Origin of the sequence: Allobrachymonas denitrificans DSM 15123 (genome assembly GCF_900110225.1) — a bacterium.
GTDB classification, from domain to species: domain Bacteria; phylum Pseudomonadota; class Gammaproteobacteria; order Burkholderiales; family Burkholderiaceae_C; genus Brachymonas; species Brachymonas denitrificans.
Genome location: NZ_FOCW01000001.1, coordinates 904,099 through 959,041 on the forward strand (window position 1 = coordinate 904,099; position 54,943 = coordinate 959,041).

The 54,943-nt window shown below is 64.1% G+C and carries 57 protein-coding genes and 1 tRNA gene (1 of these 58 cut by a window edge); 42 read left to right on the plus strand and 16 right to left on the minus strand.

The features are described 5' to 3' along the window. Positions 1–52: 52 nt before the first annotated feature. From BMW28_RS04100 to BMW28_RS04115, 4 genes are all read right to left on the minus strand, one after another. Complete coding sequence (locus tag BMW28_RS04100; protein WP_091814164.1) at positions 53–1,060, minus strand: NAD-dependent epimerase; 1,008 nt, start codon at positions 1,058–1,060, stop codon at positions 53–55. A gap of 85 nt (positions 1,061–1,145) precedes the next feature. Next, positions 1,146–1,508: a PepSY domain-containing protein gene (locus BMW28_RS04105; protein ID WP_091814167.1), complete on the minus strand. Its 363-nt coding sequence runs from the start codon at positions 1,506–1,508 to the stop codon at positions 1,146–1,148. A 122-nt stretch (positions 1,509–1,630) separates the two neighbouring features. Continuing rightward, positions 1,631–2,797, minus strand: a complete 1,167-nt coding sequence (locus BMW28_RS04110; protein ID WP_091814170.1) for a nucleotide sugar dehydrogenase — start codon at positions 2,795–2,797, stop codon at positions 1,631–1,633. 72 nt (positions 2,798–2,869) lie between these two features. After that, on the minus strand, positions 2,870–4,495 hold the full coding sequence (locus BMW28_RS04115; RefSeq protein ID WP_091814173.1) for an ArnT family glycosyltransferase: 1,626 nt from the start codon (positions 4,493–4,495) through the stop codon (positions 2,870–2,872). A 194-nt stretch (positions 4,496–4,689) separates the two neighbouring features. Here BMW28_RS04115 and BMW28_RS04120 point away from each other — a divergent pair, with 194 nt between their 5' ends. The 3 genes from BMW28_RS04120 to BMW28_RS04130 are packed head-to-tail and all read left to right on the plus strand — an operon-like array spanning position 4,690 to position 6,563. Further along, a complete protein-coding gene (locus BMW28_RS04120; protein ID WP_200785715.1) occupies positions 4,690–5,433 on the plus strand; it encodes a glycosyltransferase family 2 protein in 744 nt (247 codons plus the stop codon). Between the two features lie 12 nt (positions 5,434–5,445). Next, positions 5,446–6,171, plus strand: a complete 726-nt coding sequence (locus BMW28_RS04125; RefSeq protein ID WP_091814176.1) for a TVP38/TMEM64 family protein — start codon at positions 5,446–5,448, stop codon at positions 6,169–6,171. A gap of 26 nt (positions 6,172–6,197) precedes the next feature. Next, positions 6,198–6,563: a hypothetical protein gene (locus tag BMW28_RS04130; protein ID WP_091814180.1), complete on the plus strand. Its 366-nt coding sequence runs from the start codon at positions 6,198–6,200 to the stop codon at positions 6,561–6,563. 41 nt (positions 6,564–6,604) lie between these two features. Here the strand turns inward: BMW28_RS04130 and BMW28_RS04135 are convergent, their stop codons facing one another. The 4 genes from BMW28_RS04135 to BMW28_RS04150 form a co-directional block, all read right to left on the minus strand. After that, the gene (locus tag BMW28_RS04135; RefSeq protein WP_091814183.1) at positions 6,605–7,294 is read right to left on the minus strand and encodes an SIR2 family NAD-dependent protein deacylase; all 690 of its coding nucleotides are present in this window, start codon (positions 7,292–7,294) and stop codon (positions 6,605–6,607) included. Positions 7,295–7,340: 46 nt separating this feature from the next. Further along, positions 7,341–7,428 (minus strand) — tRNA-Ser (locus BMW28_RS04140). A gap of 118 nt (positions 7,429–7,546) precedes the next feature. Then, complete coding sequence (locus BMW28_RS04145) at positions 7,547–8,026, minus strand: hypothetical protein (RefSeq protein ID WP_234969965.1); 480 nt, start codon at positions 8,024–8,026, stop codon at positions 7,547–7,549. Positions 8,027–8,062: 36 nt separating this feature from the next. Continuing rightward, a complete protein-coding gene (locus BMW28_RS04150; protein WP_159430710.1) occupies positions 8,063–8,617 on the minus strand; it encodes a hemerythrin domain-containing protein in 555 nt (184 codons plus the stop codon). A 202-nt stretch (positions 8,618–8,819) separates the two neighbouring features. Here BMW28_RS04150 and BMW28_RS04155 point away from each other — a divergent pair, with 202 nt between their 5' ends. The 7 genes from BMW28_RS04155 to dcd all read left to right on the plus strand — a co-directional run bounded on the left by BMW28_RS04155 (position 8,820) and on the right by dcd (position 16,319). Beyond that, the gene (locus BMW28_RS04155) at positions 8,820–10,352 is read left to right on the plus strand and encodes an ABC transporter ATP-binding protein (protein ID WP_091814189.1); all 1,533 of its coding nucleotides are present in this window, start codon (positions 8,820–8,822) and stop codon (positions 10,350–10,352) included. Beyond that, complete coding sequence (locus tag BMW28_RS04160) at positions 10,349–11,437, plus strand: ABC transporter permease (protein ID WP_091814191.1); 1,089 nt, start codon at positions 10,349–10,351, stop codon at positions 11,435–11,437. Before BMW28_RS04155 ends, BMW28_RS04160 begins: the two co-directional genes overlap by 4 nt. Beyond that, positions 11,437–12,357, plus strand: a complete 921-nt coding sequence (locus tag BMW28_RS04165; RefSeq protein WP_091814194.1) for an ABC transporter permease — start codon at positions 11,437–11,439, stop codon at positions 12,355–12,357. Before BMW28_RS04160 ends, BMW28_RS04165 begins: the two co-directional genes overlap by 1 nt. Before the next feature lie 58 nt (positions 12,358–12,415). Continuing rightward, on the plus strand, positions 12,416–13,573 hold the full coding sequence (locus tag BMW28_RS04170; RefSeq protein WP_091814197.1) for a BMP family ABC transporter substrate-binding protein: 1,158 nt from the start codon (positions 12,416–12,418) through the stop codon (positions 13,571–13,573). Positions 13,574–13,869: 296 nt separating this feature from the next. Continuing rightward, the gene (locus BMW28_RS04175) at positions 13,870–14,964 is read left to right on the plus strand and encodes a BMP family ABC transporter substrate-binding protein (protein ID WP_091814200.1); all 1,095 of its coding nucleotides are present in this window, start codon (positions 13,870–13,872) and stop codon (positions 14,962–14,964) included. A 316-nt stretch (positions 14,965–15,280) separates the two neighbouring features. Then, positions 15,281–15,595, plus strand: a complete 315-nt coding sequence (locus tag BMW28_RS04180; protein WP_091815477.1) for a c-type cytochrome — start codon at positions 15,281–15,283, stop codon at positions 15,593–15,595. A 154-nt stretch (positions 15,596–15,749) separates the two neighbouring features. Further along, positions 15,750–16,319 carry a dCTP deaminase gene (gene dcd / locus BMW28_RS04185; protein ID WP_091814203.1) on the plus strand — a complete coding sequence of 190 codons (570 nt, stop codon included), beginning with the start codon at positions 15,750–15,752 and terminating at the stop codon, positions 16,317–16,319. Between the two features lie 153 nt (positions 16,320–16,472). Here the strand turns inward: dcd and BMW28_RS04190 are convergent, their stop codons facing one another. After that, positions 16,473–17,378 (minus strand): delta(1)-pyrroline-2-carboxylate reductase family protein, encoded by a 906-nt coding sequence (locus tag BMW28_RS04190; RefSeq protein WP_234969967.1) that lies wholly within the window; start codon positions 17,376–17,378, stop codon positions 16,473–16,475. Positions 17,379–17,589: 211 nt separating this feature from the next. On the opposite strand from BMW28_RS04190, the gene ypfJ reads away from it, so the two are divergent. After that, positions 17,590–18,468 carry a KPN_02809 family neutral zinc metallopeptidase gene (gene ypfJ / locus BMW28_RS04195; protein WP_091814208.1) on the plus strand — a complete coding sequence of 293 codons (879 nt, stop codon included), beginning with the start codon at positions 17,590–17,592 and terminating at the stop codon, positions 18,466–18,468. Between the two features lie 127 nt (positions 18,469–18,595). Then, positions 18,596–20,071, plus strand: a complete 1,476-nt coding sequence (locus BMW28_RS04200) for a DEAD/DEAH box helicase (RefSeq protein WP_091814211.1) — start codon at positions 18,596–18,598, stop codon at positions 20,069–20,071. A gap of 6 nt (positions 20,072–20,077) precedes the next feature. On the opposite strand, the gene BMW28_RS04205 is transcribed toward BMW28_RS04200, so the two are convergent. Beyond that, positions 20,078–20,917, minus strand: coding sequence for a symmetrical bis(5'-nucleosyl)-tetraphosphatase (locus tag BMW28_RS04205; protein ID WP_327020811.1), 840 nt, complete (start codon positions 20,915–20,917; stop codon positions 20,078–20,080). Between the two features lie 14 nt (positions 20,918–20,931). Between BMW28_RS04205 and BMW28_RS04210 the strand changes: the two genes are divergently transcribed. Together BMW28_RS04210 and BMW28_RS04215 are read left to right on the plus strand one after the other, a co-directional pair. Beyond that, entirely contained in the window at positions 20,932–22,245 is a 1,314-nt protein-coding gene (locus tag BMW28_RS04210) for a hemolysin family protein (RefSeq protein WP_091814213.1), read from the plus strand. 92 nt (positions 22,246–22,337) lie between these two features. Beyond that, positions 22,338–22,631, plus strand: a complete 294-nt coding sequence (locus BMW28_RS04215; protein ID WP_091814216.1) for an H-NS histone family protein — start codon at positions 22,338–22,340, stop codon at positions 22,629–22,631. A gap of 142 nt (positions 22,632–22,773) precedes the next feature. On the opposite strand, the gene BMW28_RS04220 is transcribed toward BMW28_RS04215, so the two are convergent. Next, on the minus strand, positions 22,774–23,556 hold the full coding sequence (locus BMW28_RS04220; protein ID WP_091814218.1) for an SAM-dependent methyltransferase: 783 nt from the start codon (positions 23,554–23,556) through the stop codon (positions 22,774–22,776). Further along, a complete protein-coding gene (locus BMW28_RS04225; RefSeq protein ID WP_091814221.1) occupies positions 23,553–24,182 on the minus strand; it encodes a Maf family protein in 630 nt (209 codons plus the stop codon). The genes BMW28_RS04220 and BMW28_RS04225 overlap by 4 nt, the downstream gene beginning before the upstream one ends. A 21-nt stretch (positions 24,183–24,203) precedes the next feature. On the opposite strand from BMW28_RS04225, the gene BMW28_RS04230 reads away from it, so the two are divergent. The 22 genes from BMW28_RS04230 to BMW28_RS04335 all read left to right on the plus strand — a co-directional run bounded on the left by BMW28_RS04230 (position 24,204) and on the right by BMW28_RS04335 (position 44,952). Next, positions 24,204–24,785, plus strand: coding sequence for a YceD family protein (locus BMW28_RS04230; protein WP_091814223.1), 582 nt, complete (start codon positions 24,204–24,206; stop codon positions 24,783–24,785). Between the two features lie 256 nt (positions 24,786–25,041). Next, positions 25,042–25,224 (plus strand): 50S ribosomal protein L32, encoded by a 183-nt coding sequence (gene rpmF / locus BMW28_RS04235; protein WP_091814226.1) that lies wholly within the window; start codon positions 25,042–25,044, stop codon positions 25,222–25,224. A 94-nt stretch (positions 25,225–25,318) separates the two neighbouring features. Beyond that, positions 25,319–26,386, plus strand: a complete 1,068-nt coding sequence (gene plsX / locus BMW28_RS04240) for a phosphate acyltransferase PlsX (protein ID WP_091814229.1) — start codon at positions 25,319–25,321, stop codon at positions 26,384–26,386. 133 nt (positions 26,387–26,519) lie between these two features. Next, a complete protein-coding gene (locus tag BMW28_RS04245) occupies positions 26,520–27,497 on the plus strand; it encodes a beta-ketoacyl-ACP synthase III (protein WP_091814232.1) in 978 nt (325 codons plus the stop codon). A 51-nt stretch (positions 27,498–27,548) separates the two neighbouring features. Next, positions 27,549–28,490, plus strand: coding sequence for an ACP S-malonyltransferase (fabD, locus tag BMW28_RS04250; protein ID WP_091814234.1), 942 nt, complete (start codon positions 27,549–27,551; stop codon positions 28,488–28,490). A gap of 19 nt (positions 28,491–28,509) precedes the next feature. Next, the gene (fabG, locus tag BMW28_RS04255; protein ID WP_091814237.1) at positions 28,510–29,256 is read left to right on the plus strand and encodes a 3-oxoacyl-ACP reductase FabG; all 747 of its coding nucleotides are present in this window, start codon (positions 28,510–28,512) and stop codon (positions 29,254–29,256) included. A 119-nt stretch (positions 29,257–29,375) separates the two neighbouring features. After that, on the plus strand, positions 29,376–29,615 hold the full coding sequence (gene acpP, locus BMW28_RS04260; protein WP_091814240.1) for an acyl carrier protein: 240 nt from the start codon (positions 29,376–29,378) through the stop codon (positions 29,613–29,615). A gap of 268 nt (positions 29,616–29,883) precedes the next feature. Further along, entirely contained in the window at positions 29,884–31,128 is a 1,245-nt protein-coding gene (fabF, locus tag BMW28_RS04265) for a beta-ketoacyl-ACP synthase II (RefSeq protein ID WP_091814243.1), read from the plus strand. A gap of 46 nt (positions 31,129–31,174) precedes the next feature. Beyond that, positions 31,175–31,711 (plus strand): hypothetical protein, encoded by a 537-nt coding sequence (locus tag BMW28_RS04270; RefSeq protein ID WP_143280545.1) that lies wholly within the window; start codon positions 31,175–31,177, stop codon positions 31,709–31,711. Further along, positions 31,708–32,349 (plus strand): RNA polymerase sigma factor RpoE, encoded by a 642-nt coding sequence (rpoE, locus tag BMW28_RS04275; protein WP_234969969.1) that lies wholly within the window; start codon positions 31,708–31,710, stop codon positions 32,347–32,349. Before BMW28_RS04270 ends, rpoE begins: the two co-directional genes overlap by 4 nt. Positions 32,350–32,361: 12 nt before the next feature. Next, complete coding sequence (locus BMW28_RS04280; protein ID WP_159430712.1) at positions 32,362–33,093, plus strand: hypothetical protein; 732 nt, start codon at positions 32,362–32,364, stop codon at positions 33,091–33,093. A 4-nt stretch (positions 33,094–33,097) separates the two neighbouring features. Then, entirely contained in the window at positions 33,098–34,240 is a 1,143-nt protein-coding gene (locus BMW28_RS04285; RefSeq protein WP_091814250.1) for a MucB/RseB C-terminal domain-containing protein, read from the plus strand. A 234-nt stretch (positions 34,241–34,474) separates the two neighbouring features. After that, on the plus strand, positions 34,475–35,983 hold the full coding sequence (locus tag BMW28_RS04290) for a DegQ family serine endoprotease (protein WP_091815484.1): 1,509 nt from the start codon (positions 34,475–34,477) through the stop codon (positions 35,981–35,983). 230 nt (positions 35,984–36,213) lie between these two features. Continuing rightward, the gene (lepA, locus tag BMW28_RS04295; RefSeq protein WP_091814252.1) at positions 36,214–38,022 is read left to right on the plus strand and encodes a translation elongation factor 4; all 1,809 of its coding nucleotides are present in this window, start codon (positions 36,214–36,216) and stop codon (positions 38,020–38,022) included. A 4-nt stretch (positions 38,023–38,026) separates the two neighbouring features. Continuing rightward, a complete protein-coding gene (lepB, locus tag BMW28_RS04300; protein ID WP_091814254.1) occupies positions 38,027–38,992 on the plus strand; it encodes a signal peptidase I in 966 nt (321 codons plus the stop codon). A 119-nt stretch (positions 38,993–39,111) separates the two neighbouring features. After that, positions 39,112–39,849: a ribonuclease III gene (gene rnc, locus BMW28_RS04305; protein WP_091815486.1), complete on the plus strand. Its 738-nt coding sequence runs from the start codon at positions 39,112–39,114 to the stop codon at positions 39,847–39,849. Then, on the plus strand, positions 39,846–40,901 hold the full coding sequence (gene era / locus BMW28_RS04310; protein WP_091814256.1) for a GTPase Era: 1,056 nt from the start codon (positions 39,846–39,848) through the stop codon (positions 40,899–40,901). The genes rnc and era overlap by 4 nt, the downstream gene beginning before the upstream one ends. Positions 40,902–40,930: 29 nt before the next feature. Next, the gene (gene recO / locus BMW28_RS04315; protein ID WP_091814258.1) at positions 40,931–41,701 is read left to right on the plus strand and encodes a DNA repair protein RecO; all 771 of its coding nucleotides are present in this window, start codon (positions 40,931–40,933) and stop codon (positions 41,699–41,701) included. After that, positions 41,698–42,459: a pyridoxine 5'-phosphate synthase gene (locus BMW28_RS04320; RefSeq protein ID WP_091814260.1), complete on the plus strand. Its 762-nt coding sequence runs from the start codon at positions 41,698–41,700 to the stop codon at positions 42,457–42,459. Before recO ends, BMW28_RS04320 begins: the two co-directional genes overlap by 4 nt. A gap of 21 nt (positions 42,460–42,480) precedes the next feature. Then, positions 42,481–42,870, plus strand: a complete 390-nt coding sequence (gene acpS / locus BMW28_RS04325; RefSeq protein ID WP_091814263.1) for a holo-ACP synthase — start codon at positions 42,481–42,483, stop codon at positions 42,868–42,870. 81 nt (positions 42,871–42,951) lie between these two features. Next, positions 42,952–44,052 (plus strand): beta-N-acetylhexosaminidase, encoded by a 1,101-nt coding sequence (gene nagZ, locus BMW28_RS04330; RefSeq protein ID WP_091814265.1) that lies wholly within the window; start codon positions 42,952–42,954, stop codon positions 44,050–44,052. Positions 44,053–44,100: 48 nt separating this feature from the next. Then, on the plus strand, positions 44,101–44,952 hold the full coding sequence (locus tag BMW28_RS04335; protein WP_091814269.1) for a DODA-type extradiol aromatic ring-opening family dioxygenase: 852 nt from the start codon (positions 44,101–44,103) through the stop codon (positions 44,950–44,952). On the opposite strand, the gene cutA is transcribed toward BMW28_RS04335, so the two are convergent. Continuing rightward, positions 44,949–45,350 carry a divalent-cation tolerance protein CutA gene (cutA, locus tag BMW28_RS04340; RefSeq protein ID WP_159430713.1) on the minus strand — a complete coding sequence of 134 codons (402 nt, stop codon included), beginning with the start codon at positions 45,348–45,350 and terminating at the stop codon, positions 44,949–44,951. The genes BMW28_RS04335 and cutA overlap by 4 nt on opposite strands. Before the next feature lie 108 nt (positions 45,351–45,458). On the opposite strand from cutA, the gene BMW28_RS04345 reads away from it, so the two are divergent. Further along, positions 45,459–46,739, plus strand: a complete 1,281-nt coding sequence (locus BMW28_RS04345) for an RsmB/NOP family class I SAM-dependent RNA methyltransferase (protein ID WP_091814274.1) — start codon at positions 45,459–45,461, stop codon at positions 46,737–46,739. A gap of 128 nt (positions 46,740–46,867) precedes the next feature. Continuing rightward, positions 46,868–48,058, plus strand: a complete 1,191-nt coding sequence (locus tag BMW28_RS04350) for a DesA family fatty acid desaturase (protein ID WP_091814277.1) — start codon at positions 46,868–46,870, stop codon at positions 48,056–48,058. A gap of 154 nt (positions 48,059–48,212) precedes the next feature. Here the strand turns inward: BMW28_RS04350 and rpmG are convergent, their stop codons facing one another. The 3 genes from rpmG to trxB all read right to left on the minus strand — a co-directional run bounded on the left by rpmG (position 48,213) and on the right by trxB (position 49,907). Further along, positions 48,213–48,383, minus strand: a complete 171-nt coding sequence (gene rpmG, locus BMW28_RS04355; RefSeq protein WP_091814280.1) for a 50S ribosomal protein L33 — start codon at positions 48,381–48,383, stop codon at positions 48,213–48,215. Positions 48,384–48,414: 31 nt separating this feature from the next. Then, positions 48,415–48,648 carry a 50S ribosomal protein L28 gene (gene rpmB, locus BMW28_RS04360; RefSeq protein ID WP_091814283.1) on the minus strand — a complete coding sequence of 78 codons (234 nt, stop codon included), beginning with the start codon at positions 48,646–48,648 and terminating at the stop codon, positions 48,415–48,417. Positions 48,649–48,953: 305 nt separating this feature from the next. Then, positions 48,954–49,907 (minus strand): thioredoxin-disulfide reductase, encoded by a 954-nt coding sequence (gene trxB / locus BMW28_RS04365; RefSeq protein WP_091814285.1) that lies wholly within the window; start codon positions 49,905–49,907, stop codon positions 48,954–48,956. A gap of 231 nt (positions 49,908–50,138) precedes the next feature. On the opposite strand from trxB, the gene BMW28_RS04370 reads away from it, so the two are divergent. The 4 genes from BMW28_RS04370 to BMW28_RS04385 form a co-directional block, all read left to right on the plus strand. Beyond that, on the plus strand, positions 50,139–50,813 hold the full coding sequence (locus tag BMW28_RS04370; protein WP_091814288.1) for a Crp/Fnr family transcriptional regulator: 675 nt from the start codon (positions 50,139–50,141) through the stop codon (positions 50,811–50,813). Positions 50,814–50,853: 40 nt separating this feature from the next. Further along, positions 50,854–53,229: a DNA translocase FtsK gene (locus BMW28_RS04375; protein ID WP_091814292.1), complete on the plus strand. Its 2,376-nt coding sequence runs from the start codon at positions 50,854–50,856 to the stop codon at positions 53,227–53,229. Positions 53,230–53,605: 376 nt separating this feature from the next. After that, complete coding sequence (gene lolA, locus BMW28_RS04380) at positions 53,606–54,205, plus strand: outer membrane lipoprotein periplasmic chaperone LolA (protein WP_234970035.1); 600 nt, start codon at positions 53,606–53,608, stop codon at positions 54,203–54,205. 88 nt (positions 54,206–54,293) lie between these two features. Continuing rightward, a protein-coding gene (locus BMW28_RS04385) for a replication-associated recombination protein A (protein WP_407640928.1) crosses the window boundary here: on the plus strand, positions 54,294–54,943 show its start. Its footprint extends 715 nt past the window's final position; the window shows 650 of its 1,365 coding nt (coding positions 1–650); the start codon lies at positions 54,294–54,296; its stop codon lies off the right edge, out of view.

Below are 54,943 nucleotides of genomic sequence, written 5' to 3' on the forward strand. Positions count from 1 at the left end.
TAATCACACATTTGTCATGTGCATTGAATGCAATATGGGTCTGATCGCCCCATTATGTGCCGTAGAAACCCCGATACCATTCCACAAAGCGTTTGACGCCTTCGGCTACCGGTGTCGCAGGCTTGTAATCAAACTCCTGCGTCAATTCGCTCACATCGGCGAAGGTGTCATGCAGGTCGCCCGGTTGCGGGGGCAGCAGTTCCATGTCTGCCTTCTTGCCGATCGCCTGCTCGAGCGCGGCAATGTAGTCCAGCAGCACCACCGGCTGGTTGTTGCCGATGTTGTACACACGCCAGGGCGCACTGCTGCTGGCAGGGTCGGGATGCTTGCTGTCCCAGGCCGGATCAGGCGGAGCAGGGCGGTCCAGCACGCGGATCACGCCTTCGACGATGTCATCGATGTAGGTGAAATCGCGCTTGTGCTGGCCGTAGCCGAACACCTTGATCGGTTCGCCCTGCAGGATGGCGCGCGTGAACTTGAACAGCGCCATGTCGGGCCGGCCCCAGGGGCCATACACGGTGAAGAAGCGCAACCCGGTGGTCGGAGTCTGGAACAGGTTGCTGTACACATGGGCCATCAGTTCGTTCGACTTCTTGCTGGCGGCGTACAGGCTGAGCGGGTGGTTCACGCTCTGGTGCACCGAATACGGCATGTCGGTGTTGGCGCCATACACGCTGGAACTGCTGGCATACACCAGATGTTCGCAGCCGTGGTTGCGGCAGCCCTCCAGAATGTGTGCAAAGCCCAGCACATTGCTGTCGATATAGGCGAGCGGGTTGTCGATGGAGTAGCGCACACCGGCCTGGGCGCCCAGGTTGGCCACGCGCTGTGGCTTGTGCGTGGCAAACACCTGCTCGACGGCGGCGCGGTCCGCCAGGTCGATGCGGTAATGCGTATAGCCCGGATGGTCGGCGAACTGCGCGAGGCGGGCTTCCTTCAGACGCGGGTCGTAGTAGTCATTGTGGTTGTCGATGCCGACCACGCTGTCGCCACGTGCCAGCAGGCGCTGCGTGAGCGCAGCACCAATGAATCCGGCCGAGCCGGTCACGAGAATCTTCATGGCGTTATCTTAGGGGGTCGGGAATCCATTTGCCGGTCGGGGGCATGGCCGCCCCGGAAATATTTCCGGAAGCGGCCAGCGCCGTTCAAGACTGGCCTTTCGTGCCGGTACGGTCCTGTCTGGCGGTGCTGCCCTGCATGTCGTTGGAGATGACCTTGCCATCGGCAGCATCCACATGCACCTCGAACACGCGCTTGTTGGCCTTCACCACGTCCACTTCGTAGTACAGGGTGTCCTTGTCCTGTTCCAGTTCCGCCTTGATGACGCGGCCATCGGGATGTGCCAGCTGGGCTGAGGCAATGGCGTGCTGCAGCGTGATCTTCGAGTTGAACAGTTCGGAGTAGCGGTCCTTGTCGCGGTTGCCGTCCTGGCCGGCAAAGGCGAGGCTGCCGGCAGTGGCGATGCTGGCGGCGGCGATCAGGGTGGCGATGGAAGTGTTGCGTTTCATGATGATGCTCCTCGTTGTGGGTGTATCGCAGCACGATTGCTGTCGATGGCTTCATCATCGGATTGCAGCCTTAGGGCCGCCTTAGCGGCTGCTGATGGAACGCTTAACACTCCATGGCCGCATCAGTCGTTGCCGAACAGGTCGCGGGTGTAGACCTTGTGGTCGACATCGGCCAGTTGCGGGCTGCGCCGGTTGGCGATGATCACGTCGGCTTCGCGCTTGAACGCCTCCAGGTCATTCACGATGCGCGAATGGAAGAAATGCTCTTCCGTCAGCGCCGGCTCGTACACGATCACCTCGATGCCCTTGGCCTTGATACGCTTCATGATGCCCTGGATGCTCGACGAGCGGAAATTGTCCGAACCCGCCTTCATGATCAGCCGGAACACGCCCACCACGCGCGGACGTCTGGCGATGATCTCGTCGGCGATGAAGTCCTTGCGCGTGGTGTTGGAATCGACGATGGCGCGGATCAGGTTCTGCGGCACTTCGCGGTAGTTGGCCAGCAGCTGCTTGGTGTCCTTGGGCAGGCAGTAGCCGCCATAGCCGAAGGACGGGTTGTTGTAGTGCGTGCCGATGCGCGGATCCAGCCCCACGCCTTCGATGATCTGGCGCGTGTCCAGGCCGTGGATGGCCGCGTAGCTGTCCAGCTCGTTGAAGTAGGCCACGCGCATGGCGAGATAGGTGTTGGAGAACAGCTTGACGGCCTCGGCCTCGGTGGAGCCGGTGAACAGCACCGGTATGTCCTCTTTCAGGGCGCCTTGCTGCAGCAGCGCGGCAAACACCCGGGCCCGTTCCGACTCTTCGCCCACGATGATGCGCGAGGGATAGAGGTTGTCATGCAGCGCCTTGCCTTCGCGCAGGAACTCGGGCGAGAAGATGAGGTTGTCGCACTGCATCTCGGCGCGCATGCGTTCGGTGTAGCCCACCGGCACGGTGGACTTGATCACCATCACCGCCTGCGGGTTGATGGCCAGCACATCGCGGATCACGGCCTCGACCGAGCGCGTATCGAAATAGCTGGTGTCCGGGTCGTAATCGGTGGGGGTGGCGATGATGACGTAATCGGCGCCTGCGTAGGCTTCGCGCTGGTCCAGTGTGGCGCGCAGGTTGAGCCGCTTGTGCGCCAGATATTCTTCGATCTCCGCATCGGCAATGGGGGACTGGTGCGCGTTGATCAGATCGACCTTGGCAGGAACGATATCCAGGGCGACGACTTCATTGTGCTGCGCCAGCAGCACGGCATTGGACAGGCCGACGTAGCCGGTGCCGGCGATTGCGATTTTCATGGAAGGGACGCGTGAGTTTGCAGGGAAAGAGGGGCAGCAGCGCCCGCAGGCGCCGCGAACCATCATAAATCCTTACCATTTCAGTTCGTCGACAACCTGCGGGCGTGCCAGGAACGCCTGGGCTGCAGCCGTGGTCATCAGCGTTGCGCTGCCGCCGCGGTAGCGCTGCGCCTTCACGGCGGGGACGCCATCCAGATGGTGCATGTCGCGCGTGTAGAGCACGACGTAGTCGTGCGGGTTGGCGGCTACCCAGCTGCGGACGGCCTCCAGCCCTTCCAGTTGCACCAGCGGCTGCTCCAGCCGGCCGGCAAACTGGTACTGGTTGTGATAGAAGCCCATGTGCCCGACCTTGTTGCCGCCATCCTGCACCTGCTTCACGGCCAGGGCAACCGGATGCATGTCGTAGGAGTCATACTGCGGACGCAGCACGGAGAGCTGGATGGCACTGGCCAGCGCCACGCCCAGCAGGGCGAGCGGCACCAGCGGCTTGGCGCTGCGGCGACCGGTAACGTAGATCGCCACCGCCGCCACCATCAGGGCCACCCCGGGCCATGCCAGCACGGTGGCTTCATCCAGGTGGATGCCCAGCTTGTCCGGCGCGATCATCACGCCGCCCAGCACGAACACCAGCAAGGCAGGCAGCCACAGGCCGCGTGCCTGTTCCACGTCATCCAGTGCGCGCGCCGTCAGCAGGGCAAAGGCCGGGAAGATGGGCAGCAGGTAGTGCGGCTGCTTGCCGCTGATGAAGGAAAACGCCAGCAGCACCGGCAGGCTCCAGGCCAGGCACAGGCGGCCGCCACGGTCCAGGCGCTGGCGCAGATACGGCACGAGCGCGCGCCACAGCCCGGTCCACAGAAACCAGGGGAACAGCATCAGCGGCAACAACGGCAGATACCACCAGATCGGACGGCGGTGTGCGAACGACTCGACCATGCGGTTGGCCGTCTGTCCCCAGAAGATGGCATTGCGGTACTCTTCGCCACCTGCATAGCCGGCCGGAATCGCCCAGGCCAGGGCAATGGCAGCGCCGAGCAGAATGGCCAGCACGATGCCGCCCAGCCAGCGTCCCCAGCGCAGGCCGCGGCTCCACCAGGGTGCCAGCAGGGCCGCCGGCAGCACCTGCAGCAGGATCACCGGCCCCTTGGCCAGCACGCCCAGGCCGATCGCCAGACCCAGCACGGCAAAGCCGCGTCGTGCCTGGCCATCGGCTGCGATCACAATGCCGTGCAGGCCGATCAGGGTGCACAGCGCCATCAGGATGTCGAACATGGCCATGGTGGAAAAAATCATCCACAGCATGCCACCCAGCAGCATCAGCACGGCCGGGCCGGCCATGCCGGGGCGCTCCGGCCACAGGCGACGTGCCAGACCCCAGGTAAGGAACAGGCTCACGGCAGAGGCCAGCGGCGAAACCAGTCGCGGCCACCATTCGTTCACGCCGCCCGTCAGCGCCCAGCCCAGCTGGAACAGCCACATCATCAACGGCGGCTTGTGGTCGTAGGGCGCGCCATTCTTGTAGGGCACCAGAAAGTCGCCGCGCAGCCACATTTCCCAGGCCACGCCGACGTAGCGGGTTTCGTCCAGCGGGGTGAGAGGGCGGCTGATGATGGCGACAAGCGTCAGCACGGCCAGCAGGGCCAGGGACAGCCACAGCAGGCTTTTCCGGGAGGGAGCCAGAGTGCGCGCAGGGTCGGACATGCAAGATTCTCCAGAAGACGCGGCCCGGCGAGCGGGCGCGCTGTTGCTGCATTGCAGCATGGGTGATGCGCAATATACCAGCAGCCACCGCCGTAGCATGTTGAAACTGCGCGGTATCCTGCCGAAATGCGGGCGCTGGCATAAAATTCTAATCTTGTCTCCAGAAACGGCACCTCGCGTGCCATCCTCACAGAATGTCTCAATCCACTGCCAGCCTGGCGCCTGTCGACGGTGTGCGTTTTTCCGTCGTGATTCCTTCGTACAACGAAGAGGAAAACGTCATTCCGCTGGCTGAAGAAGTCATTGCCACCCTGCGCGATCTGCCCGGCGGCTACGAACTGATTCTGGTGGACGACGCCAGCACCGACAAAACGGCCAGCGTCATCCGCCAGCTCGAAGCGCAATACCCCACGGTGCGCGGTGTGTTTCACCGCGTCAACGCCGGCCAGAGCGCGGCGGTGGCCAGCGGCTTCCAGGCGGCGCGCGGCGAGTGGGTCGGTACGCTGGACGGCGATGGTCAGAATGACCCCGCCGATCTGCCCGGCATGCTGGCACTGGCGGAGAAGCAGGGCGTGGATTGCGTGACCGGCGTGCGCGCCAAGCGCCAGGACACCTGGCTGCGCAAGTTCTCCTCGCGCGTGGCCAACGGCTACCGCAACTGGATCACCGGCGACAAGGTCAGCGACAGCGGCTGCGGCGTGCGCGTGGCCAGGCGCAGCGCACTGCGTGAGGTGCCGGTGTTCAACGGCCTGCACCGCTTCCTGCCGACGCTGCTGCGTGGACAGGGCTTCACCGTTATCGAAACGCCCGTCAACCACCGCGAACGCATGCGCGGCGTCTCCAAGTACGGCGTGCACAACCGCCTGTGGCGTGGCATCCGCGACTGCTTCGGCGTGCGCTGGTATCTGGCGCGCGCCGTGCGCTCCAACCGCCTGTAAGCTGCGGCGCCCATGCGCAACGAACACGAATCCGCGCTCGAGGAAGCGCTGGAAGACGTTCCGGCAGAAGAGCTGGAACAGGTCGCGCACAACACCTCGCGCAAGCTGCTCACGCTGGTGGGCATTGGCGTGGTGCTGTTCGGGCTGATCCAGTTCACGCCACTCGGCCAGCAGCTGCGCGACTGGAACACCCTGGCCGGCATGTTCAAGGGTGGCGGCCTGCGCGCCGAGCTCTATTTTGTGCTGCTCAGCGGTTTTCTGATCATGGTGGGGGTGCCGCGCCTGCTGTTCTGTGCGCTGGCCGGATTTGCCTTCGGCTTCTGGCAGGGGCTGCTGTGGTCCACGCTGGGCAGCCTGCTGGGCTCCTTCGTGGCTTTCCGTGCAGCACGCTGGGGCGGGCGCGAGTGGCTCACCGAACGCTTCGGCAAGAACCGCTTCTTCGGACGCATCGTGCATGCCAAGCCCACGATTGCCTCGGTGGTGCTGATCCGCATGCTGCCGGTGAGCAACGGCATCATCAACCTGGGCCTGGCGCTGAGCAAGGTGCGCAACCGTGCCTTCGTCTTCGGCTCCATCATCGGCTTCCTGCCGCAGGGCGTGGTGGCGGTCATCGTCGGCAGCGGCGTGGCGCAGGATGTGCCTTGGGCCGGGGCGGTGCAGCTGGGGGTGGCGGCGGTCCTGCTGGCCGGCATCTGGGTGTGGACGCTGCGCAAGCACCGGAACGGTGAAAAGCACTGATTTCCGGAAGGTGATACCCTTGGGCCATGGCCGACGATTCGAATCTGAAACCGAAAGCGACGCGGGTTATTTCCGAGGAACGTGCTGCTGCGCGGGAGGCTGCGGCAGCGCGCAAACGCGCATGGAAAAGCATGCCCGCCAACCAGGCAAGTCCTGAGGCTGCTGCGACGCTCATGGCTCCTGCGCCGGATGCGAGTTCCCTGACTCCGCTTCAGCGGGACAAATTGAAGAAAATCCTGCGGATGACCCGCACCGGTCAGGTATTCGCTGCGGGGAAAAGCGATCCCGGGATGAAGTCCTTGATGCGCTGGGGTCTGGTCGAATATGTCTACCACCCGCTGTATGGTGCCGGTTGGCAATTGACACGGGATGGCAAGAACCTGGTCAGCTGACGGTCAACAGGACGCGCGGGCGCTCCGCCGTAACAGGCAGGTCAGTCGGTTTTGAGCAGGTATTCCACGACCTTGGGCACGCCCAGTACGGCACGCTCGGGGATCACGGTCAGGTCCCAGGCGGCGGCAGCCTGCAATGAGGGATTGGGGTCGATCAGATACCCGTCTGCGTGCGGCGGTGCATAGGCAATCAGGCCGGCTGCCGGATACACCTTGAGCGAGGTGCCCACCACCAGCACCACGTCGGCTTCTGCCACCTGTTCCAGCGCCTGTTCCAGCGCCGGCACTTCCTCGCCGAACCAGACGATGTGCGGTCGCAGCGGCGCGCCCAGCGGATCGACATGCTCAGGCAACTGGTCGTGGTGCCAGTCGATGATGTAGCCGGCATCGCGTGTGCTGCGCAGCTTGGTCAGTTCGCCATGCAGATGCAGGACCTGGCTGCTGCCGGCGCGCTCGTGCAGGTTGTCGACGTTCTGGGTGATGATGTGTACGCGATAGCGCCGCTCCAACTCTGCCAGCGCGAAATGCGCGGCATTGGGTTGTACCTGCTGCAACTGGCGACGACGGGCGTTGTAGAAATCGAGGACGAGGCGGGGATTGGCGTGAAAGCCTTCGGGCGTAGCCACATCTTCCACGCGGTGGCCTTCCCACAGGCCGCCCGCGTCGCGGAAGGTTTTCAGACCGCTGTCGGCGCTGATGCCGGCTCCGGTCAGGACCACGCAGGTTTTCATGAGGCTGTTTCCTGAAGTGCACGGCAGGCAGACAGGCGGCCGCGACTGGCGGAAGCGGTGAGATTCGAACTCACGGACCATTGCTGATCGGCGGTTTTCAAGACCGCTGGATTAAACCACTCTCCCACGCTTCCGAACTGAACATTGTACTGCGGGAATGCAGCGCGACAGCGTCTGGGCACTGCCTTGCAGGGACGGCAGGCGTGCCCATCAAAGCAGCGCCCGCTGCCGCAAGGGCAGGCCTCCTATACCTCAGGCGCGCAGCTGTCCCTCGGTCAGCGAATCCAGCTGGAAGCGGCCGCTGCGGTCCCACAGCCAGGTGTCGACGTAGCGGCCACCGCGCCCACCCGGAGAGGGGAAGGGCGCTGCGCTGCGCACCATGGTCTCGATTTCGCGCATCACTTCCGGTACGTGCGTCGGGCCGCGCATCCAGCGCACGGACCGCACCTGACCATTGGCGGCAAGATTCACTTCCAGCGTGCCGACTGCGTACAGCATGGGCGGCAGCATGCCGCGGTAGATGCGGTTGTTGTAGCGGTTGTAGAGGTGGCGTGCCGCCACGCGGCGGAATGCCATGTCGGCTTCGCTGCGTGCGGCGGGGCGGCCGGAGAAGCCGCAGCCTGCAAGAACCGCTGCAGTGACGCTGCCGGCAGCCGCAGCCATGCGCAACAGCAGGCGGCGTGGCAGCGTGGGTGTTTCAGGAGAGACGGGCGTCTGGCTGGGCAGGGACATGGCGGACCTTTCTGGATGAAACAGCGATAGGGTACATCACCCCAGCTTCGGCTGGCTGATGCGCCGTTGTGCCATCTCCTCGCCCCAGGCCCGTTGCTGCTCTTCCGAGGCATCCTGGAACGCCAGCGGATACGCCTGCTCTTCCTCGCAGTCGATGTGTTCGCGGTAGGCGCTCAGGAAGGGGGCGGTGACTGCGCTCTTCAGCAGCGGCTCCGCGTTGCCGCTCTCCATCTGCTCCAGTTCCTTGCGCAACGCCTGCCATAGCGCGGCCATGTCCAGATGCTGCTGATGGAGCTTTTCGGCAAGTTGCACCTGGCGCTCGTCGCCACTGGCCAGCATCCGGGGAAACAGGTGGCGCTCCTCGTCCTCGTGGTGGTGCGGGCCGGCCAGGTCGAAGTAGCGCAGGATGTCGCGTGCCGCCTGGCGTGCCTGATCGTCGGCCCCCTTGGTGGCAGCATGTTCCTGCAGGCGCTCCAGCAGCGTGCACATGCGCAACACGCGCTCGTGGCAGGCCTGCAGCATGTGCAGCGGTTGTTCGAAGGTGGGGGCCAGCCCGGTGCGGCCCGGTTCAAGAATGGGGACAGTAGCCACGGCGTCAGAAGATTGAGTCCGAAAACGCCCATTGTGGCCCGTGCGGAGGCAGATCGGCGGTGATGGCAGCAATTGCGGTGGGGACATGCCGCAGCGGCAGCGCACACGCCAGATGTCACAAAAGGTGAATTTGCCCCGACAATAGGCTTTTTTCTGCGGCCCCGCATACGCTGCGAGGCGGCACAGCCTGTCCGCGCAACCCATGCCCGCACCCCGACTGCAGCTTACCGACATTACCAAGCGCTACCCCGGTGTCACAGCCAACGAGGCTGTCTCGCTCACGGTACAACCGGGAGAGATCCATGCCGTGCTGGGTGAGAACGGCGCCGGCAAATCCACGCTGATGAAGATCATCTACGGCGCTGTGCAAGCTGACGAAGGCAGCATTGCCGTCGATGGCCAGCCGGTACGTGTGGAAACGCCGCAACAGGCGCGTGCGCTGGGCATCGCCATGGTGTTCCAGCACTTCAGCCTGTTCGATACGCTCACGGTGGCCGAGAACGTCTGGCTCGGTCTGGATCGCAGCCACAGCCTGGCGCAAGTCAAGGCCATGATCCGCGAGAAGGCTTCCGTCTACGGCCTGCCGCTGGATCCGGAGCGTGCCGTGCATACGCTGGGGGTAGGCGAGCGCCAGCGCGTCGAGATCATCCGCGCCTTGCTGACCAATCCGCGCCTGCTGATTCTGGACGAGCCCACTTCCGTGCTTACGCCGCAGGCGGTGCAGGGTCTGTTCGAGGTGCTGCGGCGTCTGGCCGCCGAGGGCTGCAGCATTCTGTATATCAGCCACAAGCTGCATGAAATCCGTGCCCTGTGCACGGCCTGTACCGTGCTGCGAGGCGGGCGTGTGAGTGGAGAGTGCAATCCGCAGCAGGAGAGCAACGCCTCGCTCAGCCGCATGATGATCGGCGCGGAGCCGCCGGCCTTGCGCAAGCAGCCCAGCGCGCCCGGCAAGCAGGTGCTCGAGGTGTATGGCCTGAGCCTGCCTAGCCAGCACCAGTTCGGTACCGAACTGCAGGGCGTGTCTTTCGAGGTGCGTGCCGGAGAAGTGGTGGGCATAGCCGGCGTGTCGGGCAACGGCCAGCACGAATTGCTGGCCGCACTGGATGGCGAGGATGTGCGTGCCGCGCCCGGCATGGTTCGCCTGCATGGGCAGGACATCAGTCGCTGGGGACCGCGGCGCCGGCGTACTGCCGGGATGCACGTGGTGCCCGAAGAGCGGCTCGGTCGCGGCGCCGTTCCCATGCTCGGGCTGGCCCACAACCTGCTGCTGACAAGGCGCGAGGCGGTGGCTCCCGGTGGCTGGATCCGCATGGGGCGCTTGCGTGAACAGGCGCAGGGCATCATCGAGCGTTTTGGCGTCAAGGCCTCCGGTGTGGATGTGCCTGCGCGTGCGCTGTCGGGCGGTAATCTGCAGAAATATATCGTGGGCCGAGAGATCGACGCCGGTCCGCAGTTGCTGATCCTGTCGCAGCCGACCTGGGGCGTGGATGTGGGCGCGCAGGCGCAGATCCATGCCGAAATCCTGGCGCTGCGCGATGCCGGCTGCGCGGTATTGGTCGTGAGCGAGGAGCTGGACGAATTGTTTGCCTTGAGTGATCGCCTGCTGGTGCTGGCGCGGGGACGGCTGTCGCCGTCCATTCCCGCCAGCGAGGCCACGGTGGAACAGCTGGGAGCCTGGATGAGCGGGCTGTGGGATGTGAGTCCGCTCGACGCGGCTGCGGAGGTGCAGGCATGACATCCGTGCAACTCGTGCCGCGCGCGCGGCCTTCGCGTTTCTGGAGCTATGCATCGCCCTTGCTGGCGCTGGCGCTGACGGTGCTAATTGGTGTGCTGCTGTTCATCCTGCTCGGCAAGGATCCGCTGCAGGGGTTGAACGTGTTCTTCGTGGAGCCGGTCAAGAACGCCTATGCGATTGGCGAGCTGCTGCTCAAGGCGACGCCGTTGCTCATCATTGCGCTTGGTCTGGCAGTCTGCTTCCGTTCCAACGTCTGGAACATCGGGGCAGAAGGGCAGTTCATTATCGGCGCCGTGGCGGCCGGAGGCGTTGCGCTGATGGCCGACGCGCAGACTGGCCGCTGGATCGTATTGGCCGTGCTACTGGCTGGTGTGCTGGGCGGCATGGCCTGGGCCGGCATAGTGGCGCTGCTGCGCGACCGCTTCCATGCCAACGAAATCCTTGTCAGCCTGATGCTGGTGTATGTGGCCGAGCAGGTGCTGGGTTATCTGGTCTATGGGCCGTGGAAGGACCCGCAGGGCTACAACTTTCCGCAGACGCGCATGTTCGAGGCGGTGACGGAAATCCCGCGCCTGATGGATGGCTCGCGTGTGTCGGCCGGTCTGCTGATCGCGCTGATCGGCGCCGGCCTGCTATGGGTGTTCCTGTTCCGCATGCTGCCGGGCTTTGCGCAGCAGGTAGGCGGCCTTGCGCCTGCAGCGGCACGTTTTGCCGGTTTCTCCTCGCGCCGCGCGCTCTGGACGGCTCTGCTGATTTCGGGCGGTGCCGCCGGCCTTGCTGGGGCGCTGGAAGTGGCAGGTCCCTTGGGGCAGCTCACGCCGCATGTTCCTGCCGGCTACGGCTTTGCCGCCATTATCGTGGCCTTTGTCGGGCGCCTGCATCCGGTCGGCATGGTGCTCTCAGCCATCCTCATGAGCATGTTCTATATCGGCGGTGAACTGGCGCAATCGCGCCTGGGCCTGCCCAAGTCCATCACCGGCGTGTTCCAGGGCCTGCTGCTGTTCACGCTGCTGGCCTGCGACACCTGGATCCACTACCGCCTGCAGTGGCTGCGCCCGAACAGGGTCGCGAAAGGAGGTGCGTGATGGAACAGTCCGCACTGCTTGTCGCCTCCATGCTGGCTGCCGGCACCGTGCTGGCGCTGGCTTCGCTCGGTTTGCTGATCAACGAGAAGGCCGGGGTGGTCAACCTGGGGGCGGAAGGCATGATGCTTTGCGCCGCACTGGCCGGGTTTGCCACCGTGGTCCACACCGGCAATGACTGGATCGGCTTTGCCGCCGGCATGCTGGCAGGCGGCTTGCTGGCCGCTGCGCTCGGCTACCTGGTGATCTGGCTGAATACCAACCAGTTCGCCACCGGACTGGCGCTGTCGCTGTTCGGTGCAGGCTTCTCGGCCTTTGCCGGCACTGGCTATGTGCAGGCCAGCCTGCCTGCCCGTGCACAGCACGCCTTGCCGCTGCTGTCCGATCTGCCCTGGCTGGGCACGGCCCTGTTCCGCCAGCATCCGGTGGTCTACCTCTCGGTGGCGCTGGCCTTGGGCCTGCTGTGGTTCTTCTACCGCACCCGTGCCGGCCTGATCGTGCGCAGCGTGGGCGAGGCACCCGAATCGGCGCATGCGCTGGGTTATCCGGTGCGCCGTATCCGTCTTGCGGCCGTCATTGCCGGCGGCATGCTGTGCGGGCTGGCGGGTGCGTTTCTTTCGGTGATCTATACCCCGCTGTGGGTGGAGGGCATGGTCGCCGGCAAGGGCTGGATCGCACTGGCGCTCACCACCTTCGCCACCTGGCGGCCGCTGCGCGTGCTGCTGGGGGCCTGGCTGTTCGGCGGCGTCACCATGCTGCAGTTCTGGCTGCAGAGCCAGGGCGTGCAGGTGCCCAGCCAGCTGCTCACCATGCTGCCCTATGTGGCCACCATCGTCGTGCTGGCGCTGATCTCGCGCAATCCGACATGGATTCGCATTAATATGCCGGCAGCACTCGGCAAGCCCTTCCATCCCGGTGCCTGATGGCCCGCCGATCTGAGCCTGCCGACCTCTCCTGAATCACAACAAGGAAGCTACACCCATGATCGATTTTTCCAAGCGCACCGCCTTGCGCGCGGCAGCCTGTGCCGCCGCCGCACTGACTCTTGCCGCCTGTGGCCAGAAGGATGCGCCGGCAACCGGCACGTCCGGCGCAGCCGCCAGCTCTGCAGCGCCGGCAGCAGCTGCCAAGGGTCCGCTGAAAATCGCCTTCGCCTACATCGGCCCGGTGGGCGATGGTGGCTGGACCTTTGCACACGACAACGCGCGCAAGGCCATCGAGCAGGAGTTTGGCGACAAGGTACAGACCAGCTTCGTCGAGAAGGTGCCCGAGTCGTCCGACGCCGAGCGTGTGCTGCGTGACATGGCTTCGCAGGGCAACCAGCTGGTGTTCGGCACCACCTTCGGCTACATGGAATCCATGGTCAAGGTCGCGCGTGACTTCCCCGAGGTGAAGTTCGAGCACGCCACCGGCTACAAGACGGCCGCCAACCTGTCCACCTACGACAGCCGCACCTACGAGGGTGCCTACATGGCGGGCGTGATCGCCGGCAAGATGACCAAGAGCAATGTGCTCGGCGTGGTCGCTTCCGTGCCGATTCCCGAGGTGCTGCGCAACATCAACAGCTTCACGCTGGGCGCGCAGAGCGTCAATCCGGCCATCTCCACCAAGGTGGTGTGGGTGAACGAGTGGTTCAATCCGCCAAAGGAAACCGAGGCCGCCACGGCCCTGATCAACGGCGGCGCCGACATCCTGATGCAGAACACCGATTCGTCCGCCGTGCTGCAGACTGCCGAAAAAATGGGCAAACGCGGTTTTGGCTGGGATTCCGACATGACGCAATACGGTCCCAAGGCGCACCTGGGTTCTGCCGTGATCAACTGGGGCCCGTACTACATCAAGACCGTGCGTGACGTGCTCGATGGCAAGTGGCAGAGCGGCGAATCCTGGTGGGGCGTGAAGGAAGGCGCGATCGACCTGGTGTCGCTGGCTGCCGATGTGCCCGAAGACGCCAAGGCCAAGCTGGAGGAAGTGCGCTCCGGCCTGAAATCCGGCAGCTTCCACATCTGGAAAGGCCCGCTGGTGGACCAGTCCGGCAAGGAGCTGCTGGCCAAGGACCAGGTGGCTGACGACAAGTTCCTGCGCGGCATCAACTTCTTCGTGAAGGGGGTCGAGGGCCAGGTGCCGGGTAGCCGCTGAACGGCGAAAACCGGACCGAAATGCTTCGGCGCCCGTAGTCGGCAGTTGCCTGCCCGGCAATCGCAGGGGTGTCGCAAGCACAATCCAGAAAAGAAGGGCCTCTGTTCCCCACTGCAAATGCCTGCCTCGTGCAGGCATTTTTGTTGGCATCGCCTGTACTGCTGAACACCGCAGGTGTTGCAAGGCCACACAATAGCCCCCGCGCTGCCGGAGCGGGCAGTACAATTTCGCCCGCTGCACCGGCCGTGCTCCAGCCCGCAGCGCTTTTCTTTTCCGGAGCCATGTAGAGGAACACCATGTATAAAAACCTCGCGGCCACCTTGCTGGCCGCTTTGGCCTTGTCTGCTGCACAGGGCGTTGTCGCCCAAACCCCCGCTGCTTCTTCCACCCCCACCCGCGCTGCCTGGATGTATGTCACGCCTGTGACTGATGCTGGCTGGACGCGCCAGCACGACGAGGCTCGCCGCCAGGTCGAGCGCGCCCTTGGCAACAGCGTGCGCACCACCCACGTTGCCAGCGTGGCCGAAGGGCCGGATGCCGAGCGCGTGCTGCGCGATCTGGCGCGCCAAGGCAACCAGATCATCTTCACCACCAGCTTCGGCTACATGGAGCCGGCCATGAAAGTGGCGCGCGAGTTCCCGCAGGTGAAATTCGAAGTGCTGACGGGCTATCGCCAGGCCGCCAACATCGCCACCGCCAACGCGCGCTACTACGAAGGCCGCTACCTGGCCGGCATCGCGGCTGGCCGCGTTACCAAGTCCAATCTGGCTGGCTATGTGGTCGGATTCCCGATCCCGGAGGTGCTGCAGGGCATCAACGCCTTCACGCAGGGCATGCGTTCGGTCAACCCCAAGGCGCAGGTGCGCGTGATCTGGCTCAACGAGTGGTTCAACCCCGCGCGTGAGCGCGAGGCGGCTACGCTGCTGATGGATCAGGGCGCCGATGTGCTGGCTTTCCACACGGGCTCCACGGCGGTGCCGGTGGCTGCGCAGCAGCGCGGCCGCTGGGTGATCGGCTACCACTCCGACATGCGCAAGTACGCGCCCGATTACCAGCTGCTGTCTGTCACGCACCTGTGGGGCGATTACGAAATCGGCCGCATCAAGGCGCTGCAGCAGGGACGCTGGCAGAGCCAGAACGTCTGGAACGGCGTGCGCCAGGGGGCCATCCGCGTAGGGGATTTCGGTCGCAAGGTGCCCGCAGCCGTCCAGCAGGAAGTCATGCGTCGCCAGCAGGAACTGGCAGCCGGCAAGCTGCAGCCGTTCGCGGGCCCGATCCGGGATCGTGACGGTGCGCTGCGCATTCCCGCCGGCCAGACTGCCGCGGATGCCCAGGTGCAGGCCATGAACTGGCTGGCACAGGGCGTGCAGGCGCCGCCGCTGGGCAAGTAAGGCGAGGGGACAGGTGCGAGCCGCACAGACCGGCTCGCATCGGTGACTGACATTGCCTGCCGGCCAGCGCCGTGCGAATGCATGTGGCATCGTGTTCAGCCCGTCCCTGCAGCCGGTGCCCGCCACCGTGTATCCAGACAGCGACACATGGCAACACCGTTACGCAAGTTGCAATCCCGCTTCAGCGCGCAGGAACAACAAAAGGGCTAAGATTCACGGCATTGCGGTCCCTTGCATGGAACTTTTCCTGCAGGGCGCTGATCGAAACCGGCAAGCAGGCGATGCCGCCTGCCATGCATTGAGCGAAGGAGCTTCCATGAAACTCACCACCATTTCCAGCATCGCTGTCGCAGCGGGCCTGCTGTTCGGCGTGGTTCAGGGCGCGCAGGCGTCCGAGGCGCTGGCACGCTCCAAGAACTGCCTGAGCTGCCACACGGTCGACAAGCGCGTGGTCGGTCCGTCCTACAAGGACATCGCCGCCCGCTACAAGGGCAAGTCCGCCGAGGCAGCCCTGGTGCAGAAAATCCGCCAGGGCGGGTCGGGCAGTTTCGGTGCCGTGCCCATGCCGCCCAACCCCAATGTGAGCGAAGCGGATGCCCGCACGCTCGCCAAGTGGATCCTGTCGTTCTGACCGGCTGCCACTCCCTATCACCGGCTCCCTGCGAGCCGGTTTTTTTGTGTCTGCGGCCAGGTCATGCAGGTTCGCAGAAAGCAGAAGCGGGCGGAACGCTCCGCCCGCGTAGAATCACGGCCATGACAACTGGCAGGAATTTCCGGGGCACAGCATGAGTATCAAGAGCGACAAGTGGATCCGCCGCATGGCCGAAGAGCACGGCATGATCGAGCCATTCGAACCCAACCAGGTGCGTTTCTCGCCGGACGGGCACAAGATCGTCAGCTATGGCACCAGCAGCTATGGTTACGACATCCGCTGCGCTCCCGAGTTCAAGGTGTTCACCAACATCCACAGCACGGTGGTCGATCCGAAGAATTTCGACGAGAAGAGCTTTGTCGACATTCACAGCGACGTCTGCATCATCCCGCCCAACAGCTTTGCACTGGCGCGCACGGTGGAGTATTTCCGCATCCCGCGCAATGTGCTCACCGTTTGCCTGGGCAAGAGCACCTATGCCCGTTGCGGCATCATCGTCAATGTCACGCCGTTCGAACCTGAGTGGGAAGGCTATGTAACGCTTGAGTTCAGCAACACCACGCCGCTGCCCGCCAAGATCTATGCCGGCGAAGGCTGCGCCCAGGTGCTGTTCTTCGAAAGCGACGAAGTCTGCGAAACCAGCTACAAGGATCGTGGTGGCAAGTACCAGGGTCAGGTCGGCGTGACGCTGCCCAAGACCTGATCAGACGTCTTTCCTTTACGGGCTGGCTCGCGTCTGCCCGGGGCCTGTTTGGTTCTTGAAGGATCAGGGACGCCCCTGGCGATCCTCTCTCCAGATCACGCGCGGGCTGTCCGGCCCCTCGTGGCCATGCTGCCCCGCGCAGACGAGGGCGGATCAGGCAGTGGCGGCCACGCGCATCGCCAGCCGTGCCGCAGCCAGATCCCATCCGGCCCAGCCGCAGCTCTTGAACAGCACCGGCAAGTCCTTCTGCGTGGCGGTGCCCTGCAGCACCACATCCGTCAGCGTCGGCATGCCGGCCACTTCCAGTCCCGCCTGCAGCAGGTCGCCGGCTTCATGCTCTGCCTCCGGTGTATCCACCACGATGCGGCCCTGTTCGGCAAAGTGGCGGCAGAATTCCGGGCTCAGCTCCACCATGGCCGGCGTAAAGGCGCCAACGGCCGCGACAAAGGCATCGGCACGCGGCGTGGCATGCAGTACCGCCTGGCTGGCCGGCGTGCAGGTCACTACCAGCGGACAGTCCTGCAGCGCAGCATCCGGATCGGTCACTACTTCGGCCTCCAGCCCGTGCAGGCGCGCATGGGCTGCCAGTTGCTCGGCGCTGCTGGCCGAGCGCGAGGCGATGCGGAAGCGGCGGCTGCCCAGGCCCGCGGCAAAAGCATCCAGATGGGCCTTGCCCTGCACGCCGGCGCCGACGATCAGCACCGGCCCGTCGGGGTTGGGTGCCAGGCGCTGCGCCGCCAGCAGCGACACGGCGGCAGTACGCCGTGCAGTCACAGTGGGGCCGTCCAGAAGCAGACGGCGCTCTCCGGTCGCCACGTCCAGCACCAGCACATCCCCCTGAATGGTGGGGCGCGCCGTACCCACATTTCCCGGCGTGAAGCTGATCACCTTGGTCATGGCCACTTGCGTGTCCGAACCCGGCATCACGAACAGTGAGCCACCGCCATGCAGCGGCGCCACGATGCGCGGCGGTACGTGTACGCTGGTGTCGGCCAGCAGGGCGGCGATTTCAGCGGCGAGGGCAGGGTAGGGAAGTGCGAGTTCGGTGTTGCTGTGCATGGTGCTCTGGAACAATGGCCGGGCCATGAAAAGGCGGCTGGCGTGAATCGGTCACACGGTACAGGAAGTTGGGCATCTTTCCTACAGAAAGCACCGTGCGTCGCAGGGGACTCTGGCGCATAATCAATCTGCACCCTGAGCACAGTTGCGTCTGTGATCGGGAGGGAGAGCATGCCAAGAGACACTGTCCAGACTGTAAAGGAACATCACAATGAAATGGGAAGGTAATCGCCAGTCCGGCAACGTGGAAGACCGACGGGGACAGGGTGGCGGCGGTCTGGGAGGCATGTTGGGCGGCCGCAGCATCGGTATCGGCACCATCGTGCTCGCTCTGGTCGGCAGCATGATCTTCGGCGTCAACCCGCTTACCATCATCAACATCCTCTCGGGCGGCGGAGGCACCGCACCCGTTACCCAGTCGGCGCCGGCTCCCGCACCGCCGAAGGAGGATCCGGTTGCAGCCTTTGTGTCCACCGTGCTGGCCGACACCGAAGACGTCTGGACCGACCTGTTCAAGCAGAGTGGTGCCAACTACGTGCAGCCCAAGCTGGTGCTGTACAGCGGCCGCACGGCAACGGCTTGCGGCACTGGCCAGGCAGCCATGGGCCCGTTCTATTGCCCGGGCGACCAGAAGGTGTACCTCGACCTGGATTTCTTCAACACCCTCAAGCGTGACCTGGGTGCCAGCGGCGAATTCGCCGAGGCCTACGTGATCGCCCACGAAGTCGGCCATCACGTGCAGAACCTGATGGGTGTGACCGGTCAGGTCGACGCCATGCGCGGCCGCGTGAGCGAGCGCCAGATGAACGCGCTGAGCGTGCGCGTCGAGCTGCAGGCCGATTGTCTGGCCGGTGTCTGGGCCAACCATGCCGACCGTGCACGCCAGATTCTGGAGCAGGGCGATATCGAACGCGCGATGGACGCCGCGGCGAAAATCGGCGATGATGCACTGCAAAAGCGCAGCCAGGGTTATGTTGTTCCAGACAGTTTCACCCACGGTTCCAGCGCGCAGCGCGTGCGCTGGTTCAATACGGGCCTGCAAACCGGCTCCGTCAAGGCTTGCGATACCTTTAACGCCAGCGCCCTGTAACAGGTGCTCGCGGCGCGAATTTGTCGCGGCCGCGCAACAGCCGGATAATGTGTTTTTCCCGCCAAGGTGGCTCAGCTGCCTTGGCTTTTGGGCATTTGCCCTCGCTCAGTAAAGAGACTTCTGCTGCATGACAGAAACCGCCACCGTAACCTATGCCCAACTGCCCTTGGCCGAGCCGCTGCAACGCGCGGTAGCCGAGATGGGCTATGTGAACACGACCCCGATCCAGGCCCAGTCCATCCCCGTCGTCCTTGCCGGACAGGACGTGATGGGCGCTGCGCAGACGGGTACGGGCAAGACGGCGGCATTCTCCCTGCCCCTGCTGCAGCGCCTGCTCAAGCACCAGACCACCTCCGTGTCCCCGGCACGACACCCTGTGCGCGCCCTGGTGCTGCTGCCCACGCGCGAGCTGGCGGACCAGGTGGCCCAGCAGATCAAGCAGTACGCCAAGTACACGCAACTGCGCAGCGCCGTTGTGTTCGGCGGTATCGACATGAAGCCGCAGACGGCCCAGCTCAAAGCCGGCGTAGAAGTGCTGGTGGCGACACCCGGCCGTCTGCTGGACCATATCGAGGCGCGCAACTGCGTACTGAATCAGGTCGAATATGTGGTGCTGGACGAGGCCGACCGCATGCTGGACATCGGTTTCCTGCCCGATCTGGAGCGCATCCTGGCCTACCTGCCCAAGCAGCGCACCACGCTGCTGTTCTCGGCTACCTTCTCGCCCGAGATCAAGCGTCTGGCCGGCAGCTACCTGCAGAATCCGGTCACCATCGAAGTGGCGCGTTCCAACGCCACGGCCGCTACCGTCACGCAGCGCTTCGTGCGCGTGGACGATGACGACAAGCGCGCCGCGCTGCAGCAGCTGATTCGCGAGAACCAGTTGCGCCAGGCCTTTGTCTTCACCAACAGCAAGCTCGGTTGTGCCCGTCTGGCCCGCCATCTGGAGCGTGAAGGCCTCAAGACCGCTGCACTGCATGGCGACAAGAGCCAGGACGAGCGCCTGAAATCTCTGGATGCCTTCAAGGCCGGCGAGGTGGACTTCCTGATCTGTACCGATGTGGCAGCCCGCGGCCTGGACATCAAGGATGTGCCGGCGGTGTTCAACTACGACATCCCGTTCAACGCCGAAGACTATGTGCACCGCATCGGCCGTACCGGTCGTGCCGGCGCCGATGGCCTGGCCATCAGCCTGGTCGGCAATGGCGATGGCAAGCTGGTGGGCGAGATCGAGAAGCTCACGCGCCAGAGCATCAAGCCGGAAAGCATCGTCCTCCAAGGCCGCGGTGGTCGGCCTGACCGCCGTCCGCCTCCGCGTCGTGAAGAAGGCAGCCGCCTGCGCCACGAGCGCGACCACGGGGATGCCGGCAGCTCGCGAGAACCCTCTGGCGATCGCTACCGCCGTGCCCCGCGCATGGCCGATCCCTTCTTCGACAAGCCCTACGAGGCCCCGCAGCGCGACGAAGCGCCTTCCTGGGAGCAGGCGCCGCGCCGTGTGGCGACGCGTCCGGGCCTCAGCGCCAACATCCGTCCCAAGCGTTCGGTGGCTGCCCTGTTCCGTCCCGCTGCGTCCGGAAACAACGGCAGCAGCGCTGGCAACTGACTGCGCTCAGATTTCCGCGCTGGTGGCGCTCGTCACCTGGATCACTTCGCCCGGCGTTCCTTCGGGCGTGATTTCCACTGCCGTCAGCTCACCCCCCCACACACAACCCGTGTCCAGTGCCAGCAGGTTGTGCCGCGTGATCAGCCCCAGGGCCGACCAGTGCCCAAAGGCCACCAGCGTATCGGCGGTGCGGCGCAGCGGATGGGCAAACCAGGGAACCAGGTCATCAGGGGCCTCTTCGATGCCGCGCTTGTGCGAGAAGTCCAGGCTGCCATCCACATGCAGGAATCGGATGCGCGTCAGCGTGTTGATGATCAGGCGCCAGCGCGCCATTCCGTGCAGGCTTTCACGCCACAGCGCCGGATGGTTGCCGAAGGCCTCGGACAGAAAGCGCGTCCAGTCGCCGCTGCGCAGGTGCTCTGCCACTTCCGCCGCACATTCCAGTGTCTGTGCCACGTCCCATTGGGGCTGTACCCCGGCATGCACCATCAGGCACCGGTTGGCATACAGGGCCAGTGGCTGGCGGCGCAGCCAGTCCAGCAGCAGTGGCGCATCCGGTGCCACCAGCAGCTCGGTGAGCGTATCGCGGCGGCCCATCTGGCGGATCCCCTGCGATACGGCCAGCAGATGGATATCATGGTTACCCAGCAGGCAGAAGGCACTGCCATCCATTGCCATCAGGCGACGCAGTACACTGGCCGAAGCCGGCCCCCGGTTCACAAGATCACCCAACACGTACAGCGAGTCGCGGCTGGGCGAAAATGCCAGCCGATCCAGAAGATCTGCCAACGCGGCATCGCAGCCCTGAATATCCCCAATACAGTACATTGCCATAATGCGCAGCATTATCCCTTGAGTTCATGGACCTTTTACTCATCATTTTCCTGACCCTGCTGAACGGGGTATTTGCCATGTCGGAAATGGCCATTGCATCAAGCCGCAAGGCGCGACTCGATGCCATGAGCGCCTCGGGAGATCAGGGTGCTACTGCTGCACTGGGGCTGATCGACAACCCCACCCACTTCCTGTCCACGGTGCAGATCGGCATCACGTCCATTGGCGTGCTCAACGGCATCGTGGGTGAAGCCGCCTTCAGCCCGATGGTGGCTGCAATGCTGCAGGATCTGGGCATGCCGGCAGGCCCGGCCGGAGTGACTGCCACGGCGCTGGTGGTCACCATCATCACCTTCACCACTATCATCTTCGGCGAACTGGTGCCCAAGCGCATCGGCCAGATCTACCCTGAACTGGTGGCGCGCTGGATTGCGCGACCCATGAGCAGTCTGGCTCGCCTGACCAAGCCCTTCGTGCTGCTGCTGTCGGCGTCCACCACGGCCGTGCTCAAGCTGCTGCCCATCGACACCAGTGGTTCACGCAAGGTGACCGAGGAAGAAATTGCCGCCAGCCTGGAAGAGGGCGTGGATGCCGGCCTGATCGAGGAACACGAGCACCAGATGGTGCAGAACGTGTTCCTGCTGGACGATCGCGTGCTGTCTTCCATCATGGTGCCGCGCAACGAAATCGACTGGTTTGACGCACAGACCACCGTGGCAGAAGCCCTGCGCATGCTGCATGGCTCCATGGAAAATGCCGCAGACCACCACATCCATTCCTGGTATCCGGTGTGCCGCGACACCCTGGACAATGTGATTGGCGTGGTCAATGTGGGCCGCATCATGCTGGCCGAAAATGTGGATGATTCGCAGACGCTCGAATCGATTGCCATGCCGGCCACTTTCGTGCCCGAAACGCTCAGCGGCATGGAGTTGCTGGAACAGTTCCGCACCCAGGTGGGGCGAATGGTCATCGTGGTGGACGAATATGGGGAGATTCAGGGCCTGATGACGCCGCGCGATCTGCTAGAGGCCATTACCGGCGAATTGAAAACCGACAGCCATGAAGAAGCCTGGGCGCAGCAAACAGAAGATGGTGCATGGCTGCTTGATGGCATGATTCCGGTCAGTGAGCTCAAGGCACGGCTGGAAATCGAGGAATTGCCCGACGAGGATAAAGACCATTACAACACGCTGGCCGGGTTGCTCATGTATGTCACCGGATCGCTCCCCGAGGAAACAGAGCGTATCTTCTGTACCGGCTGGGATTTTGAAGTGGTGGATCTGGATGGCAAACGCATTGACAAGGTGATTGCCCGAAAATCGCCTTCTGCATCCTGATCAGGAAAATAAGGCCCTTCATATTCCATGATGGAAATTCGGGCCTATAATCCAGTGCACTGAATATCCAACTGAAACAGACAGGAGCGCCTATGAATTCCTTGCAAGAACTGCTGAAGCAGCGTGAAGAACTGGAAGCCCGCATTCGTCAGGCGCGTCAGGAGCAGACGGCCGAAGCGATTGCCACTTGCCGTCGCCTGATTGGCGAATATGACCTGACCGAGCAGGATCTGTTCGGTACCCGTCGTGGTGCCAAAGCTGCCTCCACTGGCAGCAAGGTGGCGCCCAAGTACCGCAATAACGAAACCGGTGAAACCTGGACCGGTCGTGGCAAGCCGCCGCGCTGGATTCAGGACAAGAACCGCGAGGATTTCCTGATCAAGTAAATCCGCATGGATGCAGGGAAAATCCTGTATCCATACAAGAAAGCACCTGAGAGCAGGTGCTTTTTTTATGCTGGTGTCGCTGCCTGGTGGCAGGTGTTTCCTCTGACCTGTTCAGGTTGTGTTGCTGATACGGCAGTCTTAATCAAACCCCCAGCGCGAATACTGCCGGCAACTTCGGTGGCAGGGTGGGGCGATTCTTGCGCCATTGCGCAATGCTGGCCTGTTGAATCTGCATGCTGGGCAGTGTCAGCCCATGGGCAATGCAGAGACGGGTCTCGGGTTTCAGGCATTGCAGTGCATGATCGAATACCGCCTGATTGCGATAGGGCGTTTCAATCCACAATTGCGTTTGACCACTGCGCTGCGCCAGCAATTCCAGTGCCTGCAGGCGCTTGGCACGCTCCTGAATATCCTGCGGCAGGTATCCGGTGAAGGCAAAGTTCTGCCCATTCAGGCCACTGGCCGCCAGCGCCAGCAACAGGGAGCTGGGGCCCACCAGAGGCACGACCGGAATGCCGGCGGCATGGGCGGCTCGCACCACCGATGAACCCGGATCGGCCACGGCCGGAATGCCGGCTTCGCTGGCGAGAGCCACATCATGGCCATCCAGCGCAGGCTGCAGCAGCGCGCGTGCGGCCTTGGCCATGTCGGCCTGGCCAGCCTGGCCGGGCAGGTGGTCCCCTTTCTTGTGCACTTCGCGCGGCAGGGTGGCAATCTGCAGCTCCTGCAATGGCGCCGCCAGTGGCACGACGGCATCCACACGCTTGAGCAGGGCGCGCGTGGTCTTGGCGTTTTCGGTGATCCAGTAGCGCAGGCGCGCCATCTGTTCGAGGGTGGCCTGGGGCAGCACGTCGGTGATAGGAGGCAGCGGCGGTTCGCAGCCGAAGTCCAGCGGCGCTGGCACCAGATACAGGGTGCCGCTCATGCAGTCGCTCCGGCCAGAACGGGAACGCCAGCGGCCCGCAGCAGGCTGACGGTCTTGATCAGGGGCAGTCCGACCAGCGCGGTCGGATCATCGCTCTGCAGGCGTGCCAGCAGGGCAATGCCCAGGGCCTCGCTCTTGGCGCTGCCGGCGCAGTCATAGGGTTTCTCGGCCTGCAGGTAGGCTTCGATGTCGGCATCGCTCATGCCGGTGTCGCTGTCGCGGAAGGTCACGCTGACCTGTGCCACATCCACTGCCTCGAAGCCGCTGTTCCTGCACACCACCGCCACGGCCGTGTGAAATACCACGGTCTGGCCGCGCATCATGCGCAGCTGTGCCACGGCACGTTCGTGGGTCACCGGCTTGCCCAGGGGTCGGCCATGCAGGTCGGCCACCTGGTCCGATCCGATCACCACCGCATCCGGCTGCTGCATGGCGACGGCCTGCGCCTTGGCCAGTGCCAGACGACGGGCCACGCTGCGGGGATCCTCGTCCACGTGGGGGGTCTCGTCGGTGTCCGGGGACATCACCTCGAACGGCAGGCGCAGGCGCTGCAGCAGTTCGCGACGGTAGGGAGAGGTGGAGGCGAGAATGAGCCGGCGCGCGGCGGAAGAAGAGGCGGAAGACATGGATTCTCTTACACTCGGGGTATGGCAAACGACATCAAATCTGGCGGCAAGCGCGCGGCGCAGCCCTTCAATGCACGTCATCTGGACATCGTGGCTTTTGCCGAGGCCGGCGCGAGCCTGTCCGGCGAGGATCCATTGTCGCATTACGCGCGCCTGTCGCGCGAAGACCTGGATGGCGAGGGAAAGGCCGTCGTGCGGTGGCAGACCCAGGGTCGTAGCGAACCAGTGGCGGGCGGCGCGCCCGAGATCTGGCTCGATCTGCAGGCGCAGACCGAGCTGGGCATGCAGTGCCAGCGTTGCCTGGAGCCGATGCGGCAGGCACTGGCCTTCGAGCGGTCCTTTCGTTTCGTGCGCGACGAAGCCACGGCGGAGCAGCTGGACGAGGAGCTGGAAGAAGACGTGCTGGTCTGGCGCAAGGATTTCGACCTGCAGGCGCTGGTCGAGGACGAACTCCTGATGGAGCTGCCGGTGGCGCCTCGTCACGAGGTCTGCCCGAGTACGCCGCCGATGCAGGTGCAGACGCACGACTTCGATGCCGGCGAGCAAGAGAAGCCCAATCCCTTCGCCGCCCTCAAGGCCCTGAAGAAAAACAACGGTGCCTGAACGCTGCCAGCCAGCGTCAACCACGCCAGACTGCACGACGGTGGGATTTTTGCCGCACCGATCTTGCAGGAGTGCATGAAAACTGGTTATAATTCCATGCTTTACTGCATAGGCAAAGCGCCTGTGCGGCAATTATTGGCAGGCGGCACAGTCCCCAAGACCCTTTCGCGGTCGTACAGGGAGCCGGAAGGTATATTCCGGGTCATGGCTGCAGGCAAAGCCCGGAACCCATCAACTTTTTTTAGAGGAGCGGATCATGGCCGTTCAGCAAAACAAGAAATCTCCTTCCAAGCGCGGCATGCACCGTTCGCACAACGCCCTGACTGCACCCAACGTGGCAGTCGAGCCCACCACTGGTGAACTGCACCTGCGTCACCACATCAGCCCCAACGGTTTCTACCGTGGCCGTCAGGTGCTGAAGAACAAGTCTGAAGCCTGATACCCGGTGCTGCCAGTCAGGCCCGACGCTCTCGTAGCCTCGGGCTTTTTGTTTTGGCTGACTTTTCCTGAATAGCAACGCTAGGACGCATCAAATGAGCGAACCTTCTGCGCCAGTGACGCTGGCGGTGGATTGCATGGGGGGCGACCACGGCCTGAGCACCACACTGCCGGCCTGTGCCCGTTTTCTGCAGCGTCACCCCGATGTGAAGCTGTTGCTGGTGGGGCAGCCCGAGGCCGTCAGTGCGGGCTGGTCCCGCCTCAAGGAAGCGGCCGCCATTCCGGCCGAGCGCGTGCGCATCGTGCCGGCCTCCGAGGTGGTTTCCATGGAAGACCCGGTGGAAATCGCACTGCGCAAGAAGAAGGATTCCTCCATGCGCGTGGCCATTGCCCAGGTCAAGGAAGGTCAGGCGCAGGCGGCCGTGTCCGCAGGCAACACCGGTGCCCTGATGGCGATTGCGCGCTACGTGCTGAAGACGGTCGAAGGCATCGACCGTCCGGCCATCGCCACCCAGATGCCTAATGCCAAGGGCGCCGCCACCACCGTGCTCGATCTGGGTGCGAACGTGGATTGCACGCCGGAGCATCTGCTGCAGTTCGCCATCATGGGCTCTGCGCTGGTGTCCGTGCTCAAGGACAATCCGCGTCCCTCCGTGGGCCTGCTCAACATCGGCGAAGAAGCCATCAAGGGCAGCGAAACCATCAAGAAGGCGGCCGAGCTGCTCGGCGCGGCCGGCGAGCGTGGCGACATCAACTTCTACGGCAACGTCGAAGGCAATGACATCTTCAAGGGCACGACCGATATCGTGGTGTGCGACGGTTTTGTCGGCAACGTGGCGCTCAAGGCAAGCGAAGGCCTGGCATCCATGATTGCCTCCTTCCTCAAGGAAGAATTTTCTCGCGGCGTGTTCTCCAAGGTGGCGGCCGTGCTGTCGTACCCAGTGCTGTCCGCGCTCAAGAAGCGGCTCGACCATCGCCGCTACAACGGCGCGGCGCTGCTGGGTCTGCGTGGTCTGGTCTTCAAGAGCCACGGCTCGGCCGATGCACTGGCTTTCGGGTATGCCCTCGAAAGCGCCTACGATGCTGCCCGCCACCAGCTGCTGGCGCGTGTCGAGCAGCGCATCCAGGCCTGTGTGATGCCATCGCCCGGGGCTGTGGCCTGAGCCGGCAAGCCATGTCCATGCGCCTGCGCGTGCATGGACCATAGTGGTTAAAATATCAGGCTAACCCTAAACCTGTGACAGGGGCATGACGCCACACGGCGCCACCCCGGTTACTCCCGAGAAGAGCCCGTCCATGCCTCAGTACTCCCGTATTACCGGAACCGGCAGCTACCTGCCGCCGCGTCGCGTTACCAACCAGCAACTGGTGGAGCAGCTGGCGCAGCGGGGCGTGGAAACCTCGGACCAGTGGATCGTCGAGCGTACCGGCATCCAGGCGCGCCACTTTGCCGATGACGGCGTCTTCAGCAGCGATCTGGCCGTGCATGCCGCGCGTCAGGCGCTGGAGGCGGCCAACTGCCAGGCTGGCGACATCGACCTGATCATCGTCGCCACCTCCACGCCCGACATGGTGTTCCCGTCCACCGCCAGCATCGTGCAGCACAAGCTCGGCATCGCCGGCTGTCCCGCATTCGATGTGCAGGCCGTGTGCACCGGCTTCATCTACGCGCTCACCGTGGCCGACAGCATGATCCGCAGCGGCGCTGCCAGCAAGGCACTGGTGATCGGCTCCGAAATCTTCTCCCGCATTCTCGATTTCAACGACCGCACCACCTGTGTGCTGTTCGGTGATGGTGCCGGCGCCGTGGTGCTGGAAGCCAGCAATGAGCCCGGCATCCTGGCCTGCGACCTGCACGCCGATGGCAGCCATCGCGAAATCCTGCACGTGCCGGGCCACGTGAGCGGGGGCGAGATCAGCGGCAACCCGCTGCTGCAGATGGATGGTCAGGCGGTGTTCAAGCTGGCTGTCGGCCTGCTCGAAAAGACTGCCACCGCCGCCCTGGAAAAAGCCGGCATGCAGAAGGAAGACATCGACTGGCTGGTGCCGCACCAGGCCAACATCCGCATCATGCTGAGCACGGCGCGCAAGCTGCGCCTGTCGCCCGAAAAGGTGATCCAGACCGTGCACGACCACGGCAACACCTCGGCAGCCTCCATCCCGCTGGCACTCGACGTCGGCGTGCGCAACGGCCAGATCCAGCGCGGCCAGAAGCTGCTGCTGGAAGGTGTCGGCGGCGGCTTCACCTGGGGTTCGGTACTGCTGCAGTACTGATCCGTACCCGTCGGGCGCGTTTCCTGAATTTTCCCTTTCCTGAGTACCATCATGACCCAATTCGCCTTTGTGTTTCCCGGTCAGGGTTCCCAGTCCGTCGGCATGCTCGACGCCTGGGGTGATCATCCTGTCGTCCAGCAAACCCTGCAGGAGGCCTCCGACGCCCTCGGCGAGGACGTTGCCAAGCTGATCCACGAAGGCCCGAAAGAGGCGCTGGCGCTCACCACCAACACCCAGCCCGTGATGCTGGTGGCCGGTGTTGCAGCCTACCGCGCCTGGCTGGCCGAAGGCGGTGCCGAGCCCTCCCTCGTGGCCGGTCACTCGCTGGGCGAGTATTCCGCGCTGGTCGCTTCCGGCGTGCTGACGCTGGCGCAGGCAGCTCCGCTGGTGCGTTTCCGCGCGCAGGCCATGCAGGAAGCCGTGCCGGTTGGCACCGGTGCCATGGCGGCCATCCTGGGCCTGCCGGCAGACAAGGTGATCGAAGGCTGTGCTGCCGCCATGAACGACATGCCTGGCGAAGTCGCCGAGGCCGTCAACTTCAATGACACCGCACAGACCGTGATCGCCGGCAGCAAGGCTGGCGTCGAGAAGGCCTGCGAAGTGCTGAAGGCGCTGGGCGCCAAGCGCGCGCTGCCGCTGCCGGTGTCCGCGCCGTTCCATTCCAGCCTGATGAAGCCGGCTGCCGAAAAGCTCAAGCACAAGCTGGCCGAGACCCATCTGTCCGCACCGCAGATTCCGGTGGTCAACAACATCGACGTGGCCGTCGAAACCGATCCGGAGCGCATCCGCGATGCCCTGTACCGCCAGGCCTTCGGCCCGGTGCGCTGGGTGGAGTGCGTGCAGGCCATTGCGGCCCGCGGCATCACGCACGTGGTAGAGTGCGGCCCGGGCAAGGTGCTGTCCGGCATGAACAAGCGCATCGATCCCGCGCTCACCAGCGCTGCCGTGTTCGACCCGGCCAGCCTGGCCGATGCCAAGGCACAACTGGCCTGAACCTGATCAAGGACAAAGCATGACGACAAACACGACTCCGCAGGTGGCTCTGGTCACCGGTGCTTCCCGCGGCATTGGTGCAGCCATTGCCCAGCAGCTCGCCGAAAACGGCTTTCGCGTGATCGGCACGGCCACCACCGAAGCCGGTGCCGACAAGATCAGCCAGGCGCTGTCCGCCTGGGAAGGCTGCAAGGGCGCCTGCGTCAACGTCAATGACCTGCCCGCCGTCGAGGCCCTGATGGACGGCATCATCAAGGAGCAGGGCGGCCTGCACGTGGTGGTGAACAACGCAGGCATCACGCGCGACATGCTCGCCATGCGCCTGAAGGACGAGGACTGGGACGCCGTTCTGGACACCAACCTCAAGGCCGTGTTCCGTGTCAGCCGCGCCGCCATCAAGCCCATGATGAAGCAGCGCTACGGCCGCATCATCAGCATCACCAGCGTGGTGGGTGCTTCCGGCAACCCCGGCCAGGCCAACTACGCAGCGGCCAAGGCCGGCGTGGCCGGCATGACGCGCGCCCTGGCGCGCGAGCTGGGCAGCCGCAACATCACCGTCAACTGCGTGGCTCCGGGTTTCATCAACACTGACATGACGGCTGAACTGAGCGAAGAGCAGCAGAAGGCGCTGCTGGGCCAGATTCCGCTGGGCCACCTCGGCCGTCCGCAGGACATCGCCCATGCCGTGGCCTTCCTGGCATCGCCGCAGGCCGGTTACATTACGGGGCAGGAGCTGCACGTCAACGGCGGCATGTTCATGGCCTGATAAGATAGCGCCGTGCCGGGGGAGGGCGCATGCTGCATCGATATGCATGCAGTCTGCGAAAACTCCCGGCAAACGGATAAAATCAAACTTTCCTTTCCACTACCAAGATAGAGATAACTATGAGCGACATCGAAGCACGCGTCAAAAAAATCATCGCCGAGCAACTGGGCGTTGAAGAAGCACAAGTGACCAACGAAAAGGCATTTGTGGCCGACCTGGGTGCCGATTCCCTGGACACCGTCGAACTGGTGATGGCTCTGGAAGACGAGTTCGGCATCGAGATCCCGGACGAAGACGCCGAGAAGATCACCACGGTGCAGAACGCCATCGACTACGCCAACGCTCACCAGAAGGCCTGAGCGCGCGTTCTCCGGTCTGCCGGCGCTCCTGCGGGAGAGGCTGCATGACCGGAACCTGCCGAGCCGGCACAGCCGGCTATTGGCATATGGGGTGAGTGGCGAAAGCCGGCACCCCTTGTTCCCTTATTCCTGAAATGCCGCACCCGAGCAGACCTCCGCCAGACGCCGGTCGCTCGTGTGCGCGTGTTTGCTGTTTGACTTGCTCCTGCCCCATGCCGTGTGCTGCCACTGCAGCCGGATGCGGGCAGCCAACTGATTGAGAATTGCCATGACCCGTCGTCGCGTTGTCGTTACTGGCCTGGGCTGTGTATCGCCTGTGGGCAATACCGTGAACGAAGCGTGGGCCAACCTGCTCGCCGGTCGTTCCGGTATTGGCAAGATCACCCGCTTCGACGCATCCGCCATGGCATGCCAGATTGCCGGTGAAGTGAAGGGCTTCGAACTGGAGAAATATGTCTCCACCAAAGAGGCACGCACCATGGACACCTTCATCCACTACGGCCTGGCTGCAGCGCAGCAGGCTGTGGAAGATGCCGGCCTGCCGTTCGGCGAGGCACTGTCCCCCGAGGTGGCCGAACGCATCGGTTGCGTGATCGGTTCCGGCATTGGTGGCCTGCCCCTGATTGAGAACACCCACGCAGAGTACATGGCACGCGGCGCACGCCGCATCACGCCGTTCTTCGTGCCGGCCTCCATCACCAACATGGTGGCGGGTCATGTGTCCATGCGCTTCGGCTACAAGGGCCCGAATCTGGCCATCGTCACGGCTTGCACCACCGGCCTGCACTCCATCGGTCAGGGCGCACGCCTGATCGAATACGGTGACGCCGACGTGGTGATCGCCGGTGGCTCGGAATCCACTGTGTCCCCGCTGGGCATCGGCGGCTTTGCCGCCATGCGCGCTCTGTCCACCCGCAACGACGATCCGGCCACGGCCAGCCGTCCCTGGGACAAGGACCGCGACGGTTTCGTGCTGGGCGAGGGCGCCGGCATCATGGTGCTGGAAGAGTACGAGCACGCCAAGGCGCGCGGTGCCAAGATCTATGCCGAAGTGGCGGGTTTCGGCATGAGCGCCGATGCCGGTCACATGACGGCCCCCAACATGGACGGCCCGCGCCGCGCCATGGTGGCTGCGCTGGCCAACGCCGGCCTGAACGCCGACGCGGTCGACTACCTCAATGCCCATGGCACTTCCACGCCGCTGGGCGACGTGAACGAGTGCAACGCCATCAAGGCGGCGCTGGGTGACCATGCCAGGAAGATGGTGGTCAGCTCCACCAAGAGCATGACCGGCCACCTGCTGGGTGGTGCCGGCGGCATCGAGAGCGTGTTCACGGTGCTGGCGCTGCACCACCAGAAGGCTCCGCCGACGATCAACCTCTTCGAGCAGGATCCCGAGTGTGATCTGGACTTCTGCGCCAACACCGCCCGCGACATGAAGATCGACGTGGCGATGAAGAACAACTTCGGCTTTGGCGGCACCAACGGCACGCTGGTGTTCAAGCGCGCCTGATGCGCATTACCGCTTGCTGACCGGTTTCACCGGCCTACGGCACCCCATGAGCCAGCACCGACGGCCGCCGGCGGTCCGGTTTCCCCTGACGGAAGACCGGGCCCCTGCGGCCGTGCTGTTTCTGGCACTGCTGGGCGGGGTGTCTGTGCTGCTGCTGTGGCGCTGGCAACAGGATTTCCGTGCGGCTGAGTTGCGCATCGTGTGGTGGGCTGCCTGGCTGTGGCTGGCGGCGACAGCGTTGATGGGCTGGCGCTGGTGGCACGCGCTGGCCCGTGGCTGGCTGCTGTGGACAGGAGAACACTGGCTGTTGCGGACCGCTGGCGATGCGGCATCCCTGCAGGACGCTCCGCGCTGGCAGTGCCGACTCACGCTTGATTGGCAGTTTGCTGTATTGCTGCGTCTGGAGCCTGTTGCGGCAGTCACATCGGCGACCAGCCTGTCTGCGGCGCGCTCCCCGCGTCCGCGCTGGGTCTGGGCGCAACGCACCGCCAGTCCTGCCGCCTGGCAAGGCCTGCGCCAGGCGCTGGTCTGGTCGCAACAGCAGCAGGGCAAGGTGGCCCTGTCGCCGGAGCTGTCCGCATGAGCGACAAGCCGGCCCTCAACGACATGCCTGCAGACCGCCAGGTGGACTGGCAACTGGTGCAGCGCACGCTCGCCGGTGACCAGAAGGCCTTCGAGCTGCTGGTGCTCAAGTACCAGAAGCGCATCGAGCGGCTGGTGGCGCGCATGGTGCGTGACGTGGACGCCGTGCCCGACATCACGCAGGAAACCTTCATCCGGGCCTATCGCGCCCTGCACCAGTTCCGTGGCGACGCGCAGTTCTACACCTGGCTGCATCGGATCGCCATGAACACGGCACGCAAGGCCTTGCTCGACATGAAGCGCAACCCGACGCTGAGCGATGCGGCATTGAGTGGCAGTGATGGCGACGAGGACGAAACTTTTCTGCGCCAGAACGAACCAACAACGCAGGAAACGCCGGAAGCGCTGTATGCAGCCAAGGAAATCGCAACGGCAGTGAATGAGGCGATCGATGCCTTGCCCGAGGAATTGCGTCGGGCCATCACGCTGCGCGAGATCGATGGCATGAGCTACGACGAGATTGCGGAATTGATGCAGTGTCCGATCGGTACGGTGCGCTCGCGCATCTTCCGGGCGCGCGAAGCGGTGGCAAGCAAGTTGCGGCCGATGCTGGAAAACCGGAGCGGAAAGCGCTGGTAACGAGGAATGAACATGACAGCCAGGACAACCCCATTGTCTGAGCCTGCGGACATGGCGCAGGCCCTGTCCGCTTGGATGGACGGAGAAGCGCTGCCCGACGGTGTGGACCAGGCGCAGTTGCTGAGCTGGGCTGCCAGTGCGGATGCAGGCCGCCTTGCATGGTGCGACTGGCATCTTGCCGGCGATGTGCTGCGTCAATCGCATGCGGACGAACTGGTGGATGCGAGCCTGCCTGCAACGTCTGTTGCCTGGATGGGCAACCTGCAGCAGGCGCTGGCGCAGACCCATGTGGCCAGCATGCAGGAAGACGTCCTGTCGGAAGTGCACGGCGAGGGCGACGCAACAGGGCAGGTCCTGCTCCAGGCGCCGGCCGGGCTGCAGCCCGCCCCCCAGCGTGTCGACCAGTTCGATACGCAACGCGATGCTGCCAACGATGGCCTCTGGCGCTGGAAGATGGCGGCCGGCTTTGCTTCGGTGGCAGCGGTGGCCTTGCTGGGCTGGAATGTGCTGACACTGCAACCCCAGGCGGGCAGCATGGCCCTGATGGCGCAACAATCGCCGGTTACGGTGCCACAGGCGCAGCAGAGTCCGGCGGCTGCGCCGACCGGGCAGGCGGCGTTTGTGATGGCCGATTCCGGAACCCTGCCCGAGCCCCAACTGGAGGAAATGCTGGCGGCGCACGCGCAGGTTGGCGGCCAGTCGCTGCTGCCCGAGTTGACCATGGCGTCGCTGGATACAAGGTAAGTGCATGGGAGCAGCAAGCAACGCAATCCTGACCTGTGTGCAACGTGCCATGGCGCGTGGCGTCATGGTGTCGGCCGCATTGGGCGCCGGCTTGCTGGGCTCGGTGCTTCCGGCTGTCTCCGGCTTGCAGCGGGTGCAAGCCGCTCCTGCACAGGCCGTTGCAGAGCGATCCGCCCAGCAATGGCTGCAGCGCTGGCAGCAGGCGTCGCGTCAGCAGTCCTATGCCGGCACGCTGGCCATGTCGGGCGAGCGTGGCAACCTGCGCAGCGCGCGGGTCTGGCATGCCGTGCGTGACGGGCGGCAGATCGAGCGGGTGGACAATCTGTCAGGATCCCCGCGCAGCATTTTCCGCACCGAACATGCGGTCCACGTCTTCCTGCGCGACAAGAAGGAACTGCGCATCCGTACCAACATGCCGCGCCAGGCCACGCTGTTTCCCGGCATGATGCCGCTGCCAGGCCAACTTCAGGCCGAGGCGGCCCGCTATTACCGGGCCAGCCATCTGGGGCAGGAGCGTGTGGCCAATCATGTAGCAGACGTGGTTGCCTTTGCGCCCGTGGATGGTCTCCGCTACGCCTACCGTTTCTGGAGCGACCAGAAAACCGGCTTGCTGCTGAAGTGGCAGATGCTCTCATCTGGCGCCACTTCCGCTCAGTCCGATGTGCTGCGCGAAGTGGCGTTCTCCGATTTGCAGATTCAGGCACCGCTGTCCTATGCGCTACTCGAGGGCATGATGAAGGAGACGTCCGGCTACCGCGTGCAGCAGACGGCCTTGCGCGCCACCACTCTGCAGCAGCAGGGCTGGGCCTGGCGCAAGCCGCTGGCCGGGTATTTTGTAACGCATTGCTATCTGCGGCCGCCCGAGTCGCTATCCGGAAGGGCGCCTTCCGGCCCGGCGCCGCGTGGCAGTGCCCCGGCGAACGTGGCTGCATCGCCGGTCACGCATTGCGTGCTTTCCGATGGTCTCAGCAGCATTTCGCTGTTCTTCCGTCCGGCTTCGGCAGAGGGAGCGCATGCTGTCCGCAGCAAGGGTGCGACCAGCATCCGCAGCCAGGGGATTGCCGGCCAGCAGGTCACGGCGGTGGGCGAAGTGCCACCGGCCGCCCTGCAACAGCTGCTGGACAGCCTGCAGCGCACCAGCCGCTGAGGCGGATGGGGGGTTGCTGCCAGCCGTTACATCTTGATTGCGGGCACCCGTGGCACCATATGCTGCGATGCGACAGAGGGCCGTTGTGGTGCACTCTCTAGCCGTTCCTGATTTCGACCCGAGGTTTTCGCCATGCTCTCCCGTTCCCGCTCCTCTTCCGCATCCGACTCTTCTGCCGCATCGCGCAACCATTCTGGCGCATGGCGCATGACGGCTGCTGCGACTGTCGCCGTGATGCTGGCAGCCGGTGTTGCAGGCTGCAAGCCGACTACGAGCGAGAAACCGGCAGCGCCCGCGGCCAGTGCTTCGCAGCCGCTGGCAACGCCGCCGATTGCCATCAACCAGTCGAGCGCGCCGGCAGCACCGCTGGTGGCCGGCCTGCCGGATTTCACGCCGCTGGTGGATCGCGTGGGGCCGTCCGTGGTCAATATCCGCACCATGGAGAAGGTGCGCACCTCCCGTCTGGGTGGCAGCGGCACGCCCGAGGAGCAGATGGAGGAGCTGCTGCGCAAGTTCTTCGGTGTACCGCTGCCCGACGGCCACCCGCGTCGGGGTTCTCCGGCCCCCGATGGTGGCGAGGAGCGCCCCACCGGCGTGGGTTCCGGCTTCATCCTGTCGGCTGACGGCTACATCATGACCAATGCCCACGTGGTGGACGGCGCGGACGACCTGCTGGTGACCCTGCCGGACAAGCGCGAATTCCGCGCCAAGGTGGTGGGCAAGGATGTGCGTACCGACGTGGCCGTGGTGAAGATCGAAGGCAAGGATCTGCCGGCCGTGCGCATCGGCAAGGTTGACACGCTCAAGGTGGGGCAGTGGGTGATGGCCATCGGCTCGCCCTTTGGCCTGGAAAACACTGTGACTGCCGGTATCGTCAGCGCCATGCAGCGCGACACGGGTGACTACCTGCCGTTCATCCAGACGGATGTGGCGATCAACCCCGGCAACTCGGGTGGCCCGCTGATCAACATGCAGGGCGAGGTGGTCGGCATCAACAGCCAGATCTATTCGCGTTCGGGGGGCTTCATGGGCATTTCCTTCTCGATCCCGATCGACGAGGCGGTGCGCATTGCCGACCAGCTGCGTGCCACCGGCACCGTAACGCGCGGTCGCATCGGCGTGCAGATCGGCACGGTGGGCAAGGATGTGGCCGAATCCATGGGCCTGGGTAAGGAGGAGGGCGCGCTGGTGCGTGGCGTCGAATCCGGCTCGCCGGCCGAGAAGGCCGGTGTGCAGCCAGGCGACATCATCACCAAATTCAACGGCAGCACGATTGCCCGCACCTCCGATCTGCCGCGCCTGGTGGGCGAAACCAAGCCGGGCACGGAAGCCACCATTACCGTGCTGCGCAACGGCAGCAGCAAGGATCTCGCCATCACCATCGCGAAAGCCGAGGACGATGCCACGCCGCGCAGCCTGCTGGGCCAGAATGGCGAGAAGCTGCCGGGCGCGGCGGCCATCAAGTCGCTGGGCCTGAACGTTGCCGAGATTTCTGCCCAGCAGCGCCAGCAGTTGCGCGGCAAGGGGGGCGTGCTGGTGCAGGAAGTGGAAGCAGGCAGTCCGGCCGAGCGTGCCGGTCTGGCGCAGGGCGACATCATCCTGGCGATCGGCAACCAGCAGGTGGACAATGTGGCGGGCTTCTCCGCCGCTGTCGGCAAGCTGCCGCCCAACCGGGCTTCCAGCCTGCTGTTCCAGCGTGGCGAGTTTGCGCAGTTCACCATGATCCGTCCGGCGGCGCGTTGACGGCCGGGCAGCATCGCTGCCGCCGGTTTGCCGAACAGGCAGGCAAACCGGCTAAAATATCAGGTTGCAAAAAGAAGGCGCAAGTGTGACCCTGTCGTGCCACAGGGCGCAGCCTTCCCAGTTTTCCCGGCACTATTCGGTCCGCGCTGACGCTGTGCACAAGCGGCAGTGCAGGCCGGGGTGTGGCCCACCCCTAGATTTCTGCCCTCAGGGCCTGCCATTCACTGTTCATGAACCACATCCGTAATTTTTCCATCATCGCGCACATCGACCACGGCAAGTCGACGCTGGCAGACCGCCTGATCCAGCGTTGCGGCGGCCTGGCCGAGCGCGACATGGAGGCCCAGGTGCTTGACTCGATGGATATCGAGAAGGAGCGCGGCATCACCATCAAGGCGCAGACCGCCGCGCTGCAGTACAAGGCGCAGGATGGCAAGATCTACAACCTGAACCTGATCGATACCCCCGGCCACGTCGACTTCTCCTATGAAGTCAGCCGCTCCCTGTCCGCCTGCGAAGGCGCGCTGCTGGTGGTCGATGCCAGCCAGGGCGTGGAAGCGCAGACCGTGGCCAACTGCTACACCGCGCTCGATCTGGGCGTGGAAGTGCTGCCCGTACTCAACAAGATGGATCTGCCGCAGGCCGATCCCGACAACGCCAAGGCCGAGATCGAGGACGTGATCGGCATTGACGCAGGCGATGCCATTCCCTGTTCTGCCAAGTCCGGCATGGGCATCGACGAGATCCTTGAGATGATTGTCGCCAAGGTGCCGGCGCCGCGCGGCAACCCGGAGGCCCCCCTGCGCGCCATGATCATCGACAGCTGGTTTGACAGCTATGTCGGCGTGGTGATGCTGGTGCGCGTGGTCGATGGCCGTCTGCAGAAGGGCGAACGCTTCAAGATGATGGCTTCGGGCGCTGCCTACGATGCCAACAACATCGGTGTGTTCACGCCGGCCAACCAGCCGCGCGAGTCGCTCGAGGCGGGCGAGGTAGGCTACATCATTGCCGGTATCAAGGAGCTGAAGGCCGCCAAGGTGGGCGACACCATCACGCTCGAAAAGAAGCTGCCCAACAACCTCGGCCCGGCCGAAAAGGCACTGCCTGGCTTCAAGGAAGTGCAGCCGCAGGTGTTCGCAGGTCTGTACCCGACCGAAGCCAACCAGTACGACGCGCTGCGTGACAGCCTGGAAAAGCTCCAGCTCAATGATGCTTCGCTGCATTTCGAGCCCGAGGTGTCGCAGGCGCTGGGCTTCGGCTTCCGCTGCGGTTTCCTGGGCCTGCTGCACATGGAAATCGTGCAGGAGCGCCTGGAGCGCGAATTCGACATGGACCTGATTACCACCGCGCCCAGCGTGGTGTACGAGGTGGTCAAGGGCGATGGCGAGGTCATCATGGTGGAAAACCCCTCCAAGATGCCCGATGTCGGCCGCATCCAGGAAGTGCGCGAGCCCATCGTGACCGTGCACCTGTACATGCCGCAGGATTACGTGGGCCCGGTGATGACGCTGGCCAACCAGAAGCGCGGCGTGCAGATGAACATGCAGTACCACGGCCGCCAGGTCATGCTGACCTACGAGCTGCCGCTGGGCGAGATCGTGCTCGACTTCTTCGACAAGCTCAAGAGCGTGTCACGCGGCTATGCGAGTATGGACTACGAGTTCAAGGAATACCGTCCGTCCGACGTGGTCAAGGTCGACATCCTGCTGAACGGCGAGAAGGTCGATGCGCTGTCCATCATCGTGCACCGCACGCAGGCGCAGTACCGCGGCCGTGCCGTGGTGGCCAAGATGCGCGAGATCATCAGCCGCCAGCAGTTCGACGTGGCGATCCAGGCGGCCATCGGTGCCAACATCATTGCGCGCGAAACCGTGAAGGCGCTGCGCAAGAACGTGCTGGCCAAGTGCTACGGCGGTGACATCACGCGCAAGCGCAAGCTGCTCGAGAAGCAGAAGGCGGGCAAGAAGCGCATGAAACAGATTGGTTCGGTCGAGGTGCCGCAAGAAGCGTTCCTGGCCATTTTGCAAGTGGAAGACTGAACGCATGCCTTTTCTGACTGCATTGGTTCTGGGTGGTTTCGTCGCCTACATGGCGGGCTGGTACTTCGGCGCGATCGAGGGCAACATGGCCTTGCTGCTGTTCATGGCAGTGTGCGTCACTGGCGTCTACTGGATCGCCGAGAAGTTCTGGTTCCAGCCGCACCGCCGCAAGGCCGCGGCCGATTTCGAGATCGCCCAGAGCCAGCGTGAAGCCAGTCTGGCCGCCAAGGGCGTGACCGGCGACAACGTGAACGTGGCGCAGACCAAAGAACGCCTGCTGGCACAGCCCTGGTGGCTGGACTGGACGGCGGGCCTGTTCCCGGTGATCCTGGCCGTGTTCCTGCTGCGCTCGTTCGCCTACGAGCCGTTCAAGATTCCCTCCGGCTCCATGATTCCTTCGTTGCTGATCGGTGACCTGATCCTGGTGAACAAGTACGAGTGGGGCCTGCGCATGCCGGTGCTGAACAAGAAGATCACCCAGGGCACGCCGGTGCAGCGTGGCGAGGTGATGGTGTTCCGCTACCCGCCCAAGCCCAGCGTGGACTACATCAAGCGCGTGGTGGGCCTGCCGGGCGATACCGTGAGCTACATCGACAAGAAGCTCAGCGTGAACGGCAAGGAAATCGACCATACGCCGCTGCCCGATTTTCTGGATGAGAGCACCATGCAGTACTACCAGCAATTCCAGGAGCAGCTGGGTACGCATACGCACCGCATCCTGATTGACGCGAACCGTCCCGCCGGCATTCCGGTGCTGGAAGACTTCCCGCAGAGTGAGAGCTGCCGCTACAGCATCGAGGGCGTAACCTGCAAGGTGCCGGCTGGCCATTACTTCGTGATGGGCGACAACCGCGACAATTCCGCCGACTCCCGCTTCTGGGGCTTTGTGCCCGATGACCACATCGTCGGCAAGGCGGTCGCCGTCTGGCTGAACCTGGGCGACCTCAAGCGCATCGGCCGCATCGAGTGACGCTGACCGGGCTGCTGCATTGCGGCGGCACGGCGATTCGTGTATTGTTTCCTGCAACCTGATTCTCCCTTTTGACGAGTCATCTCTCCTTGTCTGGCACACCTGCTACTTCCCATCCGCTGGACCAGCTTGCGCGACGCATCGGCCATGCGTTTGCCAACCCGGCCCTGTTGCAGCGCGCGCTGACGCACCGCAGCTTCTCGGCCGATCACAACGAACGGCTTGAATTCCTTGGCGACTCGGTGCTGGGTCTGGCGATTTCCAGCCTGCTCTACAGCAAGCTGGAACAGGCGCCGGAAGGGGACCTCTCCCGCATCCGCGCCAACCTGGTCAAGCAGGACAGCCTGCACCGCGTTGCCGTCAAACTGGATGTGGCCTCTTCGCTCCGGCTGGGCGAGGGCGAACTGAAGTCGGGCGGCCTCAAGCGCCCGTCCATCCTGGCCGATGCCTTCGAAGCCGTGATCGGCGCGGTGTATCTGGATGCGGGCTATGCGCCGGCCGAAGCCGTGGTGCACCGCCTGTTTGCCGATGTCGACATCAGCAGCAGCATGTCTGCCGCAGGCAAGGACCCCAAGACCGCGCTGCAGGAATGGCTGCAGGGCCGCAAGCTGGCGCTGCCCAGCTACCAGGTGGCCGATATCGAGGGCGCCGCCCATCAGCAGACCTTTGTGGTCGACTGCCTGATCGAAGCCCTGCAGGTGAGCGAGCGCGGCAGCGGCTCCTCGCGCCGCGCCGCCGAACAGGATGCGGCCAGCAAGGCCCTGCAGCGCTTGCAGCAGGCCTATCCCCAGGGCAAGTCGGTTGCTCGCACACTTTCCATCCGCACCCGCAGCGCGGGGCAACGCAAGGCGCCATGAACCAAGATCCCGTTTTTCCCGATTCCCGCTCCGATGACAAGGGTGAGCTTGCGCCCGATGTGGCCAGGCAGCTGGAAAAAATTCTTGGCCGTGCTCCGGCCACCGGTGGTGCGCCTGCTGCCGATGTTGCGGCGACCGAAGCCGGGGAGGGCGCAGGCCTGCCGCATTGCGGGCTGGTTGCCATCGTCGGCAAGCCCAATGTGGGCAAGTCCACGCTGCTGAATGCGCTGGTCGGCCAGAAGATCAGCATCACCTCGCGCAAGGCGCAGACCACGCGCCACCGCATCACCGGCATCCGCAGCGAAGGCACCAACCAGTTCGTGTTTGTCGATACGCCCGGTTTCCAGACCCGTCATGGCAATGCCCTGAACAAGTCGCTCAACAAGGCCGTGACCGGTGCCGTGGCCGATGTGCACGTGGTGCTGTTCGTGGTCGAGGCCGGCCATTTCAGCCTGGCCGATGCCAAGGTGCTGTCGCTGCTGCCGGCCGATGTGCCGGTGCTGCTGATCGCCAACAAGCTGGACAACGTGCATCGCCGCAGCGAGATCGCGCCCTGGCTGCGTGACATGCAGGAGCGTCACCCGTTCGCCGAGTTCGTGCCCATGTCGGCCAAGAACCCCAAGGACATCCAGCGCCTGCTGGAGATCACCGCCAAATACCTGCCGCAACAGGACTGGTGGTACGGCGCCGACGAGCTCACCGACAAGAGCGAGAAGTTCCTCGCCAGCGAGATCGTGCGCGAGAAGCTGTTCCGCCTGACCGGCGACGAGCTGCCCTATACCTCCACGGTGGTGATCGACAAGTACGAGGAAGAGCCGGGCAAGAAGGTGTCACGCATGGTGCGCATTGCTGCCACCATCGTGGTCGAGCGCGATGGCCACAAGGCCATGGTGATCGGCGACAAGGGCGAGCGCATCAAGCGCATCGGCATGGAAGCACGCCAGGAGCTGGAAAAGCTGATGGATGCCAAGGTGTTCCTGGAGCTCTGGGTGAAGGTGCGTTCCGGCTGGGCTGATGACGAAGCGCGCGTGCGCTCGTTCGGCTACGAATAAGCCGTGGCCGCTGCCCTGCGGAGGGTGCCGTGGCACTGAAGCGCATCACGCACGAACCGGCGTTCGTGCTGCACCGCTATGACTGGAGCGAGAGCAGCCTGATTCTGGAGGTGTTCACGCGCCACCATGGCCGTACTGCGCTGGTGGCCAAGGGGGCCAAGCGGCCCAGTTCCAACTTCCGGCCGGTGCTGCTGCCTCTGCAGCCTCTGCAGCTGACTTACAGCAGCGATGGCGAAATCGGCACGCTCAAATCCGCAGAATGGGTGGGCGGCCATGTGATGCCGACCGGCGAAGCGCTGCTGTCCGGCTATTACCTGAACGAATTGCTGATGCGCCTGCTGGCGCGGGACGACCCCCATGCGGCGCTGTTCGACAGCTATACCACTGCCGTCGCATTGCTGGCGCAGGATGCCGCCGCGACGACCGAGGTGCTGGAGGCCGTGCTGCGTGCCTTCGAACTCACGCTGTTGCGCGAGGTCGGCGTGTTGCCGGTGTTCGATGTGCAGACGCTGACCCACAGGCCCGTACAGGCGGATGACCGCTATGTGCTGCTGCCCGAAAGTGGCCTGCGTCAGGCGCAGCCCTCCGAGGCACGGCAGGCACTGGCCGGACAGCACTGGCTCGTCCTGCAGCAGGCCATGGACGACAGCGCTCCTCTGCACGCCTTGCTGCACCTCTGTATGGAACAACGGGAGCTGGCACAAGCCCTCAAGCAGCAGTTGCGTGGATTGCTGCATTACCATTGCGGCGTCGAGACGCTGCGTACGCGTCAAATGATGTTGGAGCTACAGAAACTATGAGTCAGCCGGGCAAGACGAGTCTGTCGGTCAATGTGAACAAGGTTGCCTTGCTGCGCAACACACGCCATCTGGGCATTCCCAGTGTCACGCGCGCAGCCACGCTGTGCCTGCAGGCGGGGGCCGACGGCATCACCATCCATCCCCGTCCGGATGAGCGCCATATCCGCGCCGGTGACGTGACGGATCTGGCGGCACTGATGCGCGACTGGCCCGAGCGCGAATTCAACATTGAGGGCAACCCGACACAGAACCTGATGGGTTTCATCCGTGATACCCGGCCACACCAGGCCACCTTCGTGCCCGACAGCGAAGACCAGTTCACCAGCGACCATGGCTGGGACCTGAACGACCCTGCCGTGCGCGAGCGCCTGCGCCCGTTGATCGATGAATGCCACGAGCTGGGCGTGCGCGTCAGCCTGTTCATGGATGCCGATCCGCAAGCCATGACAGCGGCACGCCAACTGGGCGCTGATCGCGTCGAACTCTATACCGAACCCTATGCCGCCGCCTGGGGTACGCCTGAGCAGGCTGTGCAGCTGCAGCGCTTTGCCGCCGCTGCGCAGGCCGCGCTGGATGCCGGCCTGCAGGTCAATGCTGGCCACGACCTGAACCGCGACAATCTGGCCGCCTTCGTGCGCGAAGTGCCGGGGGTGAGCGAAGTGTCCATCGGCCATGCGCTGGTTGCCGATGCGCTGGAGCTGGGCTACGACGCCACGGTGCGCGACTACCTGCGTTGCCTGCGCGAAGGCGGGCGCTGATCCATCCAGGAGGGCAGGCGCATGATCTACGGCATCGGTAACGACATCTGCGATATCCGCCGCCTGCGTGCCACGCTGGAACGGCGCGGCGAGCGCTTTGCCGAAACGGTGCTCGGCCCGCAGGAGCTGCAGGTCTACCACCAGCGCCAGGCGCGCTGGGCCGATCGCGGCGTACGCTATCTGGCCACGCGCTTTTCGGCCAAGGAGGCCTTCAGCAAGGCCATCGGCCTGGGCATGCGCATGCCCATGAGCTGGCGCCGCTGCGAAATCCTGAACCTGCCCAGCGGCCAGCCGCACATCGTGCTGCATGGCGACTTGCAGCGCTGGTTTGCCGAAAAGGGCCTGCAGGCCCATGTCAGCATCACTGACGAATCGGATTACGCTGCCAGCTTTGTCATCGTCGAAAAGTGACGACTGACAATCCCTGAAGCGCACAAAGGCGTGGGCCTTGCGCCACAATAAGCGACAGTACGACTTACAGAGCCCGAGACCATGCATCACGCCCCCCTGATCATCGACATTGCCGGTACCCGTCTCACTGCCGTGGATCGCAAGCGCCTGCAGCATCCGCTGGTCGGGGGCGTCATCTACTTTGGTCGCAACTGGCAGGACCGTGAGCAGCTCACTGCCCTCAGCGCCGCGATCAAGGCGCTGCGCCCCGATCTGCTGATTGCGGTGGACCATGAAGGGGGGAGGGTGCAGCGTTTTCGTACCGATGGCTTCACGCCGCTGCCGCCCATGCGCGCACTGGGCCGGATGTGGCGCCATGGCAAGGACGGCAAGGCGCGCTTGGGCAAGCATGCCCTGGCCGCCGGGCGCGCCGCCACGGCCTGCGGCTACGTGCTGGCTTCCGAGTTGCGCGCCTGTGGCATCGATTTCAGCTTCACCCCGGTGCTGGATCTGGACTATGGCAGCAGCAGTGTCATCGGCGATCGCGCCTTCGACTCCGATCCGCGCGTGGTTGCCTCGCTGGCGCGCAGCCTGATGCTCGGGCTGCTGCAGGCCGGCATGGGCAACTGCGGCAAGCATTTCCCGGGCCATGGCTACGTCAAGGCCGACTCGCATGTCGCCATTCCGGTCGACAGGCGCGGCCTCAAGACCATCCTCAAGGAGGATGTGCTGCCTTACGGCTGGCTTGACAACGCGCTCACGGCCGTGATGCCGGCCCATGTGATCTACACCAAGGTGGATGAGGCGCCCGCAGGTTTCAGCAGCCGCTGGATCAATGACATCCTGCGCGGCCAGCTGGGCTTCCACGGCGCAGTCATCAGCGACGACCTGAGCATGCAGGGCGCGCGCCAGATTCGCGGCCAGTCCCTTACCCATGCCGAAGCCGTGCTGGCCGCCCTGCGCGCCGGCTGCGATCTGGCGCTGCTGTGCAACCAGAGCCTGGATGGCGGCAAGGTGCTCGATCAGGTGCTCGACAGCGTGAGCGAGGCGGTGGTCAAGGGCCAGTGGGAACTGAACGACGTGAGCGAGGAGCGCCGTCGCGCCTTGCTGCCGCAAGCCCCTGCCATGCCGTGGGAGACGCTGATGCGCAATCCTGCCTATATCTCTGCGCTGGAAACCCTCTCCACGGTTTACGCAGACTGAAGCCGAACAGGCGAGGCGCTGCCTGCTTTCGCCAAACAGGAGACATTCATGTCCGATTCATCCCGTGTGCCGCAAGACACGGCAGTATTTCCCGCGCTGTTCATTTCGCACGGCTCCCCCATGTTCGCCCTGGAACCGGGGCAGGCGGGCGCTGCCTTGCGGGCGCTGGGGCAGGCCCTGCCGCGTCCGCGTGCCGTCCTGGTGCTCTCTCCGCACTGGATGACCCGTACGCTGCAGGTCGGCGCGCATCCGCAACCGCACACCATCCACGACTTTGGCGGATTTCCGGACGCACTGTATGCACTGCAGTATCCGGCGCCGGGCGCATCGCGGGAGATGGTAGACGAGCTGGTCGAACTGCTTGCGAGCCGGAATGTCCCGGTGCAGCTGGAGCCTGAAGGCGGTCTGGACCACGGAGTCTGGGTCCCGCTGATGCATCTGTATCCCGAGGCCGATGTTTCGGTGCTGCACCTGTCCTTTCCTTCCAGCCTCACGCCGGAAACCGCCCATGCGCTCGGAACCCTGCTTGCGCCCTTGCGCCAGCAGGGCGTCTTCATCGTGGGTTCCGGCAGCCTGACACACAACCTGCGCGATTTCTTTGGCGGCAGCGGCGATACCCAGTACGTTGCCGCATTTGCCCAGTGGATCGCCGAAACCCTGCAGCACGGACATACGGCGGCCTTGCTGGACTACCGCGCGCAGGCGCCGTTTGCTGAACGCAGCCACCCCACCGATGAACACCTGCTGCCGCTGATGTTCGCCTGGGGCGCTGCCGAAGGGGCGACAGCCGGTCCGGCTTTCCGTTTGCCGGGTGAGCAGGTCGGCTCGCTGCAGATGGACAGCTATCTGTTCGGAGCCTCGGAGGGTCTGCGTAACGCGCTCGCGGGCATAGCGCGCTAATTCGTCGCGTTTGCGTTGCCGCCGGCTGGCCGTGTGCCAGCCGTTTCGTCCAGCAGCCATTGCGCATAGTCGGCATCCACGGCGAACAGCGGCTGCACATGCAGTTCCGGCACCGTGTAGCTGTGCAGGGTGCGAATGGCCTGTTTCAGTGGCTCGACCAGTTCCCGGCGGGTCTTGCAGCTCAGGCGCCATTCCTGTCCCTCGCCTACTGCGCCTTCCCAACGGTACACGCTCTCGATGGCGCTGATCTGCACGCAGGCTGCCAGTCCCTGTTCCACCACGGCATGAGCCATGGTGCGAGCAAGTTCCCTGTCGTCGATGGTGGTGATGACCGCCACTGCGGAGGAGGAATCCGGGATGGCAGCATCAGGGCAGGGGAGGCGGGTGACGGGGGACATGGTCAAACCTTGCGTCAGATCAGAAACAGGGGAATCGGCGCCAGCTACCCGGAAGGGAATCCTGGGCAGGGCTCTCTGGTACGGTCTGGCATGAGAAAATAGCAAGTTATGCATCCCAAAGCCCTTCTGGATCATTGTGCCGCATTGCTGGCGCAGGTTCTGCGATTCGATCATCCTGCCGACGCCGTGGTGTCGCGCTATTTCCGAGAAAACCGGCAGCTGGGTCAGCGCGAGCGTGCGACCCTGGCCGAGACCGTCTATGCCGTGCTGCGACGCAAGGCCTATTTTGAGCTGCTCGCCCGCAGCGGCAGCGGACCGAAGGAGCGCCGTCTGGCCATCCTGGGGTTTGCAGCTGACCGCGGCCTGCTTTCCGGCGCCCTCAGCCAGCAGGAAAAGGACTGGCTTCACAGCTGCGATACCGTGCAGGAAAGCGAACTGTTGCCCGTGCACCGGCACAACCTGCCGCAATGGCTGGCAACCGAACTGGAGGCGCAGCTGGGTGAGCGTTTTATGGCAGTCGCCGAGAGCTTTCTGGAACCGGCACCGCTCGACATACGCGTCAACTCCGTGCGTGCCAAGCGGGCAGAGGTGCAGAAGGCGCTGGCAGCCGAGGGCCTGGTGGCGCAACCCACCAGCTACTCCCCCTGGGGCCTGCGCCTGCAAGGCAAGCCCGGCCTGACGCGACTGGATCTGTACCAGCAGGGCAGCATCGAGATTCAGGACGAGGGCTCGCAGCTGCTCGCCCTGTTGCTGGATGCCCGGCGCGGCGAAATGGTGGTGGACTTCTGTGCAGGAGCCGGTGGCAAGACGCTGGCAATTGGCGCCACCATGCGCAACACCGGCCGCCTGTATGCCTTCGACGTGTCCGCACACCGTCTGGAAAATCTCAAGCCTCGTCTCGCCCGCAGCGGCCTGAGCAATGTGCATCCGGCTGCCATCGCGCACGAACGCGATGACCGCATCAAGCGGCTGGCCGGCAAGATCGACCGTGTGCTGGTGGACGCCCCCTGTTCCGGCTTGGGCACGCTGCGCCGCAATCCCGATCTCAAGTGGCGCCAGGATCCTGCCATCGTTGAGGAGTTCGCCGTGAAGCAGACGGCCATTCTGGCCAGTGCAGCGCGTCTGGTGAAGCCGGGAGGGCGGTTGGTGTATGCCACCTGCAGCGTGCTGCCCATGGAAAACGAGGTGATCGCCGATGCCTTCGGCGTGGCCAACCTCGGCTTCAGGCCGCTCAACGCCAGTGAACTGCTGACCCAACTCAAGGTGAGTGATGCAGCCTCGCTGTGCAGCCCCGCCAGTGGCGCAGTCGAGGCAGGGCGCTATCTGCGCCTGTGGCCGGACCTGCATGGCACCGACGGCTTCTTTGCCGCAGCATGGCAGAAGCTCTGAACCTGAACCAATCCGTCACACCTACGTAGTAACCGTTGCACTTGCAGCATGCCCATGCCATTGTGATGGTTGGCGGCCCTACCTACAATGAACCGGTTTACCCTGATACGAAGGTTTGTAGGTAGTTCATGGACAAGTTGCTCGATATCGTCGCCAATGGCCTGTTGCACGCCAGCTGGTGGCAGATGATTCTGGTGGTGCTGGCAGTCACGCATGTGACGATTGCCAGCGTCACCATCTTCCTGCATCGCCATCAGGCGCACCGTTCGCTCGAGCTGCACGCCCTGCCTTCGCACTTTTTCCGTTTCTGGCTCTGGCTCACCACCGGCATGGTGACCAAGGAATGGACAGCGGTGCACCGCAAGCACCACGCCAAGTGCGAACAGGCCGAAGACCCCCACAGTCCGCAGGTATACGGCATCCGCAAGGTGCTGCTGGAGGGCGTGGAGCTGTACCGTGCCGAAGCGGCCAACCAGGAAACATTGGAGCGCTACGGTCACAACACTCCCGATGACTGGCTGGAGCGCCACGTCTACAGCCGACATACCGTGCTGGGTGTTTCGCTGCTGCTGATGGCCTATCTGTTGCTGTTCGGTGTGGCCGGCCTGAGCATGTGGGCGGTCACCATGCTGTGGATCCCGGTCACCGCTGCCGGCATCATCAACGGCCTGGGGCATTACTGGGGCTACCGCAACTTCGAGGCACAGGACGCCAGCACCAATATTTCGCCCTGGGGCATCATCATCGGCGGCGAGGAATTGCACAACAACCATCACACCTATCCGACATCGGCCAAGCTGTCAGTCAAGCCGTTCGAGTTCGACATTGGCTGGATGTACATCCGCATCCTGGCACGACTGGGGCTGGCGCGGGTGAAGAAGACAGCTCCGCGTGCGCACTATGGCAGTGTCAAGCCGGTGGCAGACGAGCAGACCCTGCAGGCCCTGATTGCCAACCGCTACGAGCTGATGGCCGACTATGCGCGCCAGGTGCGTGCAGCCTGCAGCGCCGAGATTCAGGCGCTCAAGCAGCGTCAGGCCGATTTTTCGGCGATGCGCCTGGCGCGCCGCTGGCTGCCGCGCGACAGCGAGAAGGTGCCGGCCAGCGTGCAACCCCAGCTGGCGGCCACGCGGGCTGCCTATCCGGTGCTGGACAGCATGATCGCCATGCGCGAGGAGTTGCGCCAGCTCTGGGCCAACCAGAGCCTGTCGCGCGAACAGATGCTGCAGCAGCTGCAGGCCTGGTGCCAGCGTGCCGAGGCCAGCGGCATTGCGGCCCTGCGTGACTTCGCCTTGCGACTGCGCGCTGTGCAGGCATGAGCCTCACCGCCTGGACGGGCAGGGCGGCGCTTCGGCGCCGCTTTGGCTTTGCATGGTCTGCTGAGGGCGTTGCGGTTGTAGGCCAGGCATCCCGCACAGCCATAAAAAAACCGCCGGGCGTTTGCCAGGCGGTTCTTGGTGGAAAGGAGCCGAATTACTTCAGCTTGACTTCCTTGTATTCCACATGCTTGCGAGCCTTGGGGTCGAACTTCATGATCGACATTTTCTCGGGCATGGTTTTCTTGTTCTTGCTGGTGGTGTAGAAGTGGCCGGTGCCAGCTGTGGATTCCAGCTTGATTTTTTCGCGTCCGCCTTTGCTTGCCATGATGGTGTCCTTTCAGTCAGTAAGTGGGGGCTCAGGCCTGGCCACGGGCACGCATGTCGGCGAGCACGGAGTCGATGCCATTCTTGTCGATCAGGCGCAGGGCAGCGCTGGAAACGCGCAGGCGCACCCAACGGTTCTCGCTCTCGACCCAGAAGCGACGGTACTGCAGGTTGGGCAGGAAACGACGCTTGGTCTTGTTGTTGGCGTGGGAAACATTGTTGCCCACCTGCGGGCCCTTGCCCGTGACTTCACATTTGCGTGCCATGAAGCACTCCTTTGACTGGTTTGTTGGAATCAACAGCCCCGACAACGCTGGCCGGAACTGCACCTCGCCTGCGGTGAAGGCCGGTCAAGAAAACCTGCATCCACGCCATTGCAGACGGTCGATTGCTTTTTTGCCAAGCCTGCTGCAAAGAGCAAATTCAGCAAAGCCTTGGATTATATGGGATTTTGGGCGAGGCGGGAAGGTGCCGCTACAAAAAACGGCCCGGCTGCAGCAGGGCAGCCACAGACGGCATGCTGAAGCAGGGGGCGGGCGCGCTCGGCAGCGCGCTCACCGTACCCCTGTGTTCAGGCGTGCTCTTCCAGGAAGCGCTGCGCATCCAGCGCCGCCATGCAGCCGGTGCCGGCGCTGGTGATGGCCTGGCGGTAGATGTGGTCCTGCACGTCGCCAGCGGCAAACACGCCCGGCACGCTGGTCTGCGTGGCAAAGCCCTGCTGGCCGCCCCTGGTGCGCAGATAGCCGTTCTCCATGTCGAGCTGGCCGTTGAAGATCTCGGTGTTGGGCGCGTGGCCGATGGCGATGAAGCAGCCCATCACCGGAATGTCCTCGGTGCTGCCGTCCTTGGTACTCTTGACCCGCACGCCGTTCACGCCTTTTTCGTCGCCCAGCACTTCGTCCAGGGTGGCAAACAGCTTGAGCTCGATCTTGCCGGACTGGACTTTCTCCATCAGCTTGTCGACCATGATGGGCTCGGCGCGGAAGCTGTCGCGGCGGTGGATCAGTGTGACCTTGCGCGCAATGTTGCTCAGGTACAGGGCTTCTTCCACGGCGGTGTTGCCGCCGCCCACCACGCACACATCCTGCTCGCGGTAGAAGAATCCGTCACAGGTGGCACAGGCGCTGACGCCCTTGCCCATGAAGGCCTCTTCGGAGGGCAGGCCCAAGTACTTGGCCGAGGCGCCGGTGGCGATGATCAGGGAGTCGCAGGTGTAGGTACCGCTGTCACCTGTCAGCGTGAAGGGGCGCTTGGACAGATCCACCGTGTTGATATGGTCAAACACGATCTGGGTCTTGAAGCGCTCGGCATGGGCCTGGAAACGCTGCATCAATTCCGGGCCCTGCACGCCATCCACGTCGGCCGGCCAGTTGTCCACCTCGGTGGTCGTCATCAGCTGGCCGCCCTGGGCCATGCCGGTGATCAGCAGGGGTTGCAGGTTGGCGCGCGCTGCATAGACGGCAGCCGAATAACCGGCAGGGCCGGAACCGAGAATCAGGACTTTGGCGTGTTGGGTGGTGCTCATGGCGGTGATGGAATTGGTTCTTGGACAGGCTGACTAATATAGCAGCGTCCCTGTCCGTGTGCCTTGTCCCAGGGCAACAGGCCTCCCGGCAGGCGGGAGGGTGTTGGTGCCGGAAATGGGGGGCTGTCACTCGCTTGGTCTTTGCCATGCAGAAAAATCATCCGGTTACGCCTTCTTATTAGTGCAGAATATGGGAATCCGGCCAGTCGCTATTCGCAAGGAGGTGCAGCTATGGCTATCGTGTCCAATCTGGACCTGATTCGACGTGTTCCGCTGTTCAGCGATCTGACTGCTGGCCAGTCCAGCATCCTGTACGCCAGTGTCGACAAGAAGCGCTTCAAGCGCGGAGAGAACATCGTCGAGCAGGGCAAGATTTCCGGCACCCTGTACATGATCCTGTCGGGCAAGGCGCGTGTCCTGTCGCAGGATGCGCGTGGCCGCGAGGTCATCATGGCCACGCTCGACGTGGGTGACTGCATTGGCGAGATGAGCCTGATCGATGGCGAGCCGCATTCCGCCACCGTGCGCGCCGAAGTGCAGACGGATGTGCTGACGCTCAACCGTGAAACTTTCCTGCGCTGCGTGCACGAGAACGCGTCCATGGCTGATGCCGTCATGCGCGGCCTGGTGCGTCGCCTGCGCCGCGCCGACAAGCAGATCGAATCGCTGGCCCTGATGGACGTGTATGGTCGCGTGCACACCGTGCTGCTGGAAATGGCGCAGCCCGATGCCGAAGGCAAGCTCATCCTCAAGCAGAAGGTGTCGCGTCAGGACGTGGCCAAGATGGTGGGTGCGTCTCGCGAAATGGTGAGCCGCGTGATGAAGCATTTCGAGGACGAGGGCACCGTGGTTGACCGGGGTGATGGTACTTTCCTGCTCACGCAGCAGGCCCATGCCGTCGAATGAGCGCCCGTGGGGCGGTTTCCCCTTGCAGTTTTAGAGTGATATGGCCTATCTGATCCGCAATTCGCAACCTTCCACCCCGGCTGTCGTCGACAAGCCGCTGGTGCCGGCGTTGTTCCGGCGCTTCAGCCAGGAGACGGCCCTGTTCGTGGGCTTTCTGCTGCTGCTGTTCTGGCTGGCGGCCATGATCAGCCACGACATCGCGGATCCTGCCTGGAGCACCACCGGCACGCGTGACTACACCGAGAACTGGCTGGGTCCGCTGGGTGCCTGGATTTCCGATATCAGCTACTTCCTGGCCGGGCGCAGTGTCTGGATGCTGTTTGCCGCGTTTGCGGGCGCCTGGTTGCGGCTGCTGCGTTCCTGGATGCGGGGCGAGGTTCCGCGCCAGGCGGTTGCAGCGCCGGCGCCGGCGGCTGTCAGTTGGCGTACCCGCTGGCTGGGCTGGATCGACCGCCGCCTGCTGTGGTGGCTGGCGCTGTTCGTGCTGATGGCCGTGTGTACGGGGCTGGAGTGGGCGCGCCTCTACGGCAGTGCAGATGCCCTGCCTGGCGGTGCTGGCGGCATGCTCGGGGCCTTCACCGGGCCCGCATCCATGTTGGCGCTGGGCTTCATGGGATCGGGTGTGGTCGGCATCGTGCTGCTGCTGCTCTCGATTTCGTGGGTGTTCCGCTTTTCATGGGGCAGTGTCGCACAGTCCATCGGCGCCTATATCGACAAGCGCATGAATGCAGCGCGCGAGCGCCGTGAGGTGGCCGCAGATGTGGCAGCCGGGCAGGAAGCCGCCCGCCAGCGCGAGGAACAGGTCGAGCAGGAGCGCGTGCATACCCAGGAGAAGCACCCGATTCCGCTGGTGGTGGAGGCTCCGCCCAAGGCGGCAGTGGTCGAACCCAGCGTGCGTGTGGCCAAGGAACGCCAGAAGCCGCTGTTCACCGACATGCCCGACAGCCATCTGCCGCAGATCAGCCTGCTGGACGAAGCGCCGGACAACCGCGAGAGCATTCCGCACGAAACGCTGGAAATGACCAGTCGCTTGATCGAGAAGAAGCTCAAGGATTTTGGCGTGGACGTGCGTGTGGTGGCGGCCAAGCCGGGGCCGGTGGTCACGCGTTACGAGATCGAGCCGGCTACCGGTGTCAAGGGCGTGCAGATCGTCAATCTGGCCAAGGACCTGTCGCGCTCGCTCAGCCTGGTGTCCATCCGCGTGATCGAGAACATTCCGGGCAAGAACCTGATGGCGCTGGAGCTGCCCAACGCCCGTCGCCAGACCATCCACCTGAGCGAGGTGCTGGGCTCCAACGCCTACCACGAAGGCAAGTCGCTGCTGACCATGGGGCTGGGCAAGGACATCGTCGGCAACCCGGTGGTGGCCGACCTGGCCAAGATGCCGCACGTCATGGTGGCCGGTACCACCGGTTCCGGCAAGTCGGTCGGGATCAACGCCATGATCCTGAGCCTGCTCTACAAGGCATCGCCCGAGCAGGTGCGCCTGCTCATGATCGACCCGAAGATGCTGGAAATGTCGGTGTACGAAGGCATTCCGCACCTGATTGCCCCGGTGGTCACCGACATGCGCCAGGCGGCCCATGGCCTGAACTGGTGCGTGGGCGAGATGGAGCGGCGCTACAAGCTGATGAGCAAGATGGGCGTGCGCAACCTGGCCGGCTTCAACGCCAAGATCGAGGATGCGCGCGCACGCGAGGAACTGATCCCCAACCCGTTCAGCCTGACGCCCGAATCGCCTGAGCCGCTCGAGAAGATGCCCTACATCGTGGTGGTGATCGATGAGCTGGCCGACCTGATGATGGTGGTGGGCAAGAAAATCGAGGAGCTGATTGCCCGTCTGGCGCAAAAGGCCCGTGCCGCCGGCATTCACCTGATCCTGGCAACGCAGCGTCCCAGCGTGGACGTGATCACCGGCCTGATCAAGGCCAACATCCCGACCCGCATTGCCTTCCAGGTGTCCAGCAAGGTGGACAGCCGCACGATTCTGGACCAGATGGGCGCCGAAAGCCTGCTGGGTCTGGGCGACATGCTGTACCTGCCTGCCGGACATGGCGTGCCCAACCGGGTCCATGGTGCCTTCGTCAGTGACGACGAGGTGCATCGTGTCGTCTCCTTCCTCAAGGAGAAGGGCGAGGCCAACTACATCGAGGGGGTGCTGGAAGGCGGCACGGTCGATGGCGAGGACGAGGCAGGCGCAGAAGGCGGCGGCAGCGAGCAGGATCCGATGTACGACCAGGCGGTCGAGGTGGTGCTCAAGAAGCGCAAGGCCAGCATCTCGCTGGTGCAGCGCGAACTGCGTATCGGCTACAACCGTGCAGCCCGCCTGCTGGAAGACATGGAACGTGCCGGTCTGGTGAGCAGCCTGTCCACCAGCGGGCAGCGCGACATCCTGGTTCCCAACCGCGAGGAATGACCGGCGTGCAGCGGGGCTGGGCCGCCAGCCCGGTTGGCACGCAGGGCAATCGCCTCCGATTTGTTGTCAGTTTGCTGCAATCCTTGTGTAACAAGTTTGCGGGTTTGCACAGCGCCTTCCGCGTTTGCGGGCGGCGCTGTTACATTTTTCAGGGCTGGTAGCAAATTCGCCCGGCAGCAGCGTCAACACCGGCTTTCAGGCCCCTACACTGGCCTTGTCGCAGTTCGCCGGCGGTCGTGAAATGGCCGTGAAGAGGCGGGTGGCAATACCGCTGCCAGACTGCAGAACCCTTTTGCAAGGAGCAGAAATGACGACATCCCTGTCCCGTACCCCGCATCGCAAGACCCTGGCCGCTGGTGCCGTCTCGGCTCTGGCCATGGGCATGCTGGCGTTTTCCGGTGCCGCCCATGCGGACAGCCTGGCAACGCTCGACAGCTACATCAAGAGCACGCGGGCCGGGTATGCAGACTTCACCCAGGTGGTGACCAATGCCAACAAGCCGGGTGCCGGCAAGCAAAGCGTGGGTACGTTTGCCTTCAAGCGTCCCAACCAGTTCCGTTTCGACTATCGCAAGCCGTTCCAGCAGACCATCGTGGCCGATGGCAAGACCCTGTGGATGTACGACGCGGACCTGAACCAGGTGACGCAGCGCAGCCAGGCCAAGGTGCTGGATTCCACTCCGGCTGCCCTGGTGGCCTCCGCCACCAGCATCGAGTCGCTCAAGCAGCGCTTCACGCTCGAAGCCGTGCCGGTCAAGGATCGCCTGGAGTGGGTCAAAGCCACCCCGAAGGACAAGGATGGCCAGCTGCAGAACGTGATGATCGGCTTTGACGGCAAACAGCTGCGCAAACTGGAGATCCTGGACAGCTTTGGCCAGCGCTCGGTGATGACCTTCGGCAACTTCGTGCCGACCGTGCCCGCCAAGGTGAGCTTCAAGTTCAAGGTGCCGGCAGGCGCCGATGTGCTGAAGCAGTAATCCACGACGACCCGCCAAGAGGCCGCCTTCGGGCGGCCTTTTTGCGCTTGGTGCCCCATGCAGCGAAGCACATTGGATAATGCAGGCCATGAGTGACCTGTTCGGAGATCTGCCGCTTCCCGCTGATGGTGACCAGCCGGCTTTGCCGCGTGTTGCGCCCGGTGCCCCTCTTGCCGAACTGCTGCGGCCGCAGTCCCTGCAGGATGTGGTGGGGCAGCAGCACCTGCTGGGCCCCGGCAAGCCGCTGCAACTGGCGTTTGCATCGGGCAAGCCGCATTCCATGATTCTCTGGGGTCCGCCTGGCGTAGGCAAGACGACGCTGGCGCGGCTGACGGCCAATGCCTTCGACTACGATTTCATTGCCTTGTCGGCGGTGTTCAGTGGCGTCAAGGATATTCGCGCAGCCATGGAGCGGGCCGAGCGCAATGTGGCGCTGGGGCGCAAGACCATCCTGTTCGTGGACGAGATCCATCGCTTCAACAAGAGCCAGCAGGATGCCTTGCTGCCCTTTGTGGAGTCCGGCCTGGTGGTGTTCATCGGCGCCACCACCGAAAACCCGTCCTTCGAGGTCAACTCGGCCTTGCTGTCGCGCGCGCAGGTGTATGTGCTGCAGGCGCTGACGGGCGACGAGTTGCGCGAACTGGCGCGACGTGCCCAGGCAGCGCTGCCGGGGCTGGAGCTGGAAGAGGGTGCCATCGAGGTGCTGACCGGCTATGCAGACGGCGATGCGCGCCGCCT

Excerpts from the sequence above, each read along its gene's own strand:
- BMW28_RS04100 (WP_091814164.1), bottom strand. The coding sequence starts at position 1,060 with ATGAAGATTCTCGTGACCGGCTCGGCCGGATTCATTGGTGCTGCGCTC.
- BMW28_RS04105 (WP_091814167.1), bottom strand. The coding sequence starts at position 1,508 with ATGAAACGCAACACTTCCATCGCCACCCTGATCGCCGCCGCCAGCATC.
- BMW28_RS04110 (WP_091814170.1), bottom strand. The coding sequence starts at position 2,797 with ATGAAAATCGCAATCGCCGGCACCGGCTACGTCGGCCTGTCCAATGCC.
- BMW28_RS04115 (WP_091814173.1), bottom strand. The coding sequence starts at position 4,495 with ATGTCCGACCCTGCGCGCACTCTGGCTCCCTCCCGGAAAAGCCTGCTG.
- BMW28_RS04120 (WP_200785715.1), top strand. The coding sequence starts at position 4,690 with ATGTCTCAATCCACTGCCAGCCTGGCGCCTGTCGACGGTGTGCGTTTT.
- BMW28_RS04125 (WP_091814176.1), top strand. The coding sequence starts at position 5,446 with ATGCGCAACGAACACGAATCCGCGCTCGAGGAAGCGCTGGAAGACGTT.
- BMW28_RS04130 (WP_091814180.1), top strand. The coding sequence starts at position 6,198 with ATGGCCGACGATTCGAATCTGAAACCGAAAGCGACGCGGGTTATTTCC.
- BMW28_RS04135 (WP_091814183.1), bottom strand. The coding sequence starts at position 7,294 with ATGAAAACCTGCGTGGTCCTGACCGGAGCCGGCATCAGCGCCGACAGC.
- BMW28_RS04145 (WP_234969965.1), bottom strand. The coding sequence starts at position 8,026 with ATGTCCCTGCCCAGCCAGACGCCCGTCTCTCCTGAAACACCCACGCTG.
- BMW28_RS04155 (WP_091814189.1), top strand. The coding sequence starts at position 8,820 with ATGCCCGCACCCCGACTGCAGCTTACCGACATTACCAAGCGCTACCCC.
- BMW28_RS04160 (WP_091814191.1), top strand. The coding sequence starts at position 10,349 with ATGACATCCGTGCAACTCGTGCCGCGCGCGCGGCCTTCGCGTTTCTGG.
- BMW28_RS04165 (WP_091814194.1), top strand. The coding sequence starts at position 11,437 with ATGGAACAGTCCGCACTGCTTGTCGCCTCCATGCTGGCTGCCGGCACC.
- BMW28_RS04170 (WP_091814197.1), top strand. The coding sequence starts at position 12,416 with ATGATCGATTTTTCCAAGCGCACCGCCTTGCGCGCGGCAGCCTGTGCC.
- BMW28_RS04175 (WP_091814200.1), top strand. The coding sequence starts at position 13,870 with ATGTATAAAAACCTCGCGGCCACCTTGCTGGCCGCTTTGGCCTTGTCT.
- BMW28_RS04180 (WP_091815477.1), top strand. The coding sequence starts at position 15,281 with ATGAAACTCACCACCATTTCCAGCATCGCTGTCGCAGCGGGCCTGCTG.
- dcd (WP_091814203.1), top strand. The coding sequence starts at position 15,750 with ATGAGTATCAAGAGCGACAAGTGGATCCGCCGCATGGCCGAAGAGCAC.
- BMW28_RS04190 (WP_234969967.1), bottom strand. The coding sequence starts at position 17,378 with ATGCACAGCAACACCGAACTCGCACTTCCCTACCCTGCCCTCGCCGCT.
- ypfJ (WP_091814208.1), top strand. The coding sequence starts at position 17,590 with ATGAAATGGGAAGGTAATCGCCAGTCCGGCAACGTGGAAGACCGACGG.
- BMW28_RS04200 (WP_091814211.1), top strand. The coding sequence starts at position 18,596 with ATGACAGAAACCGCCACCGTAACCTATGCCCAACTGCCCTTGGCCGAG.
- BMW28_RS04205 (WP_327020811.1), bottom strand. The coding sequence starts at position 20,917 with ATGCTGCGCATTATGGCAATGTACTGTATTGGGGATATTCAGGGCTGC.
- BMW28_RS04210 (WP_091814213.1), top strand. The coding sequence starts at position 20,932 with ATGGACCTTTTACTCATCATTTTCCTGACCCTGCTGAACGGGGTATTT.
- BMW28_RS04215 (WP_091814216.1), top strand. The coding sequence starts at position 22,338 with ATGAATTCCTTGCAAGAACTGCTGAAGCAGCGTGAAGAACTGGAAGCC.
- BMW28_RS04220 (WP_091814218.1), bottom strand. The coding sequence starts at position 23,556 with ATGAGCGGCACCCTGTATCTGGTGCCAGCGCCGCTGGACTTCGGCTGC.
- BMW28_RS04225 (WP_091814221.1), bottom strand. The coding sequence starts at position 24,182 with ATGTCTTCCGCCTCTTCTTCCGCCGCGCGCCGGCTCATTCTCGCCTCC.
- BMW28_RS04230 (WP_091814223.1), top strand. The coding sequence starts at position 24,204 with ATGGCAAACGACATCAAATCTGGCGGCAAGCGCGCGGCGCAGCCCTTC.
- rpmF (WP_091814226.1), top strand. The coding sequence starts at position 25,042 with ATGGCCGTTCAGCAAAACAAGAAATCTCCTTCCAAGCGCGGCATGCAC.
- plsX (WP_091814229.1), top strand. The coding sequence starts at position 25,319 with ATGAGCGAACCTTCTGCGCCAGTGACGCTGGCGGTGGATTGCATGGGG.
- BMW28_RS04245 (WP_091814232.1), top strand. The coding sequence starts at position 26,520 with ATGCCTCAGTACTCCCGTATTACCGGAACCGGCAGCTACCTGCCGCCG.
- fabD (WP_091814234.1), top strand. The coding sequence starts at position 27,549 with ATGACCCAATTCGCCTTTGTGTTTCCCGGTCAGGGTTCCCAGTCCGTC.
- fabG (WP_091814237.1), top strand. The coding sequence starts at position 28,510 with ATGACGACAAACACGACTCCGCAGGTGGCTCTGGTCACCGGTGCTTCC.
- acpP (WP_091814240.1), top strand. The coding sequence starts at position 29,376 with ATGAGCGACATCGAAGCACGCGTCAAAAAAATCATCGCCGAGCAACTG.
- fabF (WP_091814243.1), top strand. The coding sequence starts at position 29,884 with ATGACCCGTCGTCGCGTTGTCGTTACTGGCCTGGGCTGTGTATCGCCT.
- BMW28_RS04270 (WP_143280545.1), top strand. The coding sequence starts at position 31,175 with ATGAGCCAGCACCGACGGCCGCCGGCGGTCCGGTTTCCCCTGACGGAA.
- rpoE (WP_234969969.1), top strand. The coding sequence starts at position 31,708 with ATGAGCGACAAGCCGGCCCTCAACGACATGCCTGCAGACCGCCAGGTG.
- BMW28_RS04280 (WP_159430712.1), top strand. The coding sequence starts at position 32,362 with ATGACAGCCAGGACAACCCCATTGTCTGAGCCTGCGGACATGGCGCAG.
- BMW28_RS04285 (WP_091814250.1), top strand. The coding sequence starts at position 33,098 with ATGGGAGCAGCAAGCAACGCAATCCTGACCTGTGTGCAACGTGCCATG.
- BMW28_RS04290 (WP_091815484.1), top strand. The coding sequence starts at position 34,475 with ATGCTGGCAGCCGGTGTTGCAGGCTGCAAGCCGACTACGAGCGAGAAA.
- lepA (WP_091814252.1), top strand. The coding sequence starts at position 36,214 with ATGAACCACATCCGTAATTTTTCCATCATCGCGCACATCGACCACGGC.
- lepB (WP_091814254.1), top strand. The coding sequence starts at position 38,027 with ATGCCTTTTCTGACTGCATTGGTTCTGGGTGGTTTCGTCGCCTACATG.
- era (WP_091814256.1), top strand. The coding sequence starts at position 39,846 with ATGAACCAAGATCCCGTTTTTCCCGATTCCCGCTCCGATGACAAGGGT.
- BMW28_RS04320 (WP_091814260.1), top strand. The coding sequence starts at position 41,698 with ATGAGTCAGCCGGGCAAGACGAGTCTGTCGGTCAATGTGAACAAGGTT.
- acpS (WP_091814263.1), top strand. The coding sequence starts at position 42,481 with ATGATCTACGGCATCGGTAACGACATCTGCGATATCCGCCGCCTGCGT.
- nagZ (WP_091814265.1), top strand. The coding sequence starts at position 42,952 with ATGCATCACGCCCCCCTGATCATCGACATTGCCGGTACCCGTCTCACT.
- BMW28_RS04335 (WP_091814269.1), top strand. The coding sequence starts at position 44,101 with ATGTCCGATTCATCCCGTGTGCCGCAAGACACGGCAGTATTTCCCGCG.
- cutA (WP_159430713.1), bottom strand. The coding sequence starts at position 45,350 with ATGTCCCCCGTCACCCGCCTCCCCTGCCCTGATGCTGCCATCCCGGAT.
- BMW28_RS04345 (WP_091814274.1), top strand. The coding sequence starts at position 45,459 with ATGCATCCCAAAGCCCTTCTGGATCATTGTGCCGCATTGCTGGCGCAG.
- BMW28_RS04350 (WP_091814277.1), top strand. The coding sequence starts at position 46,868 with ATGGACAAGTTGCTCGATATCGTCGCCAATGGCCTGTTGCACGCCAGC.
- rpmG (WP_091814280.1), bottom strand. The coding sequence starts at position 48,383 with ATGGCAAGCAAAGGCGGACGCGAAAAAATCAAGCTGGAATCCACAGCT.
- rpmB (WP_091814283.1), bottom strand. The coding sequence starts at position 48,648 with ATGGCACGCAAATGTGAAGTCACGGGCAAGGGCCCGCAGGTGGGCAAC.
- trxB (WP_091814285.1), bottom strand. The coding sequence starts at position 49,907 with ATGAGCACCACCCAACACGCCAAAGTCCTGATTCTCGGTTCCGGCCCT.
- BMW28_RS04370 (WP_091814288.1), top strand. The coding sequence starts at position 50,139 with ATGGCTATCGTGTCCAATCTGGACCTGATTCGACGTGTTCCGCTGTTC.
- BMW28_RS04375 (WP_091814292.1), top strand. The coding sequence starts at position 50,854 with ATGGCCTATCTGATCCGCAATTCGCAACCTTCCACCCCGGCTGTCGTC.
- lolA (WP_234970035.1), top strand. The coding sequence starts at position 53,606 with ATGGGCATGCTGGCGTTTTCCGGTGCCGCCCATGCGGACAGCCTGGCA.